Here is a 57,671-nt window from a genome sequence, read left to right on the forward strand (position 1 = left end):
AAGCCGATCGGGTCCTTGAAGTAACCGGCGATGGCGATCTTCTGTTCCGGGGTGGCCGTGGACAACAGCCACAGCACCAGGAAGAACGCCATCATCGCCGTGGCGAAGTCGGCGAAGGCAATTTTCCAGGCGCCCCCGTGATGTCCGCCGGCGAAGCGCTTGACGCGCTTGATGATAATCGGCTGATTGTTTTCCATGACTTAGCGACCGCGAACCGCTTGTTCCAGCTCGGCGAAGCTCGGACGGTGCGCCGGGTACAGAACCTTACGCCCGAACTCCACCGCCAGCGAAGGCGGCATGCCGGAAGCGGAGGCCACCAAGGACGCCTTGATGGCTTCGTAGACGTTCAGCTCTTCCTTGGCATCGTGGGCCAGGGAATGGGCCAGCGGGCCGAAGAAACCATAGGCCGCGAGAATACCGAAGAAGGTACCTACCAGCGCCGCACCCACGTGCAGGCCGATGGACTTCTGGTCACCGTCACCCAGGGACGCCATCGTCACCACGATACCCAGTACCGCCGCGACGATACCGAAACCAGGCATGCCGTCGGCAATACCGGTGACCGCATGGGAGGGATGCTCGAGTTCTTCCTTGAGGCTGAACAGCTCCATGTCGAACAGGCCTTCCAGCTCATGGGGAGCCATGTTGCCGGAGGACATGATGCGCAGGTAGTCACAGATGTAGGCGGTCATGCGCTCGTCTTTGAGCACCGCCGGGTACTTGGCGAAGATCGGGCTGGCGGCTGCGTCCTCGATATCGCCTTCGATGGCCATCATGCCTTCGCGGCGGCTCTTGTTGAGGATCTCGTAGATCAGGCCCAGCACTTCCAGGTAGAAGGTATGGGTGAAACGCGAACTGAACATCCCCAGGGATTTCTTGACGACGTGCATCGTCATGTAGCCAGGGTTGGCCTGGAGGAATGCACCAAAAGCCGCACCGCCGATGATCATGACCTCGAAAGGCTGGATCAGCGCTGCGATCTTGCCGTGGGAAAGCACGTATCCGCCGAGCACGCTAGCGAATACGACGATGATGCCGATAATTTTAGCCATAGATAGGAGAGTACTTATGAGTCGGGTTCAAGGTCATATTCGGAAGTTCTTAAAACTCTTCTTCTACTTATCGGCAAAACTGCGCCAGACTATAGCCAGTTAAGGCGAAAAGCCAGTTTGGCCCACTCCGGGCGTGTTCCCAGCAGACAATGATTGCGCCCGACCATGTCCAATGAAACCAGCACCCCGCACTCTGCGCCCAGCTCTCTAGACGCCTGGCTCAAGCTTCTCTGCGCCGTGCGCCTGCCGGTGCCGCAAGCCAGCCATGACCGGGTCTGCAAGGCCATCGCCAATAATCGCAGTTCGCTGCGGGAAATCGCCGACCTGATGCAAGATAGCCCGGCATTGGCCCTTAGCGTGATCCGCGAGGCCAACCGGCATACCCACGGCAGCATGAGCGAGCCGGCGGAGAACCTGGAAATCGCGGTCAACCGCCTGGGCCTCAAGCGTACCCAGGAATTGCTGGAACAACTGCCGACCCTGCCCGAAGCGCAAATTCCCCAGGCCCTGCGGCAGCTGCAGCTGATCAGCCGGCACGCCACCCAACAAGCCAACGGTTTCTTCGCCGGGCGCCTGGCCCGCCTGTGGCAGGACATCCACTGGGGCAGCCTGCTGTTCCTCTCTCCCCTGTGGGCCATGGCCTTGAGCTACCCCACGCTGATGGAAGAGTGGGAGCTGCGGGTCATCTACAAGCACGAGTCGGCGCGCAAGGTTGAACTGCAATTGTTCGGCGTACGCCTGATGGAGGTCTGCCAAGCCCTGGTTCAAGCCTGGCACCTGCCGATCTGGGTGCAACAGGGCTACCGCCTGCTGACCAGCGAGCAACACCTGCTGGCCAAGGTCATGCTGATCGCCCGCGACAGCGACAACCCGCTGCGCCAGCAACAGCGCCTGGACGACGACCCGGAACTGCGGCGCTGGCTGAACCAGCCGGCCAACTGCGTCCTGCTGGCCAACGGCATGGCCCTGGCGGCGCAATTCTCCTGGAACAACCCCCACGGCCAGCGCTGGCAGAACCTCACCGCCCTGTACCTGCAGATGCCGGTCGCCGAGGTCCAGCAGCAGTTGCACCAACAAGCCGCCAACAGTGCCCGCAACGACAGCCAGCCCGATCTCTGGCATCCGGCCCAGGCCCTGCTCTGGCCCTGGAACGTGCGCCGCCTGCACAATGGCGAGCTGCCCGCACCAGCGCCGACCGCCCTGGAACTGGCCAAGTGGCGCCAGCTGTGCAGCGAGCTGCTGCTCGAGCCGAGCCCCTTCACCAATGCCGTGCACCTCACCGGTTGTGCCCGGGATGCCCTGGCAGCGTGTGGCATGCGGCGGATCATGCTGCTGATGGTCGATCGCAGCCACAGCCAGTTGCGAGTGCAACAGCTGCATGGCCTGCCCAGGGAAGCCGCCGGGCTGAGCCTGCAAGCCAAGCAAAGCCCATTGCTGCAGCGCCTGCTGGAGAAGTCCGCGCAGATCCGCCTGACCCCGGACAACTATCGGCAATTCGCTCCTCACCTGCCCGGGGCCCTGCGCCAGCTGTTCCGTGGCGAGCACCTGCTGATCCGCTCGCTGTCCTGCAATGGTCGGGTTCTGCTGCTGGCGATCGCCGACCAGGGCGGCGTGCCCTTGGCCGAAACCAGCGTCCAGGCCTTCGGCAAGACCGCCCAGTGCATCGAGAAAGCCTTGCACAGCTTTACCAACCGCAGCCAGTAGCGCTTGCGCTACAATTCCACCCTTTGTGCCCTGGGGACCTGACATGTCTGACTTTTCCGGCTTGCCGCTGGTCATCGAACCCGGCGACCTGCTCGCCCGTCTCGACGCCCGCGAACTGATCCTGGTCGACCTGACCAGCGCCGCCCGCTATAGCACCGGGCATATTCCCGGGGCACGCTTCGTCGACCCCAAGCGCACCCAGCTCGGCCAGGCGCCAGCCCCCGGACTGCTGCCACCCAAGGCCGCCCTCGAGGCGCTGTTCGGTGAACTCGGACACAACCCCGACGCGGTCTATGTGGTGTATGACGATGAGGGCGGCGGCTGGGCCGGACGCTTCATCTGGCTGCTGGATGTGATCGGCCACCCGCACTATCACTACGTCGATGGCGGCCTGTCGGCCTGGCTGGCGGAAAGCCTGCCGGTATCCACCCAGGTACCGTCAGCCGTCGGCGGCCCGGTGCCCCTGACCCTGCACGACCAACCTACCGCCACCCGCGAGTACCTGCAGAGCCGCCTCGGCGCCGCCGACCTGGCCATCTGGGACGCCCGCGGCCCGCTGGAGTATTCGGGCGAAAAGGTCCTGGCCGCCAAGGGCGGGCACATTCCCGGCGCAGTGAATTTCGAATGGACCGCCGGCATGGACCAGGCCCGCCACCTGCGCATCCGCCGTGACATGCCGCAGATTCTCGAGAGCCTGGGCATCAGCAAAGACAAAGAAGTGATCACCCACTGCCAGACCCACCACCGCTCCGGCTTCACCTACCTGGTGGCCAAGGCGCTGGGCTATCCACGGGTCAAAGGCTACGCCGGCTCGTGGGGCGAATGGGGCAATCATCCCGATACGCCCGTAGAGATTTAAGGTTTTTAAGGACACCCAATGAAAAAGCGTTTGTTCATCATCAGCCAGTACCTGCTGCCTCACCACCTGCTGTCGCGTCTGGCGGGCTGCATCGCCGAGTGCCGCGTGCGCTGGTTCAAGAATGCCTTCACCAGCTGGTTCGCCAAGCAGTACCAGGTGGACATGTCCGAGGCCCAGGTAGAAGACGTGACCGCCTACGAGCACTTCAATGCCTTCTTCACCCGCGCCCTGAAAGACGGCGCACGGCCACTGGACCCGACTCCGGGCGCGGTGCTCAGCCCCGCCGACGGCGCCGTCAGCCAGCTCGGCCCGATCGAACATGGGCGAGTGTTCCAGGCCAAGGGCCACAGCTACAGCGTGCTGGAGCTGCTGGGCGGTGACCCGGCCCTGGCCGCGCCGTTCATGGGCGGCGACTTCGCCACCATCTACCTGTCACCCAAGGACTACCACCGCGTGCACATGCCGCTGGCCGGCACCCTGCGGGAAATGGTCTACGTCCCCGGGCGGATCTTCTCGGTCAACCAGACCACCGCGGAAAACGTCCCCGAGCTGTTCGCCCGCAACGAGCGCGTGGTGTGCATCTTCGACACCGAGCGCGGCCCCATGGCCCTGGTGCTGGTGGGCGCGATGATCGTCGCCTCGATCGAAACCGTCTGGGCCGGCCTGGTGACGCCACCCAAGCGCGAACTCAAGACCGTGCGCTACGACGAGGCCGCCCGCGCCCCGATCCACTTGGAGAAAGGCGCCGAGATGGGCCGCTTCAAACTGGGCTCCACCGCCATCGTGCTGTTCGGCCCGGACCAGGTGCAGTGGGCCGAAGGGCTGGCGGCCGGTTCGCCGGTCCGCATGGGCCAGGGCCTGGGCGCGCCCACGGCGTGATGCCCGGCTAACACCGCAAACAAAAACGCCGCTGATCAGCGGCGTTTTTCATGGGGGAAGACTCGTACCCGATCAGGCCTGCCCGTCGCGATCGCGCAAGCCCAACAGGTACAGCACGCCGTCCAGGCCCAGGGTCGAGATCGCCTGCTTGGCCGACTGCTTGACCAGCGGCTTGGCACGGAACGCCACGCCCAGGCCGGCAATGCCCAGCATCGGCAGGTCGTTGGCGCCGTCGCCGACCGCGATGGTCTGCTCCAGGCGCAGGCCTTCCTTGTGCGCGAGTTCACGCAGCAGGTCGGCCTTGCGTTGTGCGTCGACAATCGGCTCTACGGCCACGCCGGTGACCTTGCCATCCACCACTTCCAGCTCGTTGGCGAACACGTAGTCGATGCCCAGCTTGGCTTGCAGCTGCTTGGCGAAATAGGTGAAGCCACCGGACAGGATCGCGGTCTTGTAGCCCAGGCGCTTGAGCTCGGCGAACAGGGTCTCGGCGCCCTCGGTCAGGCGCAGGGAGGCGCCGATGGAATCCAGCACGCTGACGTCCAGGCCTTTGAGCAGGGCCAGGCGCTCCTTGAAGCTGGCGCGAAAATCCAGCTCGCCGGCCATGGCCCGTTCGGTGATTGCCGCGACCCGATCGCCGACCCCGGCGGCCTTGGCCAACTCGTCGATGACCTCGGCCTCGATCAGCGTCGAGTCCATGTCGAACACCGCCAGGCGCCGGTTGCGGCGGAACAGCGAGTCCTCCTGGAAGGCGATGTCGACGTTCAACTCCTGGGCCACACTGAGGAATTCGGCCCGCAGCGCCTGGGGATCGGCGGCTTCGCCGCGTACCGAGAACTCGATGCAGCCCTTGCCCTGGTCGGCGGGCATATCCAGGGGCATGCGCCCGGACAGGCGATCGATGTGGTCGATGTTCAAGCCGTACTTGGCGGTGATCGAACTGACTCGCTGCAACTGCTCGGCGGTGACCTTGCGGGTCAGCAGGGTGACGATGTGGCGCTTCTTGCCCTGCCCCGCCACCCACTGCTGGTAATCCTCCTCGGACACCGGGGTGAAACGCACCTGCTGGTCGAGCTTGTAGGCGGTGAACAGGATGTCCTTGAGCACCGAGGAACTGCGCTCGTTGTCCGGGATCTCGACCAGGATGCCGAACGACAAGGCGTCGTGGATCACCGCCTGACCGATGTCGAGAATGTTCACACCACCCTGGGCCAGGACGCCGGTAATGGCCGCAGTCAGACCGGGACGATCTTCGCCGGTGATGTTTATCAGGACAATTTCGCGCAAGGCGCACCCCCGAGGTGGAAAAAAAAGCGCATTCTACCCATTTTCGCTGACCATCGGGCACAGCCAGCGCTTTGCCGGCCTAGGGCCTCTCGCTATACTGCGCGTCAACTTCACGGACTAAAGAGCCGAGCTCAGTGAACCGGCCCACGCCAGTTAAAAACGATAACTTCTTCTTGCTGATCTTCCGTGCACTGCGCCACCGCCGTGTACCGATTGCATTGCGTATTGCCAGCCATAACGTGATCCTGGTCGCCCTGGCCCTGGTGATCTATGCCGGCGTGATGGGCCTGCAATTCAAGCAAGCCATGCATGAGCAGGCCGACGCCCTGGGCCAGAGCCTGACTACCCAGACCGCCACCTCGGCCACCGAGCTGCTGGTGTCCAACGACATCCTCAGCCTCAACGTCTTGCTCAACAACCTGACCAAGAATCCGCTGGTGGCCCACGCGGCGATCTACAGCGTCGACAACCGCATCCTCGCCGAGGCCGGCCAACGCCCCAAGAGCAGCCTGCTGGGCGAAACCGAAGGCGTGTACCAGACCAAGATCACCTTCCAGGAGGTCACCGCCGGCAATCTGCGGATCAGCCTGGACATGGCCCAGTTCCAGCAGCCGATGACCATCAGCCTGCAGAGCATGGGCATCCTCAGCGCCATCCTGCTGGCCCTGGCGCTCGCCCTGAGCCTGCGCCTGGGTCGCCATATCTCCACCCCGCTGCTGCAATTGCGGGTCTGGCTGCGGGACCTGGACGAACATACCCCGGCGATCCAGCGCCAGGATGAAATCGGTGACCTGGCGCGCCAGCTGCACGCCCGCCTCGCCCCGGAGATCCCCGAGCCAGAGCCTCAGCCCGAACCGCAAGAACAGGACGAAGAAGACGCCCCGGCTTTCGAAATCCGCAACCTGCGCGATCCGAGCTTCGATGAAAGCGCCCCGGTGGCCGGCTTGAAACCAGCGCCACGGCACCTGGTCAGCGCCGAGGAAGACGAACTGGACGAAGAAGACCCGTTCGCCGACCTGCGCGATCATTCCTCGCCCTCGGCGCCGTTGGCCAAGTCCCAGGCGCAGCCCGAGGTCCCGGCCGAACCCCAGCACAGCGCCGTGCTGGCGGTGCAACTGGGCGCCCAGGAACAGCTGCGGCGCCTGCCCCGGGCGCGCCTGACGGAATTGCTCGAACGCTACCGTGATTGCCTCGACCAGGCGGCCTCGCTGTACCAGAGCGAGCTGCACACCCTGAACGATGGCAGCACGCTGATGCTGTTCCACAGCGAAGACAGCGGCGATGACTACCTGACCAACGCCATCTGCTGCGGCGAGCTCTTGCGCGCCCTGGGCCATGCCCTGCAGATCGAAGTGGCGGACAGCGGCATCACCCTGCAACTGCAGCTGGGCCTGACCCTGGGCGAAGGACTGTTCGGCCTGAGCCAGATCGACCTGCTGCTGACCGAGACCGCCCAGGATGCCCTGGCGCTGTCCCAGCACAGCCGCAACCTGCTGCTGGTGGAGCGCAAGGTCAATGATGACGCCCTACTGCGCCAGCGCGCACGTATCCGTCCGATCGCCAGCCCGGAAGGTGCCTGCTGCGTCGAACGCCTGATGGAACCCTACCCGTCGATGCTGGAGCGACAGCTGGCGCGCATGCACGAGACCCGGGCCAAGCTGTAACGCCTGTCAACACAGCCGGCCCTGCGCGTGATGCCGATCAGTTATGCAAGGTGATCCCGACGCTCGATTGCTCGCGATGGTCGTTAACAGTCGCACGTGCTGACTGGATACACGCACATCGCGGGCAAGCCTCGCCCCTACAGCATTAGCCCGGCACGGGCTTTTTTGTGCCTGCTCCCCCAGAAACCACAAGGCCCGCCAATGGCGGGCCTTGTCTTGCTGCGGATCACATCAGAACCGGAACACTTCCATATCCGTGCGGATCGGCGTGGCCATCGGCATCTTCGGCCGCTTTTCCGGCTCAGCCGGCTTGGGCGCCGGCGCCGGTGGCGCCTTGCGCGGAACCTCGGCCACCGCAGGCTGGTTGGCCAGGGGCTTGAGGGCACCGGACAACTGTTCGGCCAGGCGCTGCAACAGCACGCCTTGCGCCTGTACCTGGGACGCAGTGGTCCCCGCATGTTGCTCCTGCAGGTGAACGATGCGGTTGTCGCGTACCTGGCCGCGACGGTCGATCAGGCGCCACTGGGCATCCAGTACCGCCGGCTGGGTCTTGCCGGAATCCAGGCGGGTGATCGACAGCAGTACCTGCACATCCGGAGTGAAGCCGTTGGTGGCCGGGGCCAACACCACCCGCTGGCTATCCAGGTGACCGGCTACCTGGCGCAGCAGCAACTGATCGATATCCGAAGACAGGCTGCCAGCCCAACGGCCGTCGGTCGAGGCCTGCAGGCTGCCATCATCCTGGCGCTGCAGCAGGGTTTCACGTTGCAGGTAATCGGCAATCAGCACCGGCCCCAGCAATACCGACATGCCGGTGCTGGCCGGCTGGGCTGGACTTCCGCTGTCCAGCTGATACAGCGACACCGGCTGGTGAACGCTGCAACCCGCCAGGCCAAGAACGCCCGCGAGCAGGAAAATAAAAGGAAGGCGCAGAACAGTCATCATCCCATCCAGGTGGCGACCACCAGGCCAGCCACAGTGAAAATACTCAAGAAAACAGAATAACGCCGGACCAGGCCGGCGTTTGAAAGCGCATATCATCCGTGAATATGCGCCATGACTCCAGTGTTCCAAGAACGATCGACCAGTTAAATGGCTGATCGTGCCTCTCAATTGAGAGGCTCTACCAACAACGCATCCACTCGCTGGAAGCCCCGCGGCAGCTTGTTGCCGCGACGCCCACGCTCGCCCTTGTAGTGCTCCAGGTCGTCGGCCTTGAGCGACAGGGTGCGCTTGCCCGCCTGCAGCACCAGGGTCGCGCCTTCCGGCAGCACCGCGATATCGGTCACATACTCCTCGCGACTGGCGACTCGCTCACCGGGAATCCCAATGATCTTGTTGCCCTTGCCCTTGCCCAGCTGCGGCAGGTCGCTGATCTTGAACACCAGCAGGCGACCTTCGGTGGTCACCGAGGCCAGCCAGTTCTGCTCGCGATCGGCCACCGGCCTTGGCGCCAGGACCTTGGCGTTGTTCGGCAGGCTCAACAGCGCCTTGCCCGCCTTGTTCTTGGCCTGCAGGTCCTCGCCCTTGACCACGAAGCCGTAGCCGGCATCGGAGGCGATCACATACAGCGCCTCGTCGTCCGGCAGCAGCACGCAGTCGAAGGTCGCGCCCGGCGGCGGCGTCAGGCGGCCGGTGAGCGGTTCGCCCTGGCCACGGGCCGATGGCAACGTGTGGGCCGCCACCGAATAACTGCGACCGGTGGAGTCGATGAACACCGCGAACTGATTGGAACGCCCGGCGGCAGCGGTCTTATAGCCGTCACCAGCCTTGTAGGACAAGCCAGTGGCGTCGATATCATGCCCCTTGGCGCAGCGGACCCAACCTTTTTCCGACAGAACGATAGTCACCGGTTCGGTCGGCATCAGCTCGTTTTCCGACAGGGCCTTGGCTTCGGCACGTTCGACGATCGGCGAACGACGGTCGTCGCCATAGGTCTCGGCGTCCTGCAGCAACTCGGTGCGCACCAGCTTCTTGAGCTTGGCTTCGCTGTTGAGCAGCGCCAGCAGCTTGGCCTGTTCCTTGAGCAGTTCGTCCTGCTCGGCCCGCAGCTTCATCTCTTCCAGTCGTGCCAGTTGCCGCAGGCGGGTGTCGAGGATGTAGTCGGCCTGGATCTCGCTGAGGGCGAAACGCTCGATCAGCCTGGCCCGTGGCTGGTCCTCGGTCCGGATGATGTGGATTACTTCATCCAGGTTGAGGTAGGCAATCAGCAAGCCGTCCAACAGGTGCAGGCGGCGCTCGACCTTGTCCAGGCGGAACTGCAAGCGGCGGCGCACGGTGGCGACCCGGAACTCCAGCCATTCCACCAGCAGCGCACGCAGGTTCTTCAGTTGCGGCTTGCCGTCCAGGCCGATGATGTTGACGTTGACCCGGTAGGTTGACTCCAGGTCGGTGGTGGCGAACAAGTGCTGCATCAGTTCGCCCGGATCGACCCGGTTGGAACGCGGGATGATCACGATACGGCAAGGGTTCTCGTGATCCGACTCGTCCCGCAGGTCGGCTACCATCGGCAGCTTCTTGGCCTGCATCTGGGCAGCGATCTGCTCCAGCACCTTGGCCCCGGAAACCTGGTGCGGCAACGCGGAAACCACGATGTCGCCGTCTTCGACCCGGTACACGGCGCGCATGCGCACCGAGCCACGACCCGTCTCGTAGATCTTCAGCAGGTCGGCACGCGGGGTGATGATCTCCGCCTCGGTGGGATAGTCCGGCCCCTGGATGTGCTCGCACAGCTGTTCCACCGTGGCCTTGGGCTCGTCCAGCAGGCGTACGCAGGCCGAAGCCACTTCCCGCAGGTTATGCGGCGGTACGTCGGTGGCCATGCCCACGGCGATGCCGGTGGTGCCGTTGAGCAGGATGTTCGGCAAGCGCGCCGGCAGCACCAGCGGCTCCTGGAGCGTGCCGTCGAAGTTCGGCCCCCAGTCCGCGGTGCCCTGGCCCAGCTCGCTGAGCAGCACCTCGGAGTAGCGCGACAGTCGCGCCTCGGTATAACGCATGGCCGCGAAGGACTTGGGATCGTCCGGTGCACCCCAGTTACCCTGGCCGTCCACCAGCGTGTAGCGGTAGCTGAACGGCTGGGCCATGAGCACCATGGCTTCGTAGCAGGCGGAGTCGCCGTGCGGGTGGAACTTGCCGAGCACGTCACCCACGGTACGGGCGGACTTCTTGTGCTTGGAATCGGCATCCAGCCCCAGCTCACTCATGGCGTAGACGATACGCCGCTGTACCGGTTTCAGGCCGTCGCCGATATGCGGCAGCGCACGGTCCATGATCACGTACATGGAGTAGTTGAGGTAGGCATTTTCGGTGAAGTCAGCCAGTGACCGGCGTTCTACGCCATCCAGGCTGAGATCAAGGGAGTCGCTCATGCGGGCCTCATTGGTTCGTGGTCTGGCGCAGCAGCATGGTGCCGCCGCGCTGAGTAAATTCAAGTTTCTTCAAAGCGCTCATGCCCAGCAGGACCTGGTCCCCGTCGAGCCCTGGAGCCACCAGGGCCCGGACATCGCGCAGGGTGATATCGCCCAGTTGCAGACGCTCGATACGGGTCCGGTAGCCCTCGCTGCGACCGTTGGCGGTACTCAGGGTCACCGGCAGTCCTCGCTCCAGGCCCAGGCGCTCGGCCAGCCCGGAGGGGATCGAGACTTCGGTGGCGCCGGTATCGAGCATGAATTGCACCGGCTGGCCGTCGATATGGCCGCTGGCGACGAAATGCCCCTGGCCGTTGCCGACCAACTTCACTTCGATGTAACCCTCATGTTGTTGCGAACTGACGACAGTGTTGGGGTTCTCCTGGCGCGCTTCCCAATCGGCGAAGAACCGCGTGGCCAGGAACAGCCCCGCCGCCCAGGCCAGGATCAGCAACACTCGGCCGGCACTGCGCCCCGGTTGCTGGCTCACGGTTTGGCACTCCAGCCGCCTTGCGGCGCGGCAAAGCGCCAGACGATCGGTCGGCTTTCACCATCGGCGCGGGCGCCATTGTTGTTATCCAGGCCGATCCAGGCGCCTTCGGCATCCACCACCAGGGCTTCGGCCAGGCCGTAGGGCTGTGGATAACGCCGTGACTCCACCAGGGCTTCGGCAGCGAAGGACCAGCACTGCTCGACCTTGGCGCTCTGCGCATCGCGGCGGCAGATCTGGTAGGCGTTGCGTTCCAGGGTGAACAGCTTGCCGTCGAACAGCGAAAGATCGGCGAAGTCACGGGTCACGGCCTTGGCATGGGGCGCCTGCTCGGGCTGCATCTGCAGGCCGGCTTCGCTGAGCAGCACGCAACCGCCATCGCAATCCCAGGTGCTCTGCCCGCGCTTGATCAGCAACAGGCCGCGCCGCTCACGCTCCGCCGCCAGCCAGATGCGATCCCCGGCCGGGTTCACCGCCAGCCCCTCGAACAAGGCGTTGAAGTGCAGCAGCATGCCGCTGGCCCGGGCTTCGCGGACCATCAGCGGGGAAATCTTCAACCACTCGGGCGCGCCCTGGGCCGGGACCTGCAACACCGAGGCATGGGCCTCGCTGACCACATACTTGTTGCCGGCGGCATCGCAGGAAATGCCTTCGAAGTCCAGGTCTCCGCCACGCACGAAGGACGCCGCCCAGGTCCGTGACTTCAACCCCCAGGGCAAGCCGGTATCGGGTACCGGCGGCACCTCCAGCTTGACCGTCTCGGCCTGCCAGACGCTGTCGCGGGTATCGAGCCGGTAGATCTGGTCGTCGTCGCGGTCCGAGACGGTCCACAGCTCCTGGCCGCACAGCGCCAGCCCCGAGAGGTTGCCGCCGCGCATGCCTTCTACCGGATGCTCGGACAGCAGGCTCAGCTCGGGGGCCGGCGCGGCCACCGCCGAGGTTGCCGATAGCGCCAGGGCCAGGACCAGGCCTTTGTGCATCAGGCCAGCACCTCGGCCAGGTTGCCCTTGGACTCCAGCCAGGACTTGCGGTCGCCGGCGCGTTTCTTGGCCAGCAGCATGTCCATGATTTCCGCGGTGGCCTCGACGTCGTCCAGGGTCAACTGCACCAGGCGCCGGGTATTGGGGTCCATGGTGGTCTCGCGCAGTTGCGGCGGGTTCATTTCGCCCAGGCCCTTGAATCGGGTGACCTGCGGCTTGCCGCGCTTCTTCTCGGCCACCAGGCGATCGAGGATGCCGTCACGCTCGGCGTCGTCCAGGGCGTAGAAGATCTCCTTGCCCAGGTCGATCCGGTACAGCGGCGGCATGGCTACGTAGACGTGGCCGGCATCCACCAGCGGGCGGAAATGCTGGACGAACAGGGCGCAGAGCAAGGTGGCGATGTGCAGGCCGTCGGAGTCGGCGTCGGCGAGGATGCAGATCTTGCCGTAGCGCAACTGGCTCATGTCCTCGGCGCCCGGATCGACGCCGATGGCCACGGCGATGTTGTGCACCTCCTGGCTGGCCAGCACCTCGCTGCCGTCCACTTCCCAGGTGTTGAGGATCTTGCCGCGCAGCGGCAGGATCGCCTGGTATTCCTTGTCCCTTGCCTGCTTGGCCGAACCACCGGCGGAATCACCTTCCACCAGGAACAGCTCGGAACGCATCGGGTCCTGGCCGGCACAATCGGCCAGCTTGCCCGGCAATGCCGGGCCCTGGGTAATGCGCTTGCGCTCGACCTTCTTGCTGGCCTTCAGGCGCCGGCCGGCGTTGCTGATGGCCAGCTCCGCCAGCTGCATGCCCAGTTCGGGGTTGGCGTTGAGCCACAGGCTGAAGGCGTCCTTGACCACTCCAGAGACGAACGCCGCAGCCTCGCGGGACGACAGGCGTTCCTTGGTCTGGCCGGAGAACTGCGCGTCCTGCATTTTCATCGACAGGACGAAGGCGATCCGCTCCCAGACGTCTTCCGGCGCCAGCTTCAAGCCGCGCGGCAACAGGTTGCGGAACTCGCAAAACTCGCGCATGGCGTCCAGCAGGCCCTGGCGCAAGCCGTTGACGTGGGTACCGCCCTGGGCGGTGGGAATCAGGTTGACGTAGCTTTCCTGGACACTGTCGCCGCCCTCGGGCAGCCACAGCAGGGCCCAGTCCACTGCCTCCTTGTTACCCGCCAGGCTGCCGCAGAACGGCTCGGACGGCAGGCGCTCGAACTCGCTGACGGCATCCACCAGGTAGGAACGCAGGCCATCTTCGTAGTGCCACTCGACCTTCTCGCCGGTGCCCTTGTCCTCGAAGCTGACCAGCAAGCCCGGGCACAGCACGGCCTTGGCCTTGAGCACGTGCTTGAGGCGGCTGACGGAGAATTTCGGCGAATCGAAGTATTTCGGGTCCGGGGCGAAGAACACGGAAGTACCGGTATTGCGCTTGCCAACGCTGCCGACCACTTCCAACTCGGAAGCCTTGTAGCCGTCGGCGAAGGTCATCTGGTACTCGCTGCCATCGCGCTTGACCCGCACCCGTACCTGGCTGGACAGGGCGTTGACCACGGAAATGCCCACCCCGTGCAAGCCGCCGGAGAACTGGTAGTTCTTGTTGGAGAACTTGCCGCCGGCGTGGAGCTTGGTGAGGATCAGCTCGATGCCGGATACGCCCTCTTCCGGGTGGATGTCCACCGGCATGCCACGACCGTCGTCGGACACTTCCAGGGAATGATCGGCATGCAGGATGACCTGTATCGACTTCGCATGGCCGGCCAGGGCTTCGTCGACACTGTTGTCGATGACTTCCTGGGCCAGGTGGTTGGGCCGCGTGGTGTCAGTGTACATGCCCGGGCGTTTGCGCACCGGGTCGAGTCCCGAGAGGACTTCGATGGCGTCTGCGTTATAGGAGCTAGCGCTGGGAGTGGCCATGGGTTCTCGTCGTTAGTCGTTCAATGAATATGGGGCGCGGCTTCACAGTGCGGTGAAGTCGAACGCCTGGTACTGATCGGCGGTAATGCCGGCAAAACTCAACATCGCCGGCAATTGGCCGGTAAAACCTTGGAAACTATGGTCGCCGCCTGCCTGGATGCGCAAGGCGCAAGCGCGGTAGTACGCCTGGGCGTGGCGATAATCCAGCGTCTCGTCCCCGGTCTGCAACCAGACCTGGTAACGCTGCGGATCCTGAGGCGGCGGGACCTCCAATGCCTCCAGGGCCGCCACGTGATCGAGGGTCAGCTCCCAGGTTTCATCGGTATACAGGTTCTGCTGCGGGCCCAGGTAACCATCGAACAGGCGGTGCGGGTTGACGGCGGGATTGATCAGCAAGGCTTTCAGACCGTGGCGCTCGGCAAGGTGTGTCGCATAGTAGCCGCCGAGCGAGCTGCCGACCAGCAATGGACGGCCCAGCTCGACGATCGCCTGCTCCAGCTGGCCAATGGCCTGGCGCGGATGATGGTGCAGGGCCGGTACCCGCAAATGGTCGCCCAGGCCGATCTGCTCCATGACCCGGCGCAACTGGGAGGCCTTGGTCGAAGCCGGAGCGCTATTGAAGCCGTGGATATAAAGGATGGAAGCGGACATGCAGACTCCCTGTGCCTGGGCAAAGGCCGCAGTTTACAGGGATGGCGCCGGGTTACGAAGCGGCTTCAGTAACCGTCGCTGCCGTAGTCCACGGTGAAGGCATAACCCTCGACCCGCTGTACGCCGGTTTCCAGCCGTCCGTCGGCCAGCAGCCGCAGCCAGCGGTAACCCGGCGCCCGCTCCTCGACCTTGAAGTCATCGCTGCGAGGCTCGAACTGGATGCAGGTCGAGGGTGAGGCCAAGAGTCGCAGGTCGTCGCGCCAGCGGTCGATCTCCTGGTGTACATGGCCCCATAACAAGGCCCGGACCTGCGGCCGCCCCTCGATCGCCTCGAACAAGGCCTCGGCATTGCGCAGGCCGATGGGCTCCATCCACGCACAATCGATGGACACCGGATGATGGTGCAGGCAGATCAGGTGATGACGCCCTGGCGCCTCGTCCAGGGAGCGGACCAGCAGTTGCAGCTGCTCGTCCTGGAGAAACCCCGGTACCGAGCCCGGCACGGACGAATCCAGCAGGATGATGCGCCAGTTGCCGATGTCCACCACAGGTTGCAGCAGCTCGCTGCCTTGGGCGGCCAGGCGCATGACGCCTGGTTCGTCGTGGTTGCCCGGCAACCAGCGGGCGGGTGCCGGGATCTGCGCACTCAACTGGTGAAAGCGCTGGTAGGACTGCAGGCTGCCGTCCTGGGACAAGTCGCCGGTGGCCAGCACCAGGTCGACCTGTGGCTGTTGCGCCAGCACCAGGTCGATGACCCGTTGCAGACTGTCGGCGGTGTTCATGCCCAGCAGCGTGCCGTGCGTCTCGGCAAACAGGTGGCTGTCCGACAGTTGCACCAGCAACACGGAATCATCGGCGGGCAAAGCGGGTACGCTTGGCAAGGAGTTCTCCCAGGGCAGGACCAAGGCATGAGGAATGGGGCAATTATGCTTGGGGAAGTCGCCAGGTGGAAACCGCGGAACCGGACCCAGTTCACATCTTCATTCTGTCCGCTTGCCGGCCTAGCGCACGGCCTCGAACTCGTGCCCGCAGGCCAGGCAATGGCTCAGCCATTCGCCGAGGAAGATGTTCAGCTGGGCCTTCTCGTCCGGCTGGTGCATGAAGGCGTTGGGATAGGGATAGATGCTGCGAAAGCGCCGTGCGTGCTCGGCGCTGATCACCTCGGCCATGCGCGCGTCATGGTAGACCTGCACTTCCAGCTGCGGGACCGGCAGCCAGGGCAGGCTGTGCTCCTGGCGCACCTGCAAGGTGGTGGTATAGGGACAGGCCAGCACCACCTCCAGGGCCAGCACGCCAAGCATCTGCTCGCCCTGGGTCACGGCGATGCGTCGCGCCTCCGGCTGGTTGCGCATGTCGGGCAACAGGCGCATCAACCGGGCGTAGTTGGCCTCGCAGGAAGCTTGCAGCCCCGCGAGGTCCACCCGATAGCGATCACGCACCTTGTTTACGACCATAATCCCCTCACTTGCGCGCGATTGAGCGCCAGCCACTGCAAGGCAATGATGCTGGACGCATTGCAGATCCGCCCGTCACGCATGGCCTGCTGGGCATCCTCGTAGGCCATCACCGAAACCCGGATATCCTCCGCTTCCTCCTCCAGCCCGTACAGTCCGCCGGCGGCGCTGCTGTCGCAGCGTCCCAGGTACAGATGGACGAACTCGGTACTGCCGCCGGGCGATGGGAAATACCGGGTCATGGGCCACAGCGCCGAGATGTCCAGGCCCGCCTCCTCCTGCGCCTCGCGACGGGCGACCTGCTCGGGCTGCTCGTCCTTGTCGATCAGGCCAGCCACCAGCTCCACCAGCCAGGGCGAGGCGGCCTTGCCCATGGCGCCAACGCGGAACTGCTCGATCAGCACCACCTCGTCGCGCTGCGGATCGTACGGCAGTACGCAGACCGCATCGTGACGGACGAAGACTTCACGATTGATTTCAGGTCCCATGCCGCCAGCGAACAGCTCGTGGCGCAAGTGCAGGCGTTCGAGCCGATAGAAACCCTGGAAACAGTTTTCGCGCCGGATGATCTCGACGGCACTCGGCGTGGAGTGGGCAAAGTCAGTCATAACAATCCTCGTGTACTACCTGTTCGATCCGAGGATCCTCCTCGACTTCGCGCAATCCTAACGCGCTCGCGCCTGCCCATGCAGCCCCTTTGCCCTCAGCGGGATAGACGGCGAGGGGCTAAACCTACTCTAATTGCCTCCATTGAGCTTAGTGGCGAACCGACTGCCCCGCAGGTAGTCGAAGCCGGTAGCTTTCGCCTCCCCCTGGTTTATGAAGGACGCCCATGTCGCTTGTCAAAATCGCCTCCGTGGCCTGCATCGCCCTGACCCTGGGCGCCTGCCAGAGCCTGTTCCAGCCAAGCTACAAGGCCCCCCTGGAGGTCACCCGAGATAAATCCGAACAGCTCAAATCCGGCTGCAGCGGTGCCGACTGCCCGCTGGTCAACCTCGACCTCGTGCACTTCCCCGCCGAGCCGCAGCTGGATGCCATCGTCGAGAAACGCCTGTTGCAGATGACTCGTACCAGCCCCGAGGCGCCGATGCCGGCCAGCCTGGTGGCCTACCGCGAGCAGTTCCTGCGCAGCGCCGCGGACCGCCACGGCATGTACCTGCAATCCAAGCTACGCGACCAGCATGACGGCCTGGTGATCGTCGAACTGGCCAGCTACCTGGACACCGGTACCGCCAATGGCACGCCGGGCCGTGGCTTCGTCAACTATTCGCGCCAGCAGCACAAGGCCCTGGGCCTGGCCGACATGCTGCTGCCCGGCCAGGAAGAGATGTTCTGGAAGGCCGCCCGGGTCGCCCACAACAACTGGCTGATCAGCACCCACCTGGATCGCGAGGCCGAGTTCATCAGGACCTGGCCATTCCAGAAGACCCCGAACGTGGCCCTGACCCGCAACGTGGTGACCCTCAAGTACGACGTCAACAGCATCGCCCCGGCCCCCTTGGGCCACGTCGAGCTGCAGATCCCCTACTCGCGCCTGCGCGGCATACTCAAGCCCGAGCTGCTTCCCGACGCCGACTGAAGCCCAGCACTCCGTGCAACAGCCCTGCCAGCAACAGCGACGGCAGGGTTGCCCCAACATCCGGATAGAAATTGGCCAGCAGGTGGTAGGTGCTCACCCCACCGAGCCAGGCCAGCAGTGCCGGACCGTGCCAGGCCGCCAGTGAGGCCCGGGCACCGCGCCGGCGCAGGATGAAGTGATCCACCAGTACCACGCCGAACAGCGGCGCGAACACCGAGCCGATCAGCAGCAGGAAGTTCTGGTACTGGGCCAACGGCGCCAGGCAGGCGATCAAGGTGCAGAGCACGCCAATGCCCAGGGCCAGGTGCTCGACCTGCAGCCGCAGCAGGATACCGCTAGACACCGCCGCCGAATGGATGTCGGCGAAAGCGTTTTCCGACTCGTCCAGCAGGATCAGCAGCAGCGGGAGCCCCAACCCGGCCCCGGCCAGCGCCAGCAACAGGGCATTGGCCTCGCCGTCGGGCGCGAAGGCCAGGGCATAGGCCACTCCCAGGGTCATCAGCCAGGCATTGCCGATGAAGAACCCCAGGGCGGTGCCGCCGAACACATTCCGCGCGCTCTTGCCGAAGCGCGAGTAGTCGGCGATCAACGGTAACCAGGACAGCGGCATGGCGATGGCGATATCGAAGCCCACGGCGAACGGCATCGAGCCGTCCCCGGCCCGCTTCCACAGCGCCACCAGGTCGGCCCGGGCGAACAGGTTCCAGGTCAGCCACAGGCAGGCCGCCAGCAGCAGCCAGATCCCCCACTTGCGCAAAATCCGCCGGACGAAGGTCAAGGGTCCGCTGACCGCCAGCAAGGTGGCCAGCGCTCCGAAGAACAGGGTCCAGAGCACGGGACTGGTCCAGGCGCTGCCTTCACCGAAGGTCCGGGCTCCCAGGAGGCTGGCGGCATCGCGCATGACGATGATCTCGAACGATCCCCAGCCCACCAGCTGCAACAGGTTGAGCAACGCCGGCAGCCGGGCGCCGTGGCGTCCCAGGCTGAGCCTGAGGGCGGCCATGGCGGACAGCCCCGTATCGCTGCCGATCACCCCCACGGCCGCCAGCAACAGCACCCCCACCGCGCTGCCCAACAGGATCGCCAGCACCCCATGGGCCAGCCCCAGCCCCGGCGCCAGCAGCGCGCCGGTTTGCAACACCATCAGGCCGATGCCGAGTGAGAACCACAGGCAAAACAGATCGCGGGCGCCGAATACGCGTTTGTCGGCAGGGACCGCAAGGTCGGGAGAGTAGGTACTGGTTGGACTGCTCAAGGCGGTGGTCTCGAAAGAAAAAGGGACAGAGGCAAGGAGCAGCAGCTAGCGCCAAGCTGCAAGCAAGAGCCGTGGGCCCTCGCCTGCTACTTGCCGCTAGCCGCGTGCCGCTGCCTCTCAGACTTTCTTGTACAGCTGGCTGCCTTCCTGCTTGAAGCGCTCGGCCTGCTCGGCCATGCCCTTGGCCACGTCGACATCCACCGCCTCGATGCGCTGGTTGGCGGCGTACTCACGGACTTCCTGGGTGATCTTCATCGAGCAGAACTTCGGCCCGCACATGGAGCAGAAATGCGCCACCTTGGCCGAATCCTTGGGCAGGGTCTCGTCGTGGAACGCACGCGCGGTGTCCGGGTCCAGGCCGAGGTTGAACTGGTCTTCCCAGCGGAACTCGAAGCGCGCCTTGCTCAAGGCGTTGTCGCGGATCTGCGCGCCCGGGTGGCCCTTGGCAAGGTCGGCGGCATGCGCGGCGATCTTGTAGGTGATGATCCCGGTCTTGACATCATCCTTGTTCGGCAGGCCCAGGTGTTCCTTGGGCGTGACGTAGCAGAGCATGGCGCAGCCGAACCAGCCGATCATCGCCGCGCCGATGCCCGAGGTGATGTGGTCGTAGCCCGGGGCGATGTCGGTGGTCAGTGGGCCGAGGGTGTAGAACGGCGCCTCGTCGCAGCATTCCAGCTGCTTGTCCATGTTCTCCTTGATCAGTTGCATCGGCACGTGGCCAGGGCCTTCGATCATGCACTGCACGTCGTGCTTCCAGGCGATCTTGGTCAGTTCGCCGAGGGTTTCCAGCTCGCCGAACTGGGCTTCGTCGTTGGCGTCGGCCACCGAGCCGGGACGCAAGCCGTCGCCCAGCGAGAAGCTGACGTCGTAGGCCTTCATGATTTCGCAGATTTCCTCGAAGTGGGTATAGAGGAAATTCTCCTTGTGGTGGGCCAGGCACCACTTGGCCATGATCGAGCCGCCACGGCTGACGATGCCGGTGACCCGCTTGGCGGTCAGCGGCACATAGCGCAGCAGCACGCCGGCGTGGATGGTGAAGTAGTCCACGCCCTGCTCGGCCTGCTCGATCAGGGTGTCGCGGAACAGCTCCCAGGTCAGGTCCTCGGCCACGCCGTTGACCTTCTCCAGGGCCTGGTAGATCGGTACGGTGCCGATCGGTACCGGCGAGTTGCGGATGATCCACTCGCGGGTTTCATGGATGTGCTTGCCGGTGGACAGGTCCATGACCGTGTCCGAGCCCCAGCGGATGCCCCAGGTCAGCTTGGCCACTTCTTCTTCGATGGACGAACCCAGGGCGCTGTTGCCGATGTTGCCGTTGATCTTCACCAGGAAGTTGCGGCCGATGATCATCGGCTCCAGCTCCACGTGGTTGATGTTGGCCGGGATGATCGCGCGGCCGCGGGCGATTTCCTCGCGCACGAACTCGGGGGTGATTTCCTTGGGGATGCTGGCGCCGAAGCTGTGGCCAGCGTGCTGCTGCTTGAGCAGGCCGGCGGCGCGGGCTTCCTGCAGCTTCATGTTTTCGCGGATGGCGACGTATTCCATCTCGGCGGTGATGATGCCCTTGCGCGCGTAGTGCATCTGGCTGACGTTGGCACCGGCCTTGGCCCGGCGCGGGTTGCGCACATGGGCGAAACGCAGCTTGGTCAGCTCGGCATCGGCCAGGCGCTGCTGGCCGAAGTCGGAAGACAGGCCGACCAGGCGCTCGGTGTCGGCGCGGTCGTCGATCCAGGCCGAACGCACGTCGCCCAGGCCCTTGCGCACATCGATCACCACGTTGGGGTCGGTGTAAGGGCCAGAAGTGTCGTAGACGGTCACCGGCGCGTTGATCTCGCCACCGAAGTCGGTGGGAGTCACATCCAGGGTGATCTCACGCATGGGCACGCGAATATCCGGGCGCGAGCCCTGGACATAGATTTTTTGCGAGCGGGCAAAGGGCTGCACCGATTGCTGGTCGACTTGGGCCGACTCACTGAGGTTGCTAGCGTTTTTTAGTTTTGTCGTCATCACGGGCTCTCCAGACAGCATCCAGGCAGTGGAAGTTTGTCGGAGCGAACCTGTAGCGGACGGACGCACCCTGCCTAGGCGACTAGTGAGTGCAGTGCTTGGTGCTCAAGAGGAATGTTCGATTGTCGAACAACATCCCGGACGAAGCACAAGAGGACTCGCCGGGTGACGAGAAATCTTGTTCCCTACGCAGGCCTTAACCTGATCAGGTTCAACGGGATCCGGATTATCCGATCTCAGCCTCATGGCAAGGCACCCCGACAAGAACCGGGGCAGTCTAGACAAAGCCGGGACAGAACGCCAACACCCGAGCGATAAGCGTGATGAATGGCGCAATCGACGGATTGTTGTACCAGGGCCGCGCCTCTACACTCGTTGCGCAGCGTCGAGCCTTGACGCTCCGGGGGGTGCGCCGTAGCCTTGGCGCCTGGATTATCTGCGTAATATCAATACTAGGGATCGCCGAATGCTGCGCAAACTCTCACTGGCTGTTGCCGTGTCTTGTGCGTCCAATGGAATGGCATGGGCAGCCGAAGCGCCTTTGTCCGTCACCAAGACCGACCTGGTCAGCGTCTACCAGGAAGCGGTGGACAACAACGCCGACCTGGCCGCCGCCCGCGCCCAATACGGCGCCCAGAAAGAAATCGTGCCCCAGGCCCGGGCCGGGCTGCTGCCGAACCTGTCGGCCGGCGCGGACATGAACAACACCCGCACCAAATTCGACGAACCGTCGATGACCTCTACCCGCAGTGGCAATGTCTATCGGGCGACCCTGGCCCAACCGCTGTTCCGCGCCGACCGCTGGTTCCAGCTGCAGGCCGCCAAGGACGTCAACGAGCAGGCCGCCCTGCAACTCTCGGCCACCGAGCAGAACCTGATCCTGCAAAGCGCCGAGACCTACTTCGCGGTACTGCGCGCCCAGGACAACCTGGCCTCGACCAAGGCCGAGGAAGCCGCGTTCAAGCGCCAGCTCGACCAGTCCAACGAGCGCTTCGACGTGGGCCTGTCGGACAAGACCGACGTGCTGCAATCCCAGGCCAGCTACGACACCGCCCGGGCCAACCGGATCGTCGCCCAGCGCCAGGTGGAAGATGCCTTCGAGGCCCTGATTACCCTGACCAACCGCGAATACCATGCGATCCAGGGCATCGTCCATACCCTGCCGGTACTGACGCCGACCCCGAACGACGCCAAGGCCTGGGTCGACACGGCCGCCAAGCAGAACCTCAACCTGCTGGCCAGCAACTACGCGGTCAGCGCCGCCGAGGAAACCCTCAAGCAGCGCAAGGCCGGCCACGCCCCGACCCTGGACGCGGTGGTGCAGTACAAGAAGGGTGACAACGACGCCCTGGGCTTCAGCAACCCCAACCCGAACCCTATCGCCCCGCCCTATCACGGCGACGTCGAGCAGCGCTCCATCGGCCTGCAACTGAACATCCCGATCTACAGCGGCGGCCTGACCAGCTCCCAGGTCCGCGAGTCCTATTCGCGCCTGAGCCAGTCCGAGCAGCAACGCGAATCCCTGCGCCGCCAGGTGGTGGAGAACACCCGCAACCTGCACCGGGCGGTGAACACCGACGTCGAGCAGGTCCAGGCCCGGCGCCAGTCGATCATCTCCAACCAGAGCGCCGTGGACGCCACGGAAATCGGCTACCAGGTGGGTACGCGCAACATCGTCGACGTGCTCGACGCCCAGCGCCAGCTGTACAGCTCGGTGCGCAACTACAACAACAGCCGCTACGACTACATCCTCGACAACCTGCGCCTGAAGCAGGCCGCCGGCACCCTGAACCCCGGGGACCTGCAAGACCTGGCCCGCTACCTCAAGGCCGACTACAACCCGGACCGCGACTTCCTGCCGCCGGACCTGGCCAAGGCCGCCGCCGAGCAGCTCAAGGCTCGTCCCTGAAAGCAGCGGACCGAAAAGACCAAGGCCACCGTTCAGGTGGCCTTGGTCATTCGACGCCAAGCGTTATGGGCGCTGTTGCAGCAAACGGTCCAGGCCGTCGAGCAGGCGCTGCAAGGCGCCCTGGTTGGCGCGCATGACCGCCAGGCCCGCCTCGCCCATCTTGCGTGCGTCCTGGGGCAGCTCGAACAGGCTCTGCACCGCCACCGCCAGGCCCTGGGCGTCGTCCACTTCCTGCAAGGCCCCGGCCTCACGCAGCATCGCAGCGATCTCCAGGAAGTTGAACAGGTGCGGGCCACTGATCACCGGCTTGGCCAGGGCCGCGGGCTCCAGCAGGTTGTGCCCGCCGTTGGCCACCAGGCTGCCGCCGACGAAGGCGCTGTCGGCCAGGGCATAGAGGAACAGCAACTCCCCCATGGTGTCCCCCAGCAGCACCGAGGTAGCGGGCGTCACCCACTCGCCACTGGAGCGCCGCACCGTCGCCTGCTCCTGCTGCCGGCACAGCTCGAACACCGAGTCGAAACGCTCCGGATGCCGCGGCACCAGGATCAGCAAGGCATTCGGATAACTGGCCAGCAATTGCCGATGGGCTTCGAGCACCACTGCATCCTCGCCTTCGTGGGTGCTGGCGGCGATCCACACCGGACGCTCCATGGCCTGCCATTGTCGACGCAACTCGGCGGCGCGCTCTGGCAGTTGCGGGTCGATGTTCAGGTCGAACTTGATCGAGCCGGTCACCTCCACCGTTTCCGCACGCGCGCCCAATTGGCGGAAACGTTCGGCTTCGGCCCGGGTCTGCACCGCAAACAGGCTCATCTGCGCCAGCATCGGCGCGGTCAGGCCGGCAAAACGCCCATAGCCCTTGGCCGAGCGTGCCGACAACCGGGCATTGGCCAAGGCCACCGGGATCCCCCGGCGAGCGCACTGGTCGATGTGGTTGGGCCACAGTTCGGTTTCCATGATCACCGCGAGCCGGGGCTGTACCCGCTCGAGAAAGCGCGCGGCGGCGCACGGCAGGTCGTAGGGCAGGTAGCAGTGCTGGATCCGCGGCTCATCGGCGAACAGTGCGCGAATCCGCTCGGAGCCGGTGGGAGTCATGCAGGTCACGGTAATCGGCAACTGCGGATGGCGAGCCAGCAACCCGCGAATCATCGGCGCCGCGGCGATGCTTTCGCCCACCGACACCGCATGCACCCAGATACCGCCAGGCTGCATGACCGGCAGGCCGAGGGAAAAACGCTCGCCGATACGCTTGGCATAGGCCGGCGCCTTGCGCGAGCGCAGCCACAGACGAATCGCCACCAATGGCAGCCCCAGGTAAAACAGTGCGGTGTAGAGAGTTCTATTCATGGCGGCGGAGTTTATCGGTTTTTTAGCCGATCGCCTTCAGGTGCACGGCAAAACGTTCAGCCAGCCAACGCGCCGCCAACCCCAGGGGTTCGTCGCGGCGCCAGGCCAGTTCCACCACCAGCGCCGGCGGGGTCCATTCGCTGGCCAATTCCACCATCTGGTGCTGATAGGCCGAGTACTGCACCACATGCCGTGGCAGCCAGGCCCAGCCCAGGCCGCGCATCAGCCATTCGGCCAGCACGTAGAAGCTGTCGGCCCGCCACACCTGGGGACTGAACTGCTCGCCTCCGGGGTAGCCGCTCTGCTGCGGCGCAATGAGCAATTGCCGGTGCAGGGCGAGGATCTGCCGGTCAACCCGCCTCTGGCAGGCCAAGGGATGGCCCACGCCACATACGGTGACCATCTCGACGCTGCCCAGCGCCTGGCGCTCCAGGGTCTCGGGCATCTGCTCGTGGTGGAACAGCAGGCCCAGGTCGGCCCGGCGCTCCACCAGCCGGCGCGCCACGTCGCCCTGGGCGCTGCTGGCCAACTGTACTTCGAGGCTAGGGAAACGCTCGGCCAGGGCTTCCAGGCTGTCGAGCACCGGCTGGTAGGGCATCGCCTCATCCTGGGCCAGGCGCAACCGGGCCTCCTGGCCACGCATCAGGGCCAGCGCCCGGCCATTGAGGCGATCGCACTGGCGGAGGATTTCCCGGGCTTCCTGCAACAAGGCGCTACCCGCCTCGGTCAGCTTCGGCGGGCGGCCGCTGCTACGCTCGAACAGGCTCACACCCAGGTCGTCCTCCAGCAGCGAGATGGCGCTGCTGACCGCGGACTGGGCCTTGCGTTGCTGACGAGCCACCGCCGAGAACGAACGCAATTCAGCCACGCCGACAAACAGCCGCAGCTGTTCCAGGTTCCACTGAGTACTCATGGAGCGCCCTATCTACTATTCAGATAGGAAATGACTTTACCCCATCTGGGCAAACACTAGAATGCCGACCCCAGAAAGCAGCCCTGTCACGAGGACCCTCCCATGAACGCTTACTACTACCTGGCCATCGCCATCTGCGCGGAAGTGATCGCCACTGTTTCACTCAAAGCGGTCAAGGGCCTGAGTACCCCGCAGCCGCTGCTGTTGGTCATCGCCGGCTACGGCGTGGCCTTCTGGATGCTGACCCTGGTGATGCGCACGGTCCCGGTGGGCGTGGCCTATGCCGTGTGGTCCGGCCTGGGAATCGTCATGGTCAGCATCGCCGCGCTGGTGTTCTACGGCCAGAAGCTGGATATCCCGGCCATGCTGGGCATGGCATTGATTGTCCTTGGCGTGGCGGTGATCCAGTTGTTCTCCAAGACCGCCGGGCACTGAAAGGCAACGGCAAGCCTCGAGCGACAAGAAGGCGCAAGCGCCGGTTGTCGCTTGCAGCTTGAGGCTTGAAGCTAGAAACTTGCGGCTTCGATTGGTTCTCCGAGGTTGCTGCATGCCATCCGCTATTTCCACCGATGTGCTGATCGTCGGCGCAGGCGTCGCCGGTCTCTGGCTCAACGCTCGCCTGCGGCGCCAGGGTTTTTCCACAGTACTGGTGGAGAACGCCAGCCTCGGCGGCGGACAGAGCGTCAAGTCCCAGGGGATCATCCACGGTGGCGCCAAGTACGCCCTGCACGGAGCCCTCACCGGCGCCTCGGAGGCCATCGCCGACATGCCCCGGCGCTGGCGCGAAGCCCTGGCCGGCAATGGCGAGCTGGACCTGGCCGGCGTGCGCCTGTTGTCCGAGGCCCACTATCTCTGGTCCCCCGGCACCCTGGCCGGCAACCTCACCAGCTTCTTCGCCAGCAAGGCCGTGCGTGGCCGGGTCGACCAGGTCAAGGGCGAGCAACTGCCGCCGGCCCTGCAGGACAAGCGCTTCAAGGGCAAGGTCTACCGCCTGGCCGAACTGGTAGTGGATGTCCCCAGCCTCATTGAGCGCCTGGCCCAGCTGGCCGGCGACAGCCTGCTGGCCGGCCAGCGAATCCAGCCCCTGGTGGAAAACGGCCAGCTGGCGGGACTGCGGGTCGATGAGCGCGAGATCCGCGCCCAGCGCATCGTCCTCAGTGCCGGCGCCGGCACCGCCGACCTGCTCCAGGCCCTGGGCCTGGAACAACCGGCCATGCAGCGCCGGCCACTGCACATGGTGCTGGTCAAGGGCACGACCCTCAAGCCGCTGTACGCCCACTGCCTGGGCGGTGGGCCCAAGCCGCGGATCACCGTCACCACCCACCCGGCCGCCGATGGCCAGTGGGTCTGGTACCTGGGCGGCGATCTCGCCGAAGCCGAGGGTGTGGCCCGGGAACCGGCGGCGCAGATCGCCGCCGCCCAGAAGGAACTGGCCCAACTGCTGCCCTGGGTCGACCTCAGCCAGGCGCAATGGGCCACCTTGCGGGTGGATCGCGCCGAACCGGCACAATCCGGCCTGGTCCGCCCGGACAACGCTTTTCTCGCCGAACAGGATCGCCTGCTAGTGGGCTGGCCGACCAAGCTGGCCCTGGCCCCGGACTTCGCCGACCGGGTCCTGGCGGTCCTGGAGCGCGACGGTATCCGCCCGGCCCACGGCGAGCCGCTGCCGGAACTGCCGCGCCCGCCGCTCGGCCAACCGGCCTGGGAGCAACTGCTGCCATGAGCCAACTCACCCTGCACGAACTGCATCGCCCGCTGGGCAGCACCGGCCTGCTGGTGTCGCCCCTGGGCCTGGGCACGGTCAAGCTGGGCCGCGACCAGGGGGTCAAGTACCCCAACGGCTTCCAGATCCCGGACGACCAGCAGGCGCGGATGCTGCTCAAGCTGACTCGCGACCTGGGCATCAACCTGATCGACACCGCCCCGGCCTATGGCCGCAGCGAAGAGCGCCTGGGCCCGCTGCTACGCGGCCAGCGTCATGAGTGGGTGATCGTCAGCAAGGTCGGCGAGGAGTTCGCCGACGGCATCTCCCGCCATGACTTCAGCGCTGCCCACACGCGGCTCTCGGTGGAGCGCAGCCTGCAGCGCCTGGAGACCGATTTCATCGACCTGGTGCTGGTGCACTCCGACGGCAACGATCTGGAGATTCTCGAGCACAGCGCGGCCTACCAGGTCCTCGCCCAGCTCAAGCAAGAGGGCAAGATCCGCGGCTTCGGCTTCTCCGGCAAGACCGTCGACGGCGGCCTGAAGGCGCTGGAGCAAGGCGATTGCGCCATGGTTACCTACAATCTGAACGAACAGGCGGAGAAGGCGGTCATTGACTATGCCGCCGCCCACCACAAGGGCATCCTGGTGAAGAAGGCCCTGGCCAGCGGCCACGTCTGCCTGAGCCCGGGCACCGATCCGGTAAGGGCCAGTTTCGAGCTGCTGTTTGACCAGCCCGGTGTCGCCAGTGCTATCGTCGGGACCATCAATCCACTGCACCTGGCCCACAACGTGACAACCGTGGCACAGGTCCTGGGCAAGAACTGACGCCGCCAGGGCGGCCGCCCCCGACGCAGGAAGGAGCCGAGATGTCGCGACCGCTGATCAGAAAGAATCCCAGCAACTTCAAGACCTTGCCCCTGTTCGTCGAAGCGACTCCCGAAGGGCTCTGCTACCAGAGCGTCGGCATGCCGCTGAACTTCGCCCAGACCCTGCAGCGTCGGCGCCCGGTGAGCGTCGCCGACAACGAGCGCTTCGCCCTGGAACTGGCGAACCTCGGGGTCTCGGTGCGCCTGACCCTGCACTGGCAGAACCGCGACTATTGGGTGCTGGTGCGCCAGCGCCGCCAGGACCGCGGCGATGTGGTCCTGAAGCTGATCTCCGGCTACGTGCCGGCCCATGAGCTGAACCTGCCGCTGCACACCGCCATCCAGGAAATCGCCGAGGAATGCCTGCTGGAAACCCCGGAAGGCTGGCTGGCCGGGCGCTTCAACGATACCTGGCTGCCGGCGCCCTATGCCGGGGCCCTGCATTACCGCGAGACACCACATTTTCGCCTGACCCCGCTGTCCGGCGCGGCGCGCCCGGTTCGCTGCGCCAACCTGCACTTGCTGGAACGCCCCCGGGCCTACGTGCACCTGCCCACCGCCTCGCTGCAACTGATCTACGACCTGCGCCTGGATGTCCCCAAGGAAGCCAAGTCCCTGAGCCTGTTCCATGTCGACGAACGCCTGGAAGGCGACCAACTGGTGGCCCGCCTGGATCGCAAGCGCCCCGACCTGTACCTGATGCCCCTGGAAAACGGCCAGCCCTGCGCCGAGCTGTACACCCTGAAGAAGGACCAACTGCATCCGGCCAGCACCCGTGGCCTGTACCTGGCGGAAAGCTTCGCCCAGCAGGAAGGCTGGGTGGTCGGCGATGAGCGGATTCGCTGGAAGGACTGGCTCAGGCAGCGCGGCCTGAGCGAACCGGAAAAGGACACCCAGCTGGCACGCCTGACCGTCAAGGCACGGCAGATCCTGCGCAAGATGGTGCCCGCCAAGAACCGGCGCCAAGGCTAAAAAAAACGGCGCCTCGAGGGGCGCCGTGATTCAGTACAGGAGCCTCACTGGGCCTTGTCGGTCTTGCGGATCTTTTCGACGATGGCGGTGGTCGAGCTGTTCTCCACCAGCCCCAGCACCTTCACCGTACCGCCATAGGCCTTGACGATATCGGCCCCGACCACCTGGTCGATGCCGTAGTCGCCGCCCTTGACCAGGACGTCCGGACGCACCTGGGCCAACAGGTTTTCCGGGGTGCCTTCGGGGAAGCTGATCACCCAGTCCACCGCACCCAGCCCAGCCAGGACCGCCATGCGCCGGTCGACGCTGTTGATCGGCCGGCCCGGCCCCTTGAGCCGGCTGACCGAAGCGTCGTCGTTGATCGCCACGATCAGGCGATCGCCCTGGGCCCGGGCCTGCTCGAGGTAGGTCACGTGTCCGGCATGGAGAATGTCGAAGCAGCCATTGGTGAACACGATCTTCTCGTTGTGCGCCCGCGCATCGTCGATGGCCAGCAGCAACTGGTCGAGGCTCAGCACGCCGCGCTCGGAGCCTTCTTCGCGCTGGATCGCCCGACGCAGCTCGGGAGCGCTGATGGCCGCGGTCCCCAGCTTGCCGACCACGATACCCGCCGCCAGGTTGGCCAGGCCCACCGCATGGGGCAGCTCCTCGCCAGCGGCAATCGCCGCCGCCAGGGTGGAAATCACGGTATCCCCGGCACCGGTGACATCGAACACTTCGCGGGCTCGGGCCGGCAGATGCAGGGGCGGATGATCCGGACGCAACAGGGTCATGCCGTGCTCGCCACGGGTCACCAGCAGCGCGCCCAGCTCCAGGTCGTGCATGAGCTTGGCGCCCTTGCTGACCAGTTCGTGCTCGTCGGCGCAGCCGCCAACGATGGTTTCGAACTCACTGAGGTTCGGCGTGATCAGGCTGGCGCCACGGTAGATGGAGAAATCCCTGCCCTTGGGGTCGGCCAGCACCGGGATGCCGCGGGCCCGGGCGGCGGCGATCAGCACCTGGTGATTACGCAGCGCGCCTTTGCCATAGTCCGACAGCACCAGCACCTTGATGCCGTCCAGCAAGGTGTCGACCTCGGCCGCCAGGGCCAGGGCGTCGGTGGCGAAGGGTTCTTCGAAATCGATGCGCAGCAACTGCTGGTGGCGGCTCATGACCCGCAGCTTGACGATGGTCGGCTGGTGCTTGATGCGCTGGAACAGGGCCCGCACGCCAGCGCCCTGCAGACTGTTGGCCAGGCTGTCGGCAGCCTCGTCGTCGCCGGTCACCCCAACCAGCGAGGCTGGCGCGCCCAGGGCAGCGATGTTCAGGGCAACGTTGGCGGCACCGCCCGGGCGGTCCTCGATCTGCTCGACCTTGACGACCGGTACCGGCGCCTCAGGGGAAATCCGTGAGGTACCACCATGCCAGTAACGGTCGAGCATGACATCGCCGACCACCAAGACGGGGGCTTGATCGAATCGCGGCATGGACAACTTCATGGAGCATCCCACATACAAAATGAACAGGGGCGCGATATTAGCACAGGGTTGGCGCCGCCTAGTTCTATGGCTTGCGTGGCTCCGACGAAGAATTGACCTTGCTCATTTGCGCTGCAAAAGCTGCAGCAGGCAACGGATCGCCTCGGGCAACGCCATGCTTGCGGTATCGATCCGGCAATCGGCTTCGAGCGGCGCCTCATAGGGACTGTCGAGCCCGGTGAAGTCCTTGATCCGTCCCTCAGAGGCTGCCCGGTACAGGCCCTTGGGATCACGCCGGGCGCAGGCAGCGAATGGCGTGCTCACATGAACTTCCAGGAACTGCCCGGGAGCGAACAGCGCCCGGGCGGCATCACGCTCGGCGCGAAACGGCGAGATCGCCGCGACGATCACCACCAGCCCGGCCTCCACCATCAGTCGCGCCACCTCGGCCATGCGCCGGATATTTTCCTTGCGCGCCTCGACGCCCATTCCCAGGTCCCGGCACAAGCCGCTGCGTACATTGTCGCCATCGAGAACGAAGGTATGCATGCCCAATTCGTTGAGCCGCAACTCCAGCAGGTTGGCCAGGGTCGACTTGCCGGCACCCGACAGGCCGGTCAACCACAGGCAGCGCGGCTGCTGGTGCTTGATCTCGGCCCGGGCAGCGGCCGACAGCGCCAGGCTGTAGGGGCGAATTGACGGCTGTTCCTGGGCGGTTTCATTCATAACCGAGCATCTCGTAGTCACGCTGGTAGACCCGGCGCACCAGGCGCCGGGTACGGACCGAACACAACTCCCGGACGGGAGTACTGTGGCGGTATAGGGTTCCGTTGACATGGGGCAGTTGCGCCTGGATACCCAACCGCTCGCACAACAGCTGGAAATCCCGCTGCAAATGCTCCTGGTAGCCGACGAAATCCAGGGACATACGCCCCAGGGAGTCCACCAGGAAATCACTCTGGGCAGCGAAGTGCATCTGCCGGTTGATGGTTTCCGGATGCAGCCAGCGACCGATGAAGTCATCGAAGTCGCGGTAGTGCGCAACCAGTTCCTGGGCAGCCCGGTCCCGCCGTCCCAACGAGTTGCCACGCAGGAAGGCATAGGCCGAATAGGCGCGTTCCAGGGGGTCGCGGACGAAGGCGAATTTGAAGCTGCTGGCATATATCCGGGGAAACTGATGCTCGTACCAGTACAGCGGCAAGTGACCGGGCATCCAGCCATCGAACAGGGCCGAGCAGATGCTGCTTCCGGCGCACTTGGGAACGTGGATGAACAGGCAGGAACGGCGGGAGAACTCCGCCGGGAAACACACATTGGCGGACATGGATTTGTTGACCACCTGACGATCCACCACCGACAAGCGCCCAAGCAGGAAATGCCGCTGGGTCTTGGGCAACAACTTCCACACAAAGCGCTGCAACATTCCGCCTCTCATACGAGAAGGTTGGCCTTCCCGATCTGTTCGAAGATTCTGGGCGGAACCATAACAAGCGACAAACGCGAAATTATTTAGCCTTGGTCAAGACTGTAAGGAAGACGCTACAAATGCCGCCAAAGTGCTAATCATCTGGCGAGGGGGACGGGGGGCGACGCGAGCCGCCCCCGAAGCGGATCAGGCGATTCCGCCAGGCGCAGGCTCTTCCTGGCCCATGGCATGCAGCCTGGAGTAGTAGCCGTTCTGTGCCAGCAACTCGGCGTGGGTACCACGCTCGACGATGCGCCCCTGGTCCATGACCAGGATCAGGTCGGCTTTTTCGATGGTCGACAGGCGATGGGCGATCACCAGGGTCGTGCGCCCTTTCATGACCTTGTCCAGCGCCGCCTGGATATGCCGCTCGGACTCGGTGTCCAGGGCCGAGGTGGCCTCGTCGAGGATCAGCAGCGGCGCGTTCTTGAGCAGCGCCCGGGCAATCGCCAGGCGCTGGCGCTGGCCACCGGAAAGCAGCACGCCGTTCTCTCCGACCTGGGTATCCAGGCCTTCCGGAAGCTGGGAGATGAAGTCCATGGCATAAGCGTCGGCGGCGGCCTTCTCGATGTCCGCCCGAGGCGCTCCCGCCAGGTCGCCATAGGCGATGTTGTTGGCCACGCTGTCGCTGAACAGGGTGACGTGCTGGGTGACCTGGGCGATGTGACGGCGCAGGTTCAGCAGGCGGTACTCCTCGACCTCGGTGCCATCCAGGAGGATCTGGCCCTTGTCATGGTGATAGAACCGTGGGATCAGGTTGGCCAGGGTCGACTTGCCGCTGCCGGAGCGCCCAACCAACGCCACCATCTTCCCGGGCTCCACGCTGAAGCTGATGTCGTCGAGCACCTGGCGCTCGGTTCCCGGGTAGGTGAAGCTCAGGTTGCGCACTTCCAGGTGCCCGCTGACACTGGCGTGCTCGACGGTGCCGTGATCGACTTCCGGCTCCACGTCCAGTTGCTCGAAGATGCTTTCCGCGCCAGCCACCCCACGCTGGATGGTGGAGCTGACTTCGGAAAGCTGGCGAATCGGCTTGGGCAGCAAGCCGGCCATGGTGATGTAGGCCACCATCTCACCGGCCGAGGCATCGCCACGCAGGTACAGGACCAGGAACATCAGGATGGCCATGGCGCTGTAGATCACCAGTTGCAGCAGCGGGGTGTAGATCGCCCCGGTGCGGGTCATGCGCAGTTGCTTGTCGGTATTGCCCTGGCTGGCCGCGAGGAAACGCTGCTGCTCGTAGGTCTCGCCGCCGAAGCTGCGCACCACGCGATAGCCCTGGATGGTTTCCGATGCCACATGGGTCACGTCGCCCATGGCTACCTGGATCTTCTTGCTCTGCTTGCGGAACTTCTTGCTGGCGGTACGAACCATGACGGCGATCAGCGGCAAGATGGCGATCATCACCAGGGTCAGCAACCAGTTCATCCACAGCAGCGAGGCGAACAGGAAGATCACCGTCATGCCTTCACGAATCACCACCTTGATCGCATCCGTCGCCGCCCCCGTGACCATGGTCACGTTGAAGGTAATGCGCGAGATCAAATGCCCGGAGTTGTGCTTGTCGAAGTAGCGGTTGGGCAGGGTCAGCAGGTTATTGAACAACTCGACCCGCAGGTCATGCACCAGACCCAGGGAAACCTTGGCCAGGAAGTAGTTGCCCAGGTACGAGCCCAGGCCCTGCCAGGCGGCGATCAGCACGATCAGCAGTGGCACCGCCTGCAACAGTTGCATGTCACGCAGGTAGGGCACGCTGGGGAACAACACGGCCTGGGGGTTGGACAGCCCATCGACGAAATACTTGAGGATGTAGCCGAGCATCGGCTGGGTCGAGGCAAAGATCAGAAACCCGATGATGCTGATGAGGAACAGACCAATGTAGGGCCGTACATAGCCGAGCAGGCGGAAATAGATTTTCAAGCTTGAAGGGCTTGCGCCAGGACTGGAATCGGTCATATCACGCGAACGTCGTTAAAAAGGAGGGAGACTTTAGCACAGCTTGCATTACGCTCCGAGAATCGCCCGCCATCCCGCCGTTCAACAGACAAACGACACCATCGGACATTAGCCGTTATGATGCCGCACTTAATTTCTGGGATGAACGTCTAAGCATGCAACTCAATGCTCTTCGCAATACGTCCAATCGAGTATTCGATTTCATCTGCCTGTGGATCTTGCCCCTTGGCTATCTGCTGCTGCTTTGCGCACTGTTCTTCATCCCCGGTCGCAACGTGCTGCACAAGCTGTACTACGGGCTGTTCAGCATCCCGACCCTGATTGCACTGTGCCTGCGTCCGGGCGAGCTGAAGCACCTGGTGCGCGAACCGATCTTCATCGCCGTGGTGCTGTTCTGTGGCTGGGCGCTGGTCAGCCTGGCCTGGAGCCCGCCGGTCGACAGCGTGGCCGGCGAGTTCAAGACACCATTGCACCTGCTCATGCTCTTTGCCGGCTGCAGCCTGTTGGCCAGCTATCGGCGCGACGTATTGCAGCCCCTGCTGTTCTGCGCGGCAGTCATCGCATTGCTGGCCTCGGTCCTCAATCTGTATCTGTTCAGCAAGGTCTATGTACCCGGGACACGCATGATAGGCAGCGGGGCCTTCGACAATCCGCTGTTGAGCTCCCATGTCTTCGGCTTCTTCCTGGTGTATTGGCTGTGGCTGAGCATGACCTGCCAGCGCATGCGGCTTCTGTTCCTGAGCGTTCCGGCGATGATCGTCATGTTCGCCACCGTCATCGCCACCGGTTCGCGAACCCCACTGGTGGCCCTGACGCTGGCGGCAGCATGGATCTGCTTCATCTGCTGGAACCGACGCTCGCTGCTGCTGCTGGCAGCGATGCTGGTTGGCGGTACCACGGTGCTGATCCTGTTCGCGCATATGCTGGGCGAACGCGGTAACTCCTATCGTTTCGAAATCTGGACGCTGGTACTGGGCTACATCGCCAACCACCCCTGGATCGGGCATGGCTATAACGCCGAGCTGAGCGTGGATGTCGATATCGGCTACATCCTGGCCGAACCCCATAACTTCGCCCTCGGCGTGCTGTATTACGTGGGCATCATCGGCTTGCTGCCCTGGCTGTTCATGCAGGCCTGGGCCCTGCTCAAGAGCTGGCAGTTACGCAGTTCTCCCCTGCTGATCCTGGCATCGACCTGGCTGATGTTCGGTATCGGCGCAGGCCTCACCGAAGGTGGCGGGATCATCTCGCGTCCCAAGGAGCACTGGTTCCTGCTATGGATTCCGCTGGCCCTGATCACCGCCCTGTGCATCGCTCATCGAGCCCGGCGCTCGCCGCCATCGGTGAGCCAGGTGCTGGCGCCGGCCAGCAGCGAACAGCTCACCGCCAATGCCCAGGTGATCGAGTCCGACGGCCTCGGGCCCAAGGTCCTGCGCCTGGAAGATGGCAGCTTCCTCAAGCTGTTCCGCCCCCGTCGCTGGTACACCTCCGGGGGGTTCAACCCCTATTCGGAACGCTTTGCCAGCAATAGCGAGCGACTGCGTGAAATGGGGATCGTCACACCGACCATCATGGGCCTGTATCGCCTGACCGACGGTAGCGGCGCCGTGCGCTATCGCCCGCTGTCAGGGCAGACCCTGCGCCAGAGCCTGCAACACGCCGGCAGCGCAGAGGAGCGTGCTGCACTGATCGAGCGTTTCGGAACGTTCATGGCCGACCTGCATGAGAGTGGCGTGTACTTCCGCTCCTTGCACCTGGCGAACGTGCTGGTCCTGGAGGATGGTGGATTCGGCCTGATCGACCTGGCCGATCTACGGGTCTACCCCTCGCCGCTGAGGGCTGCCCTGCGCCAGCGCAACCTGCGCCACATGCAGCGCTATGCCGAAGACAGCCAATGGCTGTTCCACGAACACCTGGATGCATTGCGAGCGGGCTACGCCCTGTCGACCTCACCGGGCCGGGCCCAGGGACTGCTCAAGGCGCCCTAGGGCGCCCGCCACCCTCCAGGCAAGACCAAAAAAGACAGCCCGAAGGCTGTCTTTTTTGCTCAGTCCTTTTCCAGCGGGGAAAAGAGCAACCGGCCCAGGCCGCGCCAAGTCTTCTTGTCCCAGGCCTTGAGCGGGATCTGTGCCAGCAGCTCGCGCGCCAGCACCCGGTCCCGATTGGAGACCTTGAGAAACATCGAGTTCAGGGCCTTGTAGCGCACCTCGTCGTACAGCGGATGATCACTGAACAAGGCGTAGGTACGCAGGATGTTGTCGATCATGAACCGATGGTTCTTGTAGGAGTTGGTGGCGTGCTTGCGATAGCGTGCCATCACCACGTTCAGGCCATCGATGAAGTAACCCGCATGGGTGACTTTCAACTCGATCAGCAGGTCTTCGAGACGGATGTTCGGATCGAAACCACCGACCTTGTCCAGTGCTTCGCGGCGAATCATCAGGGTCGGCGCCGGCGGATAGGGCTTGCGCTCCAGGAACATATCCTCGAAGTCCAGGCGCCGGAACGGCACGTCACGGCGCTGGCGCTTCTCGGGGAACAGGTTGCCATCGCTGTCGATCAGCTCGATGTTGCCCGCACAGATACCCACTTCAGGCTTGCCATCCATGTAGGCCACCTGAATGGCGATACGCTCGGGCACCATGATGTCGTCGGAGCCGAACGGCACGATCAGACTGCCCCTGGCCCGGGCTATGGCGCCATTGAGCGTGTTGGTCAGTCCCTGGTTCTGCTGGACCCGAAAATCAAAGCCATAGCGCTCTTGCAGACGCTGGATGCGCTCGACGCTGTCATCCTTGGAGCCATCGTCCACCACCAGCAACTCGATGTTCGAGTAAGTCTGGTTGATGACGCTGAGGATGCTCTGCTCGATATAGGGCGCATGGTTGTAGGAGGCGATGATCACCGTCACCACAGGTTGCTGGTCTGTCATTACTGCCTCTTGCCCGCCTGATTCAAACCCGAGTCGATCAACTGCAGGTATTGCGCACGGAATACCTCGATATCATGTTCTTTCTGCAAATAGCGATAGGCTTGCTGTCCCTTGGCGACCAATTCCTCGTCGGACAGTCCCAGGTAGGCATCCAGCGCCGCCGCCAGCGCCGGCACATTGGCCGGCTCCACCGCCAGGCCGCCGGCGCCTTCGATCAAGGGCAGCATGGCCGGCACGTTGGAGGCGATCACTGGCAACCGTCCGCTCATCCCTTCCAGCAAGGCCAGGCCGAGACCTTCGGCCAGCGACGGCATGGTCCAGATGTCGAAGGCCCGCACGTATTGCAGGGCGTTCTCCTTGAAGCCCAGCAGGTGGGCACGGCCCTCCAGGCCCAGGCGCTGGATCTCGGCGCGCAGGCTGGCTTCCTCGCGGCCGGCACCGATGATCGCCAGCTGGGTCTGTGGATACTTGCCCTTGAGCTGGGCGAACGCCTGCAGCAGGTAGGTATGCCCCTTGACCGGCACCAGCCGCCCCAGCGCGCCGACCAGGCGTACTGCCGGATCCAGCCCCAGCAACTCCCGGGAGCGCTCGCGGGAGTGCTGCAGGGCCTCGGCCTGCTCGATATCGATGGCGTTGGTGATGGCCCAGGTGTTCTGGTCGGTAAAGCCGCACCGGCAATCGAGCAGGTACTGCTTGACCGCTGGCGATACGCCGACGAAGCGCCAGTGCCGATCGATCAGGCGCTGGGTCTGGCGCCGCCGGTAGAACCGATCGTACTCGCCGAACCCGTGGGAAATGCCGATGCACAACGGCACCTTCAGCCAGCGGTTGAGCGCCAGCATCATGTTTACCGGCTTGAAGCGGTTGCAGATCACCACATCGAACTTTTCCTTGCGGCAGAACTGGTACAGCCGCCACATGGCCCGCAGGCGCATGCCCTTGAGGGACTTGTCGGAAAAATCGAAATACACCGAGTGGTCGGCCCGGCTCACCGGGTCGTTCGGCCCGGGACGGCCACGCAGGAACGCTGCGGTGACCTCATAACGCTCGCCGGGCAAGGCCTTGACGATCTGTTCGGCCAGGTCGGCGAAATCATGGGATTTGACGTTGTAGTCCGGCTGCAATTGCAGGACCTTGAAGCGCTGGCTCATAACTATCCCCGGTGGAAACCTGTGTCATCGATGAGCCAGGACGACTCGCCGGCCAGGGCCTGGACCGCCTGTGCATCGGGCTCCGGCAGCTCCGACCATTCATTGCGCTTCCAGCACACGAAGTGAAAATAAGGAAAGGTACGAGCGCCATCGCGATCATTGGTCAGGCGCCCATCCTTCCAGTACCAGCACGTCGGGAAGTTGCGGCTGCCGTCATGCCATTTGATGACTCCACCGGGGGTGCTGAACGCCTCGGTGAACTCGCTGCGACGGCGCTCCGGGTTGAACTTGCCCACCAGCTTGAACAACGGCTCCGGGAAATTCTTGCGCCAGAGGAAGATCCGCGTGAACGCTCCCTCGTCCAGGGCGTGATGCTGCTGGTCGACAAAGCGCTCCTGCCAGTTCTTGATCTTGCGGAACAACTCGCGCTGGCGGGCGTTGTTGCGAATCAGGCACAAGTGCCCGGCGACCCGCCGCTCGTGGGTGGAGAACAGGTCATGCTTGGCCAGGCGCTCTGCCGTGAAATAAGCCCGCAGATCGCCATAGACCAGGTCGATATCGCCAAAGCCCCAGAAATCGTAGCCTTCCAGCCGATCGGCATGGATAAGCCCGAATGCCGGTCGGATATCGCAGATCTTGTAGGCGGCCTTGGGCGCGAAATCGATGCCCAGGCGTTGGGAAACCAGGGCGCAGTAGTCGGCGAAGCTCATGCTTTCATGCCTGACGTTCGGCGGCAGATTGTCCGGGACCCCGCAGTCGCTGAAGAACAGCCAGTCGATATCCGGATTGCGTCGGCAGCTTTCCAGGAAGAACGGCATCCAGAAAGGCCAGCGCCCGAAGTAGGGCATGAGGAACAAGATTCGCGGACGAGGATTGATCACAAAAGACTCACTGTCGATTCGGGCGGTAAAGCGCCCCTTTGGTTATGTCTGTTTACCGCTGCCGCAACAGCCAGAACAGCTCGTGCCGCCTGACCGCCTTGCGGAAAAACTCGTTCTCGCCCAAGGCCGAAGGCACCCTGCCGGCCATGAGGCGTTGTATCGACCTGCGCAGGCGCCGCTTGAACGGCATCCTCGGTTGCAGGTCGTGCATCATGCCCAGGGCCATGGCCTTGTCATACTGCTCGGCCTGGGAAAGCGGCAGGCACCAGGGTCGTAGCGCACTGCTCGCGTCGAACACCGGTGGCAAGGCGATACCCGCCCCCGAGTCACCCATCGGCCAGCGATCATTGTCGTGCAGGTGATTGGCGTAGCCGAGCACCGTGTCCGGCTGCCACTCCAGCCCCTCCAGCGCCTGCATCACCGCCGCCTGGGCGCAGATATGGTCCGGGTGCGGGTCCAGCGAAGGGTGGGGCAGCACTATGACTTCGGGGCGGGCCTTTAGCAGCAACTCGCGCAGGTCGGCCAGCAGGTTGTTCCAGGTCGGCAAGCCATCGCGGTCGGCGGGCAACGGGAACGGATTGAACTGGCGGAACAGGCGGATATCGCTCAGTTGCGCTTCACGGGAAGCCACCGGCTGCTCTGGAGCCGCCTGCATCGCGCAAAGTTGCAGGCAGAAGTATCCCAGTTGCACGCAATGGGCTTCGGGAACCCCGGCCCAGCGAGGCACGGCGATACTGTCCCAGGCCCGCAGGCGTCCCTTGAGCCGCGCCGCTGCCGATGGCTCCAGGCCCATGGCCTGATAATGCTCGGCCTCGATCTCCCCTGCCGTCAGGGTCACGATCCAGGCTTCGTCCGCCTGGCTATACAGGCCGAACGCCGCCAGCTCGGCATCGTCGGCATGGGGCGCGATAACCATGACCCGCTGGCAGCGATAATCGGGATCGCGCCAAGCCAGCAACTGCGGCTGGATACGGATTCGGCAGTGACGCCCGCGCAACTGCAGCTCGCCACTGGCCAACGAATCGGCCAAGCCGCTCAGGTTGAGGTAGCGCAGGCCATCGACCCCGCGCTCGAAGCCTTGGCGATCGAGGCTCTGGCCACCCGCGACCTCGATGGCCGGGTCGAAGAACCGCCCCAGCCAGGAACTCTTGACCTGTACCCCGAGGACTAGGGTTTCGCCAGGAGCCAGCTCCAACGGCGACTCCGGCACCAGGCGTCCAGAGTCCAGGCGCACGGGGATCTGCCGGGCCTGATCGCCGAAATCGTAGAGATAGTCATCCTTGGGCGAATAGAACAGATGGTCGGCGAACCAGGCCTCGTGGGCCAGCCAGGCCCCCACCGCCAGCAATAACGGCAACCACCAGGCCACCAGGACGCCAGCCAGCAGCAACAGCACCAGGCCGACCAGCAAGGCGATTCGTTTATGGCGCCGGTGGCGCTTGAGCAGTTGCTGCTTGCGGCTCATGGGCTGACTCACACCTGGAAAACCGGCACAGGATTGCACCAACGATCCTTGTATTCACGGTCGGCACGACCGAAGGAAAACCGTAGCGGCTTGTCCAGCGCCCGAGCCTGTTCCCAGGCGCTCTGGGTATTGAGGAAACTCAGCACGCTGCCGGGACTGAACTCCCGGGTCTCGGGGTCGACACCGCCATTCACGTACTCGACGCTGATCCACTGCGGGGCTTCGACCCGATAGATCAACTGCACGGCGATCGGGGCATCATTGAGGAAAATCACCGAGCCGATCAACAATTCGCGCAGACGCTCCAGCACCTCGGCCATGCGTTCGGCACCGGTGGCGGCGAATCCCCAGCGCCGCTGGAAGAGATCGCAGTAGATAGCCGCCAATTCAGGGCTGCTGAACTCGCTCACCGGACGCACCACGCCGCCCGCCTCCTCCAGCAAGCGCAGTTCCCGGCGCTGGTTGTAGCGGAACTTCTTCGACAGTTCTTCCGGGGTGCGAGCCATGGCCAACTGCTCGGCCTGGGGCCGCTGGCCGGCGAAACGCCCCTCGTTGAGGGCCGAAAGGTAGCGGCCACGATGGCGCAACGGAGCCTGGGCGTGCGCCGCTGCCGGCAGGATCAGCTCGGCATTGCCGATATCGAACAGCCCTTTCTTGCCCGCGCGCTTGAGCACATCCTTGGACAGCGCCAGGTCCCGGCCCCAGGTAGCGATGGCCGCCTGTAGCTGGCCGTCGCGCTCCCAGGCCAGGTAGCGCACTGGAATCTGCGCCAGGTCCGCCAGTTGCTCGACCACCAGCGGATGAGTCGCCACGCTGCCACCAAAACGCTGCCAGGCCTGGGCATAGGTCGATGCGTCAATGACTGACCAGCCGCGTTCGCGCCAGCCTTGGAATCGATTGAGCATCAGCCCCTCGCGGTCAGTTCGGTGACTTGTGGCAGGCGCCAGAATACGTCGCGTACGGCCCGATCGGAGAACCGCTCGCGCAAGCGATCGAGCATCAACTCGGCGCAGACCCGGCGCTGGTGCTCGTCCATCGCCGCCAGGTGCTGCAGGCCCTGGGCCAGGTGCTCGATATCCCCCAGGGGAAACAGGATGCCCACACCCTCGACCACTTCCTTGGCCCCGCCGCACGCGGTGGCCAGCAAGGGCACGCCGGCGGCCATGGCCTCCAGCAGGACCATGCCGAAAGGCTCGTGGTCGGAGCTCAGGGCGAATACATCGAACGCCCGGAAATAGCGCCGGGCTTCTGGAACCTGGCCGAGGAACAGCACGCGATCGGCAATCCCCAGCTCGCGGGCCAGGGACTTGAGATCCTTGTCCAGGCGGCCGCTACCCAGGATCGCCAACTGGCTGCCCTGGGGGAGCTGCGGCACTGCCGCGGCGAAACCACGCAGCAAGGTGGCCTGGTCCTTGTCCGGATGCAGGCGCCCGACGTTACCGACGATCCAGGCATCGGCGGGCAGGCCCAGTTCGGTGCGGGCCTCGGCCCGGTTCAACTGGCTGGCCTGCAAGGCCTCCAGGTCGATCCGGTTGTACAGGGTCTGGATCCGCTGCGCTGGCCACTTGGGCAGGCAGGCACGCATGTCGTCGCGTACTGCGTCGGAGACCCCGAGCAGGCTCAGGCGCTTGCCGAACAGCCCGGCGAACAGCTTGCGGCTGCCGCGCTTGTAGTCGCTGAACGCATGGTGGACGCCGATCACCGGCAGGCGCGTCCCCAGCAGGGCGATGTAGATCGGCTTGAAACGATGGGCGATGCAGAAGCTGAAGTTGCGCGATGCGGCGATCTTGCGCAGGTCACGGATGGCGCCCAGCTTCAGGCCACGAATGGCCTTGGAGCTGTACTCCATGAACAGCACTTCGTCGGACGCGCAACCCGCGGCGACCTCGGCATCGGCAACCCCGGTCAGAAAGACCGTGGTCACCCGATAGCCGCTGCCCGCGAACAGGTTGGCATATTGCCGCGCGCAGTCCAAGAACGGCCCGTCATAGCCGTGGCAGAACTGCAGCACATGGCGTTCAGCCGACCGTGTCATAAGGATCCACGCCGTCTTTGACCACCAGGATGTCTTCCATGATCAGGTACTGCAGGTCGGACCCGTAGAACATGTTCAGGGCGTCGGTCGGCGAGCAGATCATCGGTTCGCCGCGGCGGTTCAGCGAGGTGTTCAGCGACACGCCGTTGCCGGTCAGGACTTCCAGGGCCTTCATCATGTCGTAGTAGCGCGGGTTGTATTCGCGCTTGAGCACCTGGGCCCGGGACGTGCCGTCCTCGTGGACCACTTCCGGCACCCGGGTCTTCCACTCTTCAGCCACTTCGAAGGTGAAGGTCATGAAGGGTGCCGGATGATCGACCTTGATCATCTGTGGTGCGACGGTGTCGAGCATCGACGGGCAGAAAGGCCTCCAGCGCTCGCGGAACTTGATCTGCTCGTTGATCCGGTCGGCCACGCCCGTGGCGCTCGGGCAACCGATGATCGAACGGCCGCCCAGGGCGCGCGGGCCGAACTCCATGCGGCCCTGGAACCAGGCCACCGGGTTGCCGTCGACCATGATCTTGGCGATGCGCTCGGGGGTGTTGTCGATCTGGCGCCAGGCCGGCTGGTTCGGGTGCCGGGCACAGGCGGCGATCACGTCTTCGTTGGAGTACGAAGGGCCGAGGTAGACGTGCTCCATCTTCTCCACCGGTACGCCACGGGCGTGGGAGACGTAGGCCGCGGCACCGACGGCGGTACCGGCGTCGCCGGAGGCCGGCTGGACGAACAGTTCCTTCACGTCCGCACGGGCGATGATCTTCTGGTTCAGCTTGACGTTCAGCGCACAGCCGCCGGCGAAGGCCAGCTTGCCGGTTTCCTTCAGGGTGTCGCCCAGGTAATGGTCGATCATCTGCAGGGCCAGCTTCTCGAACAGTGCCTGCATACTGGCGGCGTAGTGGATATACGGCTCGTCGGCAATGTCGCCTTCGCGCTTGGGGCCCAGCCACTCGATCAGCTTCGGCGAGAAGTAGAAACCCTTGCCCTTCTCTTTATAGCGACGCAGGCCGATGACGTTGGCGTAGTCGGTGTTGATCACCAGTTCGCCGTTTTCAAAGCTGGCCAGGCGCGAGAAGTCATATTTGCTGGCATCGCCGTAGGGCGCCATGCCCATGACCTTGAACTCGCCATCGAGCATCTCGAAGCCGAGGAACTCGGTGATCGCGCCATACAGGCCACCCAGGGAATCCGGGTCGTAGAATTCCTTGATCTTGTGGATCTTGCCGTTCTCGCCGTAGCCGAAGAAGGTGGTGGCGTACTCGCCCTTGCCGTCGATCCCGAGGATCGCGGTCTTCTCCTTGAAGCCCGAACAGTGGTAGGCGCTGGAAGCATGGGCCAGGTGGTGCTCGACCGGTTCGATCTTGATCTTCTTCGGATCGAAGCCCAGTTGCTCCAGGCACCAGACGATCTTCTTGCGATAGCGCTTGTAGCGACGGTTGCCCATCAGGATCGCGTCCAGGGCACGGTCCGGGGCATACCAGTAGCGCTTGGCGTAGTGCCAGCGCGCCTTGCCGAACAGGCTGATCGGGGCGAACGGGATCGCCACCACATCGACGTCGGAAGGCTTGATCCCGGCCTGTTCCAGGCAGAACTTCGCCGACTCGTAGGGCATGCGGTTCTTTGCATGCTTGTCGCGCACGAAACGCTCTTCTTCAGCAGCGGCAACCAGCTTGCCGTCGATGTACAGGGCCGCCGAAGGATCATGGCTAAGGGCGCCGGACAGGCCAAGAATCGTCAATGCCACAGGGGTCTAGCCTCGTTTAGTCTGCATGCGGGCGCAAAGCGCCTTGAAAAAAAGTGTGCTCGCAAGAGGGCGAGAAACAACGAAAGGGCGGGATTATAGCGTAAAAGCAGGGGCAAGCCTCTAGCGGCAAGCCACAAGCCAGACTACATCGCGGCGCGCCCGCCCCATCGCCGCCACGACCCAGGAACATCCTCCAGGTTCATCGCGGCGATGGCAGCGACCACAGGTCGCAGGTCAGGCCTCAGACGCGCTGGGAGCCTTGGGCAGGCGCTGATCAATCACTTGATACAACTTGCTGCTTTCAGGCCAGTTGCGCATGAAACGTGCGCGATCACGGGCATAAGCCGCAGCGAAACTCCCCACGCTGGAATGCTGGCACATGGAATCCAGGTCGATCAGGGACCAGCGATCCTCCTGCCAGAACAGGTTATGCCCCTTCAGGTCGCCATGGCTGATGCGCTCCCTGAGCAAACTCGCGAAGAGCAGGTCCAGGGCCCGCAGCTCCGGCTCAGGCGCCTCGCCACTGTCGACGAACGGCGCGAAGCGCTCGATGATGTCCGGCCCCGGCAGGTACTCGGTCACCAGGTAGGCCCGCCGGCGCAGCCAGAGGAAACGTCGCTCCAGCACGGCCAGGGGCGTGGGCGTGGCGATGCCGAGGAAGGCCAGGCGATTGCCTTCGCGCCATGAGTGCCAGGCCCGGCTGGGACGCCAGAAACGCTTGAGCCAGTGGGCGAAGCCCTTGATGTTGTAGCGCTTGAGCACCAGGGTGCGCCCCGCGGACTCGATCCGGCCGACACTGGCCGCGCCACCGGTCTTGTACAGATGCCCCTGGTCCAGCAGGGCGTCGGCCTGCTCCAGCACCGGCAGCATCGCCGCCTCTTCCTCGCGCCGGATCGCCCTCAGGGCAAAAGGCCCGCGATGCACGCTGAACAGCGTGCACTCGCGGCCGACCTTGCTCAGGAAATCCCGCAGGCGCCAGCCTCGCACCTTGTCCACCTGCTTCTGCAATACCTCCAGGGGCAGCGCATGCTCGGCATTGGCCAGCAGGTAATGCACCAGCAACTCCTCGGTGAAGGGCTCGAGGCTCTTGGGGAGCTGGGCGAAGAACACCCCGAGATTCTCCAGGACTTTCTGCCGCGACAGGGGCTTGCCCGCCTCTTCGACGCAGATGCCCGCACCATCGATCAGGTGCAACTGGCCGTCGTGGCGCAACAGGTTGTCCAGGTGCAGGTCTTCCTGCCACAGGCCCTTGGCGTGCAACCGGGCAATCGCCCCCAGTGCCTCGGCCAGGACCTCGACCTGCTCATCGGCCAGCACTGGCAAGGCCTGCACCTGGCTCCAGGCGTCGCCCAGGCTCCGTGCCCCCTCCAGGAACTCGAAGAGCAGCCAGCCGCCCTCGCCTTCCTGCAAGCCATCGGCCAGCAGCAATGGCGTGGTCAGCCCCTGTTCCGCCAGCAGGCGCACACCTTGCAGTTCCCGCTGGAAATGCCGTGCCGCCTTGGGGCCGACCAACAACTTGGCCAGCACCGTGCGCCCACGCCAGACCCCGGCGCCGACGTAACGCTGCCCCGGCAGCACGCGCAGCACACTCAATAACTGCAACTGCGCCGCACCAGCGGCGTCCGCCAACTCCAGGCTCAGGGGCAGGGTCGGATTGCGTCCTGCATTCTTCAGCTCGGACAAACGCATCAGCGAGATTCCTTGTGGCTGCTGCGGGCACTGAGTCGGGCGACCCAGGCGTCCAGCAGGGAGCTGTCCAGGGGCTGGTCGAGGTAGGCCGCCAACAGGTAGCGCACATCCTCGACGCTCCACACCGAAGCCCGGCGCAACAGGGGCTCGAGATCCTTGACCCGGTCGCGCTGGCCGAACAGCAATGGCCGGGTTTTCTCCAGGTCGATCAATTGCGCCTGGTAACCCGCCCCTTCCGGGCGCAGGAAAATATGCTTGGGGTAGAAGCAGCCATGTACCTGGCGCCGGCCGTGCAGCTGGCGGGCCAATTGCCCACAGGCCTCGAGCACCGCCCGGCGCTGGGGCTCGGGCATCTGCGCCCATTGCGCCAGCAGCGCATCCAGGTCGTCCCAACCATCCAGGGCCCGGGTCATGAGGATCGCCCGAGTCTGGCCATCGACCTTGCGCATGCCGAAGAACACCGCCTGCAAGGCCGGGATACCCAGCTCCTGATAGCGCCGGATATTGCGAAACTCGCGGGAGAAGCTCGGCTCGCCGAACGGATGGCGCAGGGTCCGGGTCAGGTAGTTGGTTTGCCGCTTGAGGTAGAACCCACGCCCCTCCACGTCCAGGCGATAGACACTGCTATGGCCGCCACGGCCGGTATTGGGTTCGTCCACCGCATCCAGTTGCCTGGCCCACAGCTGGTCGAAAGTGCCAAGGCCGTTGCGCTCCAGCAGAACACGTTCCTCGGACGCCAGGAAATCAGTCATTCACGTCCCTCGAAAAATCTCACCACGTGGCGAATACGCTCCTTGTCGGAGGCACTCAAGCGATCGCGCTGGCGATACTGCAGGTAGAAGCGCAAGCGCTGGGTGGCGGAAAGATGGTACTTGGCCACCTTGTCCAGGCAGGCCAGGTCCTTGGTGATCCGGTACTTGAGCCAGAACCCGCGCCAGAAATCGCCGTTCGGACAGTCGATCAGGTACAGGCGGTCCTGGTCATCGACCAGCAGGTTGCGCCATTTCAGATCGTTATGAGTGAAACGATGGTCATGCATGACGCGGGTGTAGGCAGCCAGCTGGCGGCTGATCCCGTCGACCCAGCGCCGGTCCTTGAGCTTGGGGTCGTTGCGCTCGGCCAGCACCGACAAATCCTCGGTCCGCGGTAGCTCGCGAGTGATCATCGCCCCCCGGGAGTAAGCCAGGCAGCGCCGCTCCAGGCCCCAGGCCACCACCTCGGCAGTGGGAATGCCCCACTTGGAGAAGCGCTTGAGGTTCTGCCACTCGAACTTGACCCGGGGCTTGCCCAGGTAGCGCCGCAGGTTCTTGCCGGCACCGGTGTAGCGCTTGACGTAATAGTTGACCCCGTCACGTTCGACACGCACGACATCGGACAGCGGGTCGCGAGTCAGATGCTCACCCTCGAGGGCGAAAACCCCTTCCAGGCTGCCGAAATCTTGTGCCAATGCCTGGTAGGCAGGGTCCAGGTTCCAGCTAGCCATCAGAGCGCATCTCCGTACCTTTGCTTGCGTGCGTAGAGTTTTTCAGCCTTGCCCTCGAGCCAGGCCAGCAGCGGCGCTTCCTCGGCGAGAATCCGCCGCAGCGGTTGCTGGAAGTAACCCTTGAGGAAGCGCAGCTTGTCACGACGCGTCAGGCCGATATCCAGGGCCGAGAAGTACAGGGCCGCCAGGTCCTTGTTACGCCAGCGCCGGGTGATCTTCGCACGGGTCTGGGCCCGGTGCAGGTCGATCAGCGACAGCTTCAATGTCCCCGGAGTGATCGGTCGGTCGGTGTGCAGCAGGAAGTGGCAGATGTAGCAGTCGCGATGGTTGACCCCGGCGCGATGCATGGTGCCGGTCATGCGCGCCACCTCGGCGATCAGCGCCCGCTTGAGCGCAGGTGCCGGCGGCTGCTTGACCCAATCGATACTGAAGTCCTCGAGGCTGATGGTCGGCGCCAGCTCCTCGGTGACGATGAACGAATGCTGGTTCGCCGGGTTGGCGCCGCGCTCGCCATAGGCCACGGCGGTCATGGTGGGCACACCGGCCTGGTGCAGGCGTTCCAGGGCCAGCCATTCCTGACCGGCACCCAGCACCGGCAGCTTGGCGGTCACCAGGTTCTTGGCGATCTCGCCCCAGCCGATCCCCCGGTGGATCTTCACGAAATACCCACGGCCGGCGACTTCCGTACGCAAGGTACGGCGCGCTTCCAGCTCGCGATAGACCTGGCCCTTGAGCTCCTCGACGGCGGTGAACGCATCGCGTCCAGCCCAGAGGCTCTTGAAGGGCTCGGCAAGCATCAACTTCATCGGTGTTGCTCCGCCAGAATCACATCCGCAGCGTGCTGCGGCATGCTGTAGAGGTCGGCCGTCTCGGCGAACGCCAGGCCGTTTCGGCTCCAGGTCGCGCGTGCAGCATCGTCGGTCAACATGGTGGTGAGGTATTGGTTGAGCTGCGCCTGCTCCAGCGGTTCATCCAGCACCAGGCCGCTTTCGGCCTCGGCGATGTAGTGGGCATAACCGCAAACCGCGCTGACCAGCACCGGCAGGCCGGCGACCAGGGCCTCCAGCAGCACGGTCCCGGTATTTTCGTTGTAGGCCGGGTGGATCAGCAGGTCGGCGCCCAACAGGAAACGCGGGATATCGCTGCGCCCCTTCATGAACTGCACCTGGTCACTCAACCCCAGGGCGGCGCTCTGCACCTGGAATACCTTGGGGTCGTCCTGACCGATTACAAATAGCCGGGTGCGTTTCTTCAGCGCCGCAGGCAAGGCCGCCAGGGCCTTGAGGCTGCGATCCACGCCCTTGGTCTTGAACCCGGAACCGATCTGCACCAGCAGCAGGTCGTCGTCCTTGAGGTCGAACTCGCGGCGGAACCCGGCACGGATCTCGGCCGCGTTGGCCGGCGCCCGACGGTCCTGGGCAATCCCGGGTGGCAGCAGGTGGAAACGCGACAGCGGGGTGTCGTAGTGCTTGATGAACAGCGGTTGCTGGACTTCGGAGATCATCAGGATCTCGGTCTTGGCATCCCTGGCGAACACCGCCCGTTCATACTCGGCGAAATGCCGGTAGCGACCCCAGCGCCGGTACAGGGAATGCCGCAGGTTCTGCGCCTTGTCCTCGAAGCAGCCATCGGCCGCGTAGTAGACATCCAGCCCGGGCATCTTGTTGAAGCCCACCAGCCGGTCCACCGGACGCTTGGCCAGGTCGGCCGCCATCCAGGCACTGAGTTTTTCATTGCGATGATGGTTGAACAGCGCCTTGACCGGCGCCACCAGCACCTCGAAACCAGGGGGCACGTCACCTTCCCAGATCAGGGTATAGACGCGGATCTGGTGGCCGCGCCGCTGGCACTCCAGGGCAATGCGCATGAAATCGCGCTGCAAGCCGCCAAAGGGAAAATACTTATAAAGGACAAAAGCCAATTGCATCAGCGTGGCTCCTCAGCCAATAACAAGGCGCTCAGTCGGCTGGCGACACGCTCGGGGTTGAGGCGGGTAAAGCACAGGGGCCACTCGCGCTTGAGATCGAACCGCTGCCGGTCCACGGCGGTCGGCTGGTAGGTGCACTGCTTCTGCAGGCAAGGGGCACAGGGGAAGTTGCTCCCCAGGTGGATCTGCATCCGCCCATAGGCACCGGTCAGCCCCGGATTGGTCGGGCCGAACAGCGAGATGGTGGGCACATCCAGGGCGGCGGCAAGGTGCCCCAGCCCGGTATCCACGGCGACACAGGCCCGGGCGTCGACCAGCACCCGGGCCACGCCGGCCAGGTTCAGCCTGGGCAGTACCGTGGCGTTCTTCAGGCCGCTGGCGATACGCTCGGCCCGGGCCTTCTCGGCGACATTGCCCCAGGGCAACTTGACCTCGACCCCGAGCATGCCCATGCGCTCGGCCAGCTCGCGCCAGTAGGCTTCGGGCCAGTGCTTGGTGTCCCAGGTGGTGCCATGCAGGAACAGCACGAAAGGATTCTTGCGTGGCAGCTCCACCAGCTTTTCGGCATCCAGGCCGTAGTCGCCCATCCCCTGGGGCAGGTCATAACCCAGGGCCAAGGCGAACAGCTGGCGCACCCGCTCCACGGCATGCTGCCCACGGGCCACCGCCAGGCGCCGGGAATAAAAACGCGAAGCCAGCGGCTCGCGGGCCGAATGCTTGTCCAGCCCGGCCACCGGCGCGCGCACGTAGCGGGTCAGCCAGGCGCTCTTGAGCAGGCCCTGGGCATCGATCACCAGGTCGTACTTGGTCGAGCGCACGCTCTGCTTGAAGCGCCGCCACTCGCCGCTCTTGATGGTCTGCCAGATATTCTTGCGCCAGCGGCGGATCGCCACCGGGATCACCTTGCCTACCGCCGGGTGCCAGGTGGGAATCTCGGCGAAACCCTCTTCCACCACCCAGTCGAACTTGATCCCCGGGATCGCCCGCGCGGCATCGGTGACGGCCGGCAAGGCGTGAATCACGTCACCCAGGGAAGAGGTCTTGATCAACAGTACCCGCAACTTATAGAACCTCGACCGCAGTGCCCTGCAACCGCTGCAGGGCCTCGTTCACCGACTGCGGCATCAACTGGCGCAGGCAGTTGTAATGGCCGAAGCGGCAGGTGCGGTCAAAGCACGGACTGCATTCGATACCCAGGCGCACCACTTCGACCTGATCGGCCAGGGGCGGGGTGAAACCCGGCGAGGTGGAGCCGTACACCGCCACCAGCGGACGGTTCAACGCGGCGGCCACGTGCATCAGCCCGGAGTCGTTGGACACCACGGAATCGGCACAGGACAGCAGGTCGATGGCCTCGGCCAGGGAGGTCTCGCCACTGAGGTTGACCGACTCCTCGCGCAGGCCGGGAATCAGCCGGCTGCGGATTTCCTCGCCCACGGCGTGATCGTTCTTCGAGCCGAACAGCCAGACCTGCCAACCGTCACGGATCCTGGCCTCGGCCACCTGGGCGTAGTGCTCCGACGGCCAGCGCTTGGCCTCGCCGAACTCGGCTCCCGGGCACAGCGCCAGGACCGGACGGTCCAGGACCAGGCCGAACTTGGCCAAGGCCGCGTCACGGCTCTGCGGATCGATCTGCAGGCTGGGCCGGGGATAAGGCGCAGGCAGGTCGGCGCCGGGCTCGTAGGCCAGGGCCATGAACCGCTCGATCATCAACGGATAACGCTCTTTATCGAGCTTGCGCACATCGTTGAGCAGGCCGTAGCGGAACTCGCCACGCCAGCCGGTGCGCTTGGGAATGCCGGCGAAGAACGGCACCAGCGCCGACTTCAGCGAATTGGGCAGCAGGATGGCCTGATCGTACTGGCCGGCCAGGGATTTGCCGATGCCGCGCCGGGTCGCCAGCTCCAGGACCCCGTGGCCCAGGGGGAAACTCAGGGCCCGGCGCACCTGGGGCATGCGTTCGAGGATCGGCCGGCTCCATTCGGGGGCCAGCACGTCGATCTCGCATTGAGGATGGCGCTGCTTCAGGCACTCGAAGAGTGTCTGCGCCATCACCATGTCACCGACCCAACTGGGCCCAACGATCAGAATATTCATGTGGTTTCCATAAACGAGCCGGGGAGGCATACGCCTCCCCGCCTCGAGAATCCAGCACCGCGGCCTCAGCCGCCGGTTCAGTTTTGGCGAGCCGCAAGGCCCGCCGAGTACATGACGGCCCCTGTCAGGCCGCCTAGCTTAGCCCCAGCGCGTGCCAAATCCGCAACACTTCCCGCCGCTCGGTCACGAATTGATCACCGGTGATGATCCCGGCCTCATTCTGCAACGCCTGTCGATGAGCGGCGGAACGGTAGGCCTTGTAGACCTCGCGCAGCAGGCTGGCATCGCTCGCCGACATCAGCCCGACTTCTTCCAGGCCTTCCAGGATGCGGATGTTATCGGTATAGCGCAGCAATGACGGGTGCTCTTCGGACCACGCCAGGGCCGCGTATTGCACCATAAATTCGATATCGACGATACCTCCGGCGTCCTGCTTGAGGTCGAAGGGCGCCGTGGCTTCGAAGGCATTGGCGGCCGTACCGGCGGCGGTCAGGCGGCTACCCAGGTTGTCGCGCATCTTGGCCCGCATATCGCTGACCTCCTGGCGCAGCTTGGCCAGGTCGCGATGCCTGCCCAGCACGGCGGCCCGGACCTTTTCGAAAGCCTGGCCGACATCCTGGCTGCCCACCAGTACGCGGGCCCGCACCAGCGCCTGGTGCTCCCAGGTCCAGGCCTCGTTCTCCTGGTACCGGCCGAAGGCCCCCAGGGAACTGACCAGCAGGCCCGAAGCGCCGGATGGCCGCAGGCGCATGTCCACCTCGTAGAGCTGGCCGGAGTTGGTCTGGGTGGTCAGCAGGTGGATGATGCGCTGGCCGAGCCGGGTGAAGAATTGCGCGCCATCGATGGGTTTGGGTCCATCGGTCTCGGCCTGGGGATCGCCATCGTGGATGAACACCAGGTCCAGGTCGGACCCGTGGCCCAGCTCGATACCGCCGACCTTGCCATAGCCGACGATGATGAAACCCGGATCGCACAGGGTGCCGTCGGTACGCAGCGGCGCACCATGGCGGGCCACGGTCTGGCGCCAGGCCAGCGCCAACACCTGCTCGAGGATCGCCTCGGCCAGCCAGGTCAGGTAGTCGCTGACCTTCATCAAGGGCAGGCTGCCGGCGATCTCCGATGCCGCCACGCGCAAGCGATGGGCCAGCTTGAAATGGCGCAACGCCTCCATCTGCTGCTCCAGGTCGTCCTCGGGAATCCGCGTCAGGCGCTCACGCAGCTCGGCCGCCAGCTCCGGCGCCAGGGGCGGTTTGAACAGCCGACCTTCATTGAGCAACTCATCCAGCAGCAGCGGGAAGCGGGTGATCTGCTCGGCAATCCATGGGCTGGCCGCGCACAAGGTCAACAGGCGGCGCAACGCCCCGGGGTTCTCGGTGAGCAATACCAGGTAGGCCGAGCGCCGCGCTACCGCCTCCACCAGGGGCAGCACCCGCTCCAGCACCAGGTCCGGGCTGGCATGTTCCACTGCCTGGGCCAGCAGGCGTGGAATGAAGGCATCCAGCCGTTCGCGCCCCAGGCGCTGCATGGCCCGCAACTGCGCACTGCCGCGCAGGCTGGCCAGGGCCCGCAAGGCCTTGGGCGCATCGACGAAACCAGCGTCCTGCAATTGGCGGCAAGCCGCTTCTTCATCCTGGGCTTCTTCCCACAACGGCAGCCACTCGCCGCCCACCACGACCTCGCTCTGGGCACCTTCGTCTTCATCGGGATCGGCGATCACCTGGCGGAAATGCCATTCCACCCGGGCCCGCCAATGCATCAATCGCTCATGGAAGGCCTCCCAGTCGGCAAACCCCAGCATGAAGGCGACCCGCGCCTGGTCCTGGGGATTGTCCGGGAGCATCTGGGTCTGGCGGTCGGCGATGGCCTGGATCGCATGCTCGGTATAGCGCAGGAATTCATAACCCTCGCGCAGCTCGCCGACCACCGCCGGCGGCAGGTAGCCCTGCCCTTCCAGGGTCCCCAATACCTTTAATAGAGGACGCTGCTGCAAGCTCAGGTCGCGACCGCCATGGATCAGCTGGAACGCCTGGGCGATGAACTCCACTTCACGGATACCGCCCGAGCCCAGCTTGATGTTGTCGGCCATGCCCTTGCGCCGCACTTCCTGCTGGATCAGCTGCTTCATGGTGCGCAGCGCCTCGATGGCGGAAAAGTCCAGGTAACGGCGGTAGACGAAGGGCCGCAGCAATTCCAGCAATTGGGCGCCGGAGGCCTGGTCGCCGGCCACCACCCGCGCCTTGATCATCGCGTAGCGTTCCCAGTCGCGCCCCTGGTCCTGGTAGTACTGTTCCAGGGCATTGAAGCTCAGGACCAGGGCCCCCGAGGAGCCATAGGGACGCAGGCGCATATCGACGCGAAACACGAAGCCGTCGACGGTCATCGGGTCCAGGGCCTTGATCAGGCGTTGCCCCAGGCGGATGAAGAACTCCTGGTTGTCCAGCCCCCGCTTGGCCCCGACGGTCTCGCCGCCTTCGGGGTAGGCGAAGATCAGGTCGATGTCCGACGACAGGTTGAGTTCCACGGCCCCCAGCTTGCCCATGCCCAGGATGACCATCTGCTGTGGCTCGCCGCTGCGGTGGCCGGTGGGCACGCCGAACTGCTGGCAATGGCGCAGGTACAACCATTGGTAGGCCTGGTCGATGCAGGCATCGGCCAGGTCGGAAAGATCGCGGCAGGTCTGCACCAGGTCCGCCTGGCGGGTCAGGTCGCGCCAGATGATCCGCACCTGCTGCCGGGTGCGCTGGCGACGCAGCACTCGCCCCAGTTGGTCTTCGGTCTCGGCCGCCTGCACCGCCGCGGCGATCTGCGCGCATAGCTCGCCCGGGGCGAAACCGCGATCCAGCTCGCCGGAACGGACCAGCTCCAGCAGCATCGAGGGATCACGCAGGCTCTGATCGATGACGAAGTCGCTGGCGGCACAAACCCGGGCGAATTCGCCCCATCGCTCGGCGCTCCAGTCCGCCACTGCGGCGTCATCTTCCAGGGCGGCCACCGCATTGCGAAACGATTGCTCCGCACGGCTGACCAGTGGCAGGAGAATCGCGGGGACTTGGGCAAGCGAGGGCAGGCTCATGGGCTATCCTTGATGGGCGTGGAACGTGCAGGCTGAGGGAGAGGTAGAGGACAAGCAGCGGCGGACTGTCGAACAAAAGTTAGAAATAGCTGAAAATAGATTTTTTTTAGCAGCCAGCATCAACCCACCATCTATCCGCGTCATTCATTGACCAAGAGTAACGATTATTCTCACAACACAGCAGGAGGCCACGAGCCATTCTTCTGTAGTTTTACTACTCGTCTATACATTCGAAAGGCTGAAACGGTCGATGATTTGTAGTAAAACTACACATCGCTGGAGCAACCTCCGGCAATCCAAGAATTCATAACGTCTGCCCACAAGGCCAGTCGCAAACTCAGGCAACCGATTCTGGAAGCCTTTCCGCCCTGGAGCAAGCCATGCAAGACCTCGATCCCGTCGAAACCCAGGAATGGCTGGACGCCCTGGAATCGGTTCTCGACAAAGAAGGCGAAGACCGTGCTCACTACCTGATGACCCGCATGGGTGAACTCGCGACCCGCAGCGGCTCGCAACTGCCCTACGCCATCACCACGCCTTATCGCAACACTATCCCCGTCACCCACGAAGCACGCATGCCTGGCGACCTGTTCATGGAACGCCGCATTCGCTCGCTGGTGCGCTGGAACGCGATGGCCATGGTGATGCGCACGAACCTGAGGGATTCCGACCTGGGCGGTCACATCTCCAGCTTCGCCTCCAGCGCCACCCTGTACGACATCGGCTTCAACTATTTCTTCCAGGCCCCGACCGACGAGCACGGCGGCGACCTGATCTACTTCCAGGGCCACACCTCCCCTGGCGTCTACGCTCGCGCCTTCATGGAAGGCCGCATCAGCGAAGAACAGATGAACAACTTCCGCCAGGAAGTGGATGGCAACGGCCTGTCGTCCTATCCACACCCATGGCTGATGCCTGACTTCTGGCAGTTCCCGACCGTTTCCATGGGCCTGGGCCCGATCCAGGCGATCTACCAGGCACGCTTCATGAAGTACCTGGAGGCTCGCGGCTTCATCCCTGCCGGCAAGCAGAAGGTCTGGTGCTTCCTGGGCGACGGCGAGTGCGACGAGCCGGAAGCCCTGGGCGCCATCTCCCTGGCTGGCCGCGAGAAGCTGGACAACCTGATCTTCGTCATCAACTGCAACCTGCAGCGCCTCGACGGCCCGGTTCGCGGCAACGGCAAGATCATCCAGGAACTCGAAGGCGTGTTCCGTGGTGCCCAGTGGAACGTCACCAAGGTCATCTGGGGCCGCTTCTGGGACCCACTGCTGGCCAAGGACGTCGACGGCATCCTGCAGCGCCGCATGGACGAAGTCATCGACGGCGAGTACCAGAACTACAAGGCCAAGGACGGCGCGTTCGTCCGCGAGCACTTCTTCAACACCCCTGAACTCAAGGCGATGGTTGCCGATCTGTCCGACGACGAGATCTGGAAACTCAACCGCGGTGGCCACGACCCGTACAAGGTCTATGCGGCCTACCACCAGGCGGTCAACCACAAAGAGCAGCCGACCGTCATCCTGGCCAAGACCATCAAGGGTTATGGCACCGGCGCCGGCGAAGCGAAGAACACCGCGCACAACACCAAGAAGGTCGACGTCGAGAGCCTGAAGCTGTTCCGCGACCGCTTCGACATCCCGGTCAAGGACGAAGACCTGGAACACCTGCCGTTCTTCAAGCCGGAAGCCGGCAGCGCCGAGGCCCGCTACCTGAGCGAGCGCCGCACCGCGCTGGGTGGCTTCGTGCCGCAGCGCCGCGCCATGAGCTTCAGCGTGCCGACGCCACCACTGGATACCCTCAAGGCGATCCTCGATGGTTCCGGCGACCGTGAAATCTCCACCACCATGGCCTTCGTGCGCATCCTGGCGCAGCTGGTCAAGGACAAGGAAATCGGCCCGCGCATCGTGCCGATCATCCCGGACGAAGCCCGTACCTTCGGTATGGAAGGCATGTTCCGCCAGCTGGGCATCTACTCCTCGGTCGGCCAGCTCTACGAGCCAGTCGATAAAGACCAGGTGATGTTCTACAAGGAAGACAAGAAGGGCCAGATCCTCGAGGAAGGCATCAACGAAGCGGGCGCCATGAGTTCCTTCATCGCTGCCGGTACTTCGTACTCCAGCCACAACCAGCCGATGCTGCCGTTCTACATCTTCTACTCGATGTTCGGCTTCCAGCGGATCGGCGACCTGGCCTGGGCCGCTGGCGACAGCCGTACCCGTGGCTTCCTGATCGGCGGTACCGCCGGCCGTACCACCCTCAACGGTGAAGGCCTGCAGCACGAAGACGGTCACAGCCACATGCTGGCCGGCACCATCCCGAACTGCCGCACCTACGATCCGACCTACGGCTACGAGCTGGCGGTGATCATCCAGGACGGCATGAAGAAGATGACCGAAGAGCAGCAGGACGTCTTCTACTACATCACCGTGATGAACGAGTCGTACCAGCAGCCAGCCATGCCCGAAGGTGTCGAGGAAGGCATCATCAAGGGCATGTACCTGCTCGAGGAAGACACCCGCGATGCCGCGCACCACGTACAGCTGATGGGCTCCGGCACCATCCTGCGCGAAGTCCGCGAAGCGGCGAAGATCCTGCGTGACGAGTTCAACGTCGCCGCCGACGTGTGGAGCGTGACCAGCTTCAACGAACTGCGCCGCAACGGCCTGGCCGTGGAACGCAGCAACCGCCTGCACCCGGGCCAGAAGCCACAGCGGAGCTACGTCGAAGAATGCCTGAGCGGTCGCAAAGGGCCGGTCATCGCCTCCACCGACTACATGAAGCTGTTCGCCGAACAAATCCGCCAATGGGTCCCATCCAAGGAATTCAAGGTCCTGGGCACCGACGGTTTCGGCCGCAGCGACAGCCGCAAGAAACTGCGTCACTTCTTCGAAGTCGACCGTCACTTCGTGGTGCTGGCAGCCCTGGAAGCCCTGGCTGACCGTGGCGACATCGAACCCAAGGTCGTGGCCGAGGCCATCGCCAAGTTCGGTATCGACCCGGAAAAACGCAACCCACTGGATTGCTGAGGAGACTTTTTGTGAGTGAACTCATTCGCGTACCTGACATCGGCAGCGGTGAAGGTGAAGTAATCGAACTGATGGTCAAAGTCGGCGATCGCATCGAAGCCGACCAGAGCATCCTGACCCTGGAGTCGGACAAGGCGAGCATGGAAATCCCTGCCCCGAGCGCCGGCGTGGTCAAGAGCGTGAAAGTGAAGCTGGGCGACCGCCTGAAAGAAGGCGACGAACTGCTGGAACTGGACGTCGAGGGCGCCGCCGCTGCGGCCCCTGCACCTGCCGCCCAAGCGCCAAAGGCCGAGGCCGCGCCGGCAGCGGCAGCGCCTGCCGCTGCGCCGAGCGCCGCACCTGCCGGCACTTCGGTGCAGCAAGTGCACGTGCCGGACATCGGCTCCTCGGGCAAGGCCCAGATCATCGAG

Annotated in this window: 48 protein-coding genes and 1 riboswitch (2 of these 49 only partly in view); of the genes, 13 read left to right on the forward strand and 35 right to left on the reverse strand. The window is 64.4% G+C overall.

Annotation, left to right across the window (positions count from 1 at the left end):
- Together motB and motA are read right to left on the reverse strand one after the other, a co-directional pair.
- A protein-coding gene (gene motB / locus ACK6AU_RS02635; RefSeq protein WP_409297600.1) for a flagellar motor protein MotB crosses the window boundary here: on the reverse strand, window positions 1-197 show its start. 895 nt of this gene lie to the left of the window's left edge; 197 of the gene's 1,092 nt are visible here — the first part of the coding sequence; the start codon lies at window positions 195-197; the stop codon falls past the left edge of the window.
- Between the two features lie 3 nt (window positions 198-200).
- Window positions 201-1,052 (reverse strand): flagellar motor stator protein MotA, encoded by an 852-nt coding sequence (gene motA / locus ACK6AU_RS02640; RefSeq protein ID WP_185697499.1) that lies wholly within the window; start codon window positions 1,050-1,052, stop codon window positions 201-203.
- Between the two features lie 165 nt (window positions 1,053-1,217).
- Here motA and ACK6AU_RS02645 point away from each other — a divergent pair, with 165 nt between their 5' ends.
- Genes ACK6AU_RS02645 through asd form a run of 3 tightly spaced genes read left to right on the forward strand, consistent with a single transcriptional unit; the run spans window position 1,218 to window position 4,494 of the window.
- A complete protein-coding gene (locus tag ACK6AU_RS02645; protein WP_409297602.1) occupies window positions 1,218-2,756 on the forward strand; it encodes an HDOD domain-containing protein in 1,539 nt (512 codons plus the stop codon).
- A 43-nt stretch (window positions 2,757-2,799) separates the two neighbouring features.
- Complete coding sequence (gene rhdA / locus ACK6AU_RS02650) at window positions 2,800-3,615, forward strand: thiosulfate sulfurtransferase (RefSeq protein ID WP_185697497.1); 816 nt, start codon at window positions 2,800-2,802, stop codon at window positions 3,613-3,615.
- Between the two features lie 18 nt (window positions 3,616-3,633).
- Window positions 3,634-4,494, forward strand: a complete 861-nt coding sequence (gene asd, locus ACK6AU_RS02655) for an archaetidylserine decarboxylase (RefSeq protein ID WP_185697496.1) — start codon at window positions 3,634-3,636, stop codon at window positions 4,492-4,494.
- A 72-nt stretch (window positions 4,495-4,566) separates the two neighbouring features.
- Here the strand turns inward: asd and serB are convergent, their stop codons facing one another.
- Window positions 4,567-5,781, reverse strand: coding sequence for a phosphoserine phosphatase SerB (gene serB / locus ACK6AU_RS02660; protein ID WP_185697495.1), 1,215 nt, complete (start codon window positions 5,779-5,781; stop codon window positions 4,567-4,569).
- Window positions 5,782-5,915: 134 nt separating this feature from the next.
- On the opposite strand from serB, the gene ACK6AU_RS02665 reads away from it, so the two are divergent.
- Window positions 5,916-7,445 (forward strand): AhpA/YtjB family protein, encoded by a 1,530-nt coding sequence (locus ACK6AU_RS02665; protein ID WP_409297605.1) that lies wholly within the window; start codon window positions 5,916-5,918, stop codon window positions 7,443-7,445.
- A gap of 231 nt (window positions 7,446-7,676) precedes the next feature.
- On the opposite strand, the gene ACK6AU_RS02670 is transcribed toward ACK6AU_RS02665, so the two are convergent.
- The 9 genes from ACK6AU_RS02670 to ACK6AU_RS02710 all read right to left on the reverse strand — a co-directional run bounded on the left by ACK6AU_RS02670 (window position 7,677) and on the right by ACK6AU_RS02710 (window position 16,939).
- Complete coding sequence (locus ACK6AU_RS02670; protein ID WP_409297607.1) at window positions 7,677-8,387, reverse strand: membrane integrity-associated transporter subunit PqiC; 711 nt, start codon at window positions 8,385-8,387, stop codon at window positions 7,677-7,679.
- 167 nt (window positions 8,388-8,554) lie between these two features.
- A complete protein-coding gene (parC, locus tag ACK6AU_RS02675) occupies window positions 8,555-10,813 on the reverse strand; it encodes a DNA topoisomerase IV subunit A (RefSeq protein ID WP_185697492.1) in 2,259 nt (752 codons plus the stop codon).
- 7 nt (window positions 10,814-10,820) lie between these two features.
- Window positions 10,821-11,342 (reverse strand): TIGR02281 family clan AA aspartic protease, encoded by a 522-nt coding sequence (locus ACK6AU_RS02680; RefSeq protein WP_185697491.1) that lies wholly within the window; start codon window positions 11,340-11,342, stop codon window positions 10,821-10,823.
- Window positions 11,339-12,322, reverse strand: a complete 984-nt coding sequence (locus tag ACK6AU_RS02685; RefSeq protein WP_185697490.1) for an esterase-like activity of phytase family protein — start codon at window positions 12,320-12,322, stop codon at window positions 11,339-11,341. The genes ACK6AU_RS02680 and ACK6AU_RS02685 overlap by 4 nt, the downstream gene beginning before the upstream one ends.
- Window positions 12,322-14,226 carry a DNA topoisomerase IV subunit B gene (parE, locus tag ACK6AU_RS02690; RefSeq protein ID WP_185697489.1) on the reverse strand — a complete coding sequence of 635 codons (1,905 nt, stop codon included), beginning with the start codon at window positions 14,224-14,226 and terminating at the stop codon, window positions 12,322-12,324. Before parE ends, ACK6AU_RS02685 begins: the two co-directional genes overlap by 1 nt.
- A gap of 42 nt (window positions 14,227-14,268) precedes the next feature.
- Window positions 14,269-14,877 (reverse strand): YqiA/YcfP family alpha/beta fold hydrolase, encoded by a 609-nt coding sequence (locus tag ACK6AU_RS02695; protein WP_409297611.1) that lies wholly within the window; start codon window positions 14,875-14,877, stop codon window positions 14,269-14,271.
- A 65-nt stretch (window positions 14,878-14,942) separates the two neighbouring features.
- A complete protein-coding gene (gene cpdA / locus ACK6AU_RS02700; protein ID WP_409297613.1) occupies window positions 14,943-15,758 on the reverse strand; it encodes a 3',5'-cyclic-AMP phosphodiesterase in 816 nt (271 codons plus the stop codon).
- A 120-nt stretch (window positions 15,759-15,878) separates the two neighbouring features.
- Window positions 15,879-16,331 carry a DUF1249 domain-containing protein gene (locus ACK6AU_RS02705; RefSeq protein WP_022641344.1) on the reverse strand — a complete coding sequence of 151 codons (453 nt, stop codon included), beginning with the start codon at window positions 16,329-16,331 and terminating at the stop codon, window positions 15,879-15,881.
- Window positions 16,322-16,939, reverse strand: coding sequence for an NUDIX domain-containing protein (locus tag ACK6AU_RS02710; RefSeq protein WP_409297615.1), 618 nt, complete (start codon window positions 16,937-16,939; stop codon window positions 16,322-16,324). Before ACK6AU_RS02710 ends, ACK6AU_RS02705 begins: the two co-directional genes overlap by 10 nt.
- 224 nt (window positions 16,940-17,163) lie before the next feature.
- Between ACK6AU_RS02710 and ACK6AU_RS02715 the strand changes: the two genes are divergently transcribed.
- Entirely contained in the window at window positions 17,164-17,910 is a 747-nt protein-coding gene (locus ACK6AU_RS02715; protein WP_185697485.1) for a DUF3298 domain-containing protein, read from the forward strand.
- Here the strand turns inward: ACK6AU_RS02715 and cytX are convergent.
- A complete protein-coding gene (gene cytX, locus ACK6AU_RS02720; protein WP_409297618.1) occupies window positions 17,879-19,165 on the reverse strand; it encodes a putative hydroxymethylpyrimidine transporter CytX in 1,287 nt (428 codons plus the stop codon). The genes ACK6AU_RS02715 and cytX overlap by 32 nt on opposite strands.
- A gap of 117 nt (window positions 19,166-19,282) precedes the next feature.
- Window positions 19,283-21,172 carry a phosphomethylpyrimidine synthase ThiC gene (thiC, locus tag ACK6AU_RS02725; protein WP_409297620.1) on the reverse strand — a complete coding sequence of 630 codons (1,890 nt, stop codon included), beginning with the start codon at window positions 21,170-21,172 and terminating at the stop codon, window positions 19,283-19,285.
- Between the two features lie 165 nt (window positions 21,173-21,337).
- A riboswitch (TPP riboswitch) is annotated at window positions 21,338-21,442 on the reverse strand.
- A gap of 196 nt (window positions 21,443-21,638) precedes the next feature.
- Here thiC and ACK6AU_RS02730 point away from each other — a divergent pair.
- The gene (locus tag ACK6AU_RS02730; protein WP_409297622.1) at window positions 21,639-23,081 is read left to right on the forward strand and encodes a TolC family outer membrane protein; all 1,443 of its coding nucleotides are present in this window, start codon (window positions 21,639-21,641) and stop codon (window positions 23,079-23,081) included.
- A 63-nt stretch (window positions 23,082-23,144) separates the two neighbouring features.
- On the opposite strand, the gene waaA is transcribed toward ACK6AU_RS02730, so the two are convergent.
- Together waaA and ACK6AU_RS02740 are read right to left on the reverse strand one after the other, a co-directional pair.
- Window positions 23,145-24,428 (reverse strand): lipid IV(A) 3-deoxy-D-manno-octulosonic acid transferase, encoded by a 1,284-nt coding sequence (gene waaA / locus ACK6AU_RS02735; protein WP_409297624.1) that lies wholly within the window; start codon window positions 24,426-24,428, stop codon window positions 23,145-23,147.
- A 22-nt stretch (window positions 24,429-24,450) separates the two neighbouring features.
- Window positions 24,451-25,341, reverse strand: a complete 891-nt coding sequence (locus tag ACK6AU_RS02740) for a LysR family transcriptional regulator (protein ID WP_185697480.1) — start codon at window positions 25,339-25,341, stop codon at window positions 24,451-24,453.
- A gap of 102 nt (window positions 25,342-25,443) precedes the next feature.
- On the opposite strand from ACK6AU_RS02740, the gene ACK6AU_RS02745 reads away from it, so the two are divergent.
- The 4 genes from ACK6AU_RS02745 (at window position 25,444) to ACK6AU_RS02760 (ending at window position 28,886) form a co-directional block, all read left to right on the forward strand.
- The gene (locus ACK6AU_RS02745) at window positions 25,444-25,776 is read left to right on the forward strand and encodes a multidrug efflux SMR transporter (RefSeq protein WP_185697479.1); all 333 of its coding nucleotides are present in this window, start codon (window positions 25,444-25,446) and stop codon (window positions 25,774-25,776) included.
- Window positions 25,777-25,888: 112 nt separating this feature from the next.
- On the forward strand, window positions 25,889-27,064 hold the full coding sequence (locus ACK6AU_RS02750; RefSeq protein WP_409297626.1) for an NAD(P)/FAD-dependent oxidoreductase: 1,176 nt from the start codon (window positions 25,889-25,891) through the stop codon (window positions 27,062-27,064).
- Window positions 27,061-27,873 carry an aldo/keto reductase gene (locus tag ACK6AU_RS02755; RefSeq protein WP_185697477.1) on the forward strand — a complete coding sequence of 271 codons (813 nt, stop codon included), beginning with the start codon at window positions 27,061-27,063 and terminating at the stop codon, window positions 27,871-27,873. Before ACK6AU_RS02750 ends, ACK6AU_RS02755 begins: the two co-directional genes overlap by 4 nt.
- 41 nt (window positions 27,874-27,914) lie before the next feature.
- Window positions 27,915-28,886, forward strand: a complete 972-nt coding sequence (locus ACK6AU_RS02760; protein WP_185697476.1) for a metal ABC transporter ATPase — start codon at window positions 27,915-27,917, stop codon at window positions 28,884-28,886.
- 44 nt (window positions 28,887-28,930) lie between these two features.
- On the opposite strand, the gene hldE is transcribed toward ACK6AU_RS02760, so the two are convergent.
- The 4 genes from hldE to msbA all read right to left on the reverse strand — a co-directional run bounded on the left by hldE (window position 28,931) and on the right by msbA (window position 33,761).
- Window positions 28,931-30,364, reverse strand: a complete 1,434-nt coding sequence (hldE, locus tag ACK6AU_RS02765) for a bifunctional D-glycero-beta-D-manno-heptose-7-phosphate kinase/D-glycero-beta-D-manno-heptose 1-phosphate adenylyltransferase HldE (RefSeq protein ID WP_409297629.1) — start codon at window positions 30,362-30,364, stop codon at window positions 28,931-28,933.
- Window positions 30,365-30,466: 102 nt separating this feature from the next.
- Entirely contained in the window at window positions 30,467-31,069 is a 603-nt protein-coding gene (cysC, locus tag ACK6AU_RS02770; protein ID WP_185697475.1) for an adenylyl-sulfate kinase, read from the reverse strand.
- Complete coding sequence (locus tag ACK6AU_RS02775) at window positions 31,062-31,766, reverse strand: sulfotransferase family 2 domain-containing protein (protein ID WP_185697474.1); 705 nt, start codon at window positions 31,764-31,766, stop codon at window positions 31,062-31,064. Before ACK6AU_RS02775 ends, cysC begins: the two co-directional genes overlap by 8 nt.
- Window positions 31,767-31,955: 189 nt before the next feature.
- Window positions 31,956-33,761: a lipid A export permease/ATP-binding protein MsbA gene (gene msbA / locus ACK6AU_RS02780; RefSeq protein WP_185697473.1), complete on the reverse strand. Its 1,806-nt coding sequence runs from the start codon at window positions 33,759-33,761 to the stop codon at window positions 31,956-31,958.
- 155 nt (window positions 33,762-33,916) lie between these two features.
- On the opposite strand from msbA, the gene ACK6AU_RS02785 reads away from it, so the two are divergent.
- On the forward strand, window positions 33,917-35,749 hold the full coding sequence (locus ACK6AU_RS02785; RefSeq protein ID WP_409297632.1) for an O-antigen ligase family protein: 1,833 nt from the start codon (window positions 33,917-33,919) through the stop codon (window positions 35,747-35,749).
- Between the two features lie 59 nt (window positions 35,750-35,808).
- On the opposite strand, the gene ACK6AU_RS02790 is transcribed toward ACK6AU_RS02785, so the two are convergent.
- The 15 genes from ACK6AU_RS02790 to glnE all read right to left on the reverse strand — a co-directional run bounded on the left by ACK6AU_RS02790 (window position 35,809) and on the right by glnE (window position 54,235).
- Window positions 35,809-36,693: a glycosyltransferase gene (locus ACK6AU_RS02790; RefSeq protein ID WP_185697471.1), complete on the reverse strand. Its 885-nt coding sequence runs from the start codon at window positions 36,691-36,693 to the stop codon at window positions 35,809-35,811.
- Window positions 36,693-37,844 carry a glycosyltransferase gene (locus ACK6AU_RS02795; RefSeq protein ID WP_185697470.1) on the reverse strand — a complete coding sequence of 384 codons (1,152 nt, stop codon included), beginning with the start codon at window positions 37,842-37,844 and terminating at the stop codon, window positions 36,693-36,695. Before ACK6AU_RS02795 ends, ACK6AU_RS02790 begins: the two co-directional genes overlap by 1 nt.
- A gap of 2 nt (window positions 37,845-37,846) precedes the next feature.
- Window positions 37,847-38,725 carry a DUF6625 family protein gene (locus ACK6AU_RS02800; RefSeq protein ID WP_409297634.1) on the reverse strand — a complete coding sequence of 293 codons (879 nt, stop codon included), beginning with the start codon at window positions 38,723-38,725 and terminating at the stop codon, window positions 37,847-37,849.
- Window positions 38,726-38,777: 52 nt separating this feature from the next.
- Complete coding sequence (locus tag ACK6AU_RS02805) at window positions 38,778-40,190, reverse strand: PIG-L deacetylase family protein (protein WP_185697468.1); 1,413 nt, start codon at window positions 40,188-40,190, stop codon at window positions 38,778-38,780.
- An 8-nt stretch (window positions 40,191-40,198) separates the two neighbouring features.
- Window positions 40,199-41,095: an antimicrobial resistance protein Mig-14 gene (locus tag ACK6AU_RS02810; protein ID WP_085595555.1), complete on the reverse strand. Its 897-nt coding sequence runs from the start codon at window positions 41,093-41,095 to the stop codon at window positions 40,199-40,201.
- Window positions 41,095-42,225 (reverse strand): glycosyltransferase, encoded by a 1,131-nt coding sequence (locus ACK6AU_RS02815; protein WP_409297637.1) that lies wholly within the window; start codon window positions 42,223-42,225, stop codon window positions 41,095-41,097. Before ACK6AU_RS02815 ends, ACK6AU_RS02810 begins: the two co-directional genes overlap by 1 nt.
- On the reverse strand, window positions 42,209-43,966 hold the full coding sequence (locus ACK6AU_RS02820) for a carbamoyltransferase (protein ID WP_185697465.1): 1,758 nt from the start codon (window positions 43,964-43,966) through the stop codon (window positions 42,209-42,211). Before ACK6AU_RS02820 ends, ACK6AU_RS02815 begins: the two co-directional genes overlap by 17 nt.
- A 234-nt stretch (window positions 43,967-44,200) precedes the next feature.
- Window positions 44,201-45,655, reverse strand: coding sequence for a lipopolysaccharide kinase InaA family protein (locus ACK6AU_RS02825; protein ID WP_409297639.1), 1,455 nt, complete (start codon window positions 45,653-45,655; stop codon window positions 44,201-44,203).
- A complete protein-coding gene (locus ACK6AU_RS02830) occupies window positions 45,655-46,407 on the reverse strand; it encodes a lipopolysaccharide kinase InaA family protein (protein WP_185697463.1) in 753 nt (250 codons plus the stop codon). Before ACK6AU_RS02830 ends, ACK6AU_RS02825 begins: the two co-directional genes overlap by 1 nt.
- Window positions 46,404-47,138 carry a lipopolysaccharide kinase InaA family protein gene (locus ACK6AU_RS02835; protein WP_185697462.1) on the reverse strand — a complete coding sequence of 245 codons (735 nt, stop codon included), beginning with the start codon at window positions 47,136-47,138 and terminating at the stop codon, window positions 46,404-46,406. The genes ACK6AU_RS02830 and ACK6AU_RS02835 overlap by 4 nt, the downstream gene beginning before the upstream one ends.
- Window positions 47,138-47,944: a lipopolysaccharide core heptose(I) kinase RfaP gene (rfaP, locus tag ACK6AU_RS02840; protein ID WP_185697461.1), complete on the reverse strand. Its 807-nt coding sequence runs from the start codon at window positions 47,942-47,944 to the stop codon at window positions 47,138-47,140. The genes ACK6AU_RS02835 and rfaP overlap by 1 nt, the downstream gene beginning before the upstream one ends.
- Complete coding sequence (locus tag ACK6AU_RS02845) at window positions 47,941-49,065, reverse strand: glycosyltransferase family 4 protein (protein ID WP_185697460.1); 1,125 nt, start codon at window positions 49,063-49,065, stop codon at window positions 47,941-47,943. Before ACK6AU_RS02845 ends, rfaP begins: the two co-directional genes overlap by 4 nt.
- Entirely contained in the window at window positions 49,065-50,126 is a 1,062-nt protein-coding gene (gene waaC, locus ACK6AU_RS02850) for a lipopolysaccharide heptosyltransferase I (RefSeq protein ID WP_409297643.1), read from the reverse strand. Before waaC ends, ACK6AU_RS02845 begins: the two co-directional genes overlap by 1 nt.
- A gap of 1 nt (window position 50,127) precedes the next feature.
- Complete coding sequence (waaF, locus tag ACK6AU_RS02855; RefSeq protein ID WP_409297645.1) at window positions 50,128-51,162, reverse strand: lipopolysaccharide heptosyltransferase II; 1,035 nt, start codon at window positions 51,160-51,162, stop codon at window positions 50,128-50,130.
- Between the two features lie 133 nt (window positions 51,163-51,295).
- Entirely contained in the window at window positions 51,296-54,235 is a 2,940-nt protein-coding gene (glnE, locus tag ACK6AU_RS02860; RefSeq protein WP_185697457.1) for a bifunctional [glutamate--ammonia ligase]-adenylyl-L-tyrosine phosphorylase/[glutamate--ammonia-ligase] adenylyltransferase, read from the reverse strand.
- A 380-nt stretch (window positions 54,236-54,615) separates the two neighbouring features.
- Between glnE and aceE the strand changes: the two genes are divergently transcribed.
- Together aceE and aceF are read left to right on the forward strand one after the other, a co-directional pair.
- The gene (gene aceE, locus ACK6AU_RS02865) at window positions 54,616-57,261 is read left to right on the forward strand and encodes a pyruvate dehydrogenase (acetyl-transferring), homodimeric type (protein ID WP_185697456.1); all 2,646 of its coding nucleotides are present in this window, start codon (window positions 54,616-54,618) and stop codon (window positions 57,259-57,261) included.
- 11 nt (window positions 57,262-57,272) lie between these two features.
- Window positions 57,273-57,671, forward strand: the beginning of a protein-coding gene (gene aceF / locus ACK6AU_RS02870; protein ID WP_409297648.1) for a dihydrolipoyllysine-residue acetyltransferase. 1,557 nt of this gene lie beyond the right edge of the window; the window shows 399 of its 1,956 coding nt (coding positions 1-399); the start codon lies at window positions 57,273-57,275; its stop codon lies off the right edge, out of view.

It is taken from the genome of Pseudomonas sp. KCJK8993, from assembly GCF_046230915.1.
Classification (GTDB): Bacteria; Pseudomonadota; Gammaproteobacteria; order Pseudomonadales; family Pseudomonadaceae; genus Aquipseudomonas; species Aquipseudomonas piscis.

Bases quoted from the DNA above. Each gene is read 5' to 3' on its own strand.
- ACK6AU_RS02760 (WP_185697476.1), top strand. From the start codon at position 27,915: ATGTCGCGACCGCTGATCAGAAAGAATCCCAGCAACTTCAAGACCTTG.
- parC (WP_185697492.1), bottom strand. From the start codon at position 10,813: ATGAGCGACTCCCTTGATCTCAGCCTGGATGGCGTAGAACGCCGGTCA.
- motA (WP_185697499.1), bottom strand. From the start codon at position 1,052: ATGGCTAAAATTATCGGCATCATCGTCGTATTCGCTAGCGTGCTCGGC.
- ACK6AU_RS02815 (WP_409297637.1), bottom strand. From the start codon at position 42,225: ATGACACGGTCGGCTGAACGCCATGTGCTGCAGTTCTGCCACGGCTAT.
- ACK6AU_RS02835 (WP_185697462.1), bottom strand. From the start codon at position 47,138: ATGGCTAGCTGGAACCTGGACCCTGCCTACCAGGCATTGGCACAAGAT.
- ACK6AU_RS02845 (WP_185697460.1), bottom strand. From the start codon at position 49,065: ATGCAATTGGCTTTTGTCCTTTATAAGTATTTTCCCTTTGGCGGCTTG.
- ACK6AU_RS02670 (WP_409297607.1), bottom strand. From the start codon at position 8,387: ATGACTGTTCTGCGCCTTCCTTTTATTTTCCTGCTCGCGGGCGTTCTT.
- ACK6AU_RS02795 (WP_185697470.1), bottom strand. From the start codon at position 37,844: ATGAGCCAGCGCTTCAAGGTCCTGCAATTGCAGCCGGACTACAACGTC.
- ACK6AU_RS02790 (WP_185697471.1), bottom strand. From the start codon at position 36,693: ATGACAGACCAGCAACCTGTGGTGACGGTGATCATCGCCTCCTACAAC.
- ACK6AU_RS02825 (WP_409297639.1), bottom strand. From the start codon at position 45,655: ATGCGTTTGTCCGAGCTGAAGAATGCAGGACGCAATCCGACCCTGCCC.
- waaA (WP_409297624.1), bottom strand. From the start codon at position 24,428: ATGAATAGAACTCTCTACACCGCACTGTTTTACCTGGGGCTGCCATTG.
- asd (WP_185697496.1), top strand. From the start codon at position 3,634: ATGAAAAAGCGTTTGTTCATCATCAGCCAGTACCTGCTGCCTCACCAC.
- ACK6AU_RS02775 (WP_185697474.1), bottom strand. From the start codon at position 31,766: ATGTTGCAGCGCTTTGTGTGGAAGTTGTTGCCCAAGACCCAGCGGCAT.
- ACK6AU_RS02755 (WP_185697477.1), top strand. From the start codon at position 27,061: ATGAGCCAACTCACCCTGCACGAACTGCATCGCCCGCTGGGCAGCACC.
- ACK6AU_RS02710 (WP_409297615.1), bottom strand. From the start codon at position 16,939: ATGACTGACTTTGCCCACTCCACGCCGAGTGCCGTCGAGATCATCCGG.
- ACK6AU_RS02750 (WP_409297626.1), top strand. From the start codon at position 25,889: ATGCCATCCGCTATTTCCACCGATGTGCTGATCGTCGGCGCAGGCGTC.
- glnE (WP_185697457.1), bottom strand. From the start codon at position 54,235: ATGAGCCTGCCCTCGCTTGCCCAAGTCCCCGCGATTCTCCTGCCACTG.
- hldE (WP_409297629.1), bottom strand. From the start codon at position 30,364: ATGAAGTTGTCCATGCCGCGATTCGATCAAGCCCCCGTCTTGGTGGTC.
- ACK6AU_RS02695 (WP_409297611.1), bottom strand. From the start codon at position 14,877: ATGTCCGCTTCCATCCTTTATATCCACGGCTTCAATAGCGCTCCGGCT.
- waaF (WP_409297645.1), bottom strand. From the start codon at position 51,162: ATGAATATTCTGATCGTTGGGCCCAGTTGGGTCGGTGACATGGTGATG.
- ACK6AU_RS02785 (WP_409297632.1), top strand. From the start codon at position 33,917: ATGCAACTCAATGCTCTTCGCAATACGTCCAATCGAGTATTCGATTTC.
- ACK6AU_RS02645 (WP_409297602.1), top strand. From the start codon at position 1,218: ATGTCCAATGAAACCAGCACCCCGCACTCTGCGCCCAGCTCTCTAGAC.
- ACK6AU_RS02740 (WP_185697480.1), bottom strand. From the start codon at position 25,341: ATGAGTACTCAGTGGAACCTGGAACAGCTGCGGCTGTTTGTCGGCGTG.
- rfaP (WP_185697461.1), bottom strand. From the start codon at position 47,944: ATGAAGTTGATGCTTGCCGAGCCCTTCAAGAGCCTCTGGGCTGGACGC.
- ACK6AU_RS02805 (WP_185697468.1), bottom strand. From the start codon at position 40,190: ATGAGCCGCAAGCAGCAACTGCTCAAGCGCCACCGGCGCCATAAACGA.
- rhdA (WP_185697497.1), top strand. From the start codon at position 2,800: ATGTCTGACTTTTCCGGCTTGCCGCTGGTCATCGAACCCGGCGACCTG.
- aceE (WP_185697456.1), top strand. From the start codon at position 54,616: ATGCAAGACCTCGATCCCGTCGAAACCCAGGAATGGCTGGACGCCCTG.
- ACK6AU_RS02730 (WP_409297622.1), top strand. From the start codon at position 21,639: ATGCTGCGCAAACTCTCACTGGCTGTTGCCGTGTCTTGTGCGTCCAAT.
- cysC (WP_185697475.1), bottom strand. From the start codon at position 31,069: ATGAATGAAACCGCCCAGGAACAGCCGTCAATTCGCCCCTACAGCCTG.
- ACK6AU_RS02715 (WP_185697485.1), top strand. From the start codon at position 17,164: ATGTCGCTTGTCAAAATCGCCTCCGTGGCCTGCATCGCCCTGACCCTG.
- thiC (WP_409297620.1), bottom strand. From the start codon at position 21,172: ATGACGACAAAACTAAAAAACGCTAGCAACCTCAGTGAGTCGGCCCAA.
- ACK6AU_RS02705 (WP_022641344.1), bottom strand. From the start codon at position 16,331: ATGGTCGTAAACAAGGTGCGTGATCGCTATCGGGTGGACCTCGCGGGG.
- ACK6AU_RS02685 (WP_185697490.1), bottom strand. From the start codon at position 12,322: ATGCACAAAGGCCTGGTCCTGGCCCTGGCGCTATCGGCAACCTCGGCG.
- msbA (WP_185697473.1), bottom strand. From the start codon at position 33,761: ATGACCGATTCCAGTCCTGGCGCAAGCCCTTCAAGCTTGAAAATCTAT.
- ACK6AU_RS02810 (WP_085595555.1), bottom strand. From the start codon at position 41,095: ATGCTCAATCGATTCCAAGGCTGGCGCGAACGCGGCTGGTCAGTCATT.
- ACK6AU_RS02830 (WP_185697463.1), bottom strand. From the start codon at position 46,407: ATGACTGATTTCCTGGCGTCCGAGGAACGTGTTCTGCTGGAGCGCAAC.
- parE (WP_185697489.1), bottom strand. From the start codon at position 14,226: ATGGCCACTCCCAGCGCTAGCTCCTATAACGCAGACGCCATCGAAGTC.
- ACK6AU_RS02745 (WP_185697479.1), top strand. From the start codon at position 25,444: ATGAACGCTTACTACTACCTGGCCATCGCCATCTGCGCGGAAGTGATC.